A 57,671-nucleotide genomic window follows, 5' to 3' on the forward strand; every position below is an offset into this window, starting at 1 on the left:
CGAATGGTTCGGCAAGACCCAGCCTATCCACGACTGCGGAACATGCACAGAAGCTCAACACCAAGAAAACAGAAGAACAGAGTTGAAGTTGAGAAAGTAATTGAGTGTACAACGTACCAAGTACGATGTGCCAAGTACCAAATAGAAAACAATACAAAACCCCAAGTGCTCTTTGAGCAAGCAGAGTGTACTTGGGGTTTAAATAAAATATTAGACTTAAATAAAAAGTTAATACCTATATCAGGTATTAATGAATTCTTAATCTGTATATTTATAGAGGAATATGTATTTCACATAATCTTTTTTGTTTTTTATTCAAAAATTGGCTTAAAAATTAAATGTTAGGCTAAATTTTTGCTTAAGAACAAATATATATGATTGCTTGATGATCCTCTTAGTATGATCAAGAGAATAGTGGTTAAAAAGAAAGATCAACTTAAAAATATACAATACCAATATTAAGGTATTCAAAGATCCCTAACCTGTAGATTTATTAAAGGACCACCTGTTTCGGGTGGTCTTTTTTGTTATATAGTTACATAGAATTAATAATTAGTTTGCTTCTGATAGCAAAATGTAAAAGTTACTTTTTTACATGTAAATGATCTTACTTAACATTTGTGACTTATTGTAATACTTTATTTGGGGGCTACTGATGTCATTGACCATTGATACCTGTGAACAGGGGTAGGTCACAATTTGAACTTGTTCTTTACTTCAAGGAGATCCATATCTAGTTAACCAAAAATACAAATAGCCTTAAAAAACCATCTTCGACTTTAATCAAAAAAAAGATCTTTGGAAAAATACATCTTTATGCGCTTTTTTAGCTTAATCACATCTACTCTCCAATCACATCTTGCTAGTAGCTCCCTAGGTACCAAAGTAGTAGCAGTCTAGTATCAACGTTGGGGTAACGTAGGGGATACGTAGACCCCGTGACTAGACCCTGTAATTTCAATTCTTTAAAAAATATATTTTATTATCGATTTTTTTAAATTTAAATTAGTTTCGTTCAAATTGGAATCAATCTTAAAATTTAACTCACAGTTCATTAAATTCTCTCAATTTATCAGATGTCAGAAATGTAAAAAACTATTATTTACATATTAGCGAATAAAAAACTCTTCAATCATTAATCCTTTACCAAAAGCTGACTTTAATCATATTTTCACCTTTTTTATATCACCTTAATGCGCATTCTTCAGCCTTAGATTTGTGATATCTATTACAAAACGATGTGCGAATGAAAGTGGAAACAGATTCTGAGTTTTTGATACCAGCTGAACTGATTGCAAAGCATTACTGCAGTTCATTGCCAAATAATTTCCCCAAAGATCTTTCAGAAGGGAAAGGAAGTCTCATGTGTACTCCCAATCAATTTCCAAGCCTTTTTACGGCGCATTTGCCTGAAGTTTTAGACTGGCTTCATGGAATGGAGATTCCGAAAGGATTAGAAAAAAATCCATGCAAAACACCTGTCTTGTTGTTTGATCAAGAATTAACAATGGAGCATTTGCTGTTTCATTATGATGGTACACCGGCTTCGGCAGACTTGATCTTAAATTTTATACACCTTTTTAAGGATACAATCAAAGGCAGTAAAGCGACCATTATTTCACCTTCATTTATCCCGAAATCAAAACAAAGAGAAGAACAGGATATCATTCAAGCAGTGAGCAATGCGACCTTCGAAACTTCCTTTATAAAGTTTAATTTCTCCAGAATAGGTGACTTCTGGTCTTATGCAGTAAAGCACCAATGCACACTTTTAGTCACTTCTAAAAACAATCAGGCGGATTTGGCTAAAGTGCTATTCCACTTCTATAAAGGTGGGATGTGGTACAATCGGCTTTCATTTTATTTGTCGTTTTGACAGAATTCAAAATATGATGTTTCCTAGTTATTCACTATTTTAGAATCCCAGCATTATGACAAAGATTAACAAAGTAGATACCTCCAAGGCAAGGGCTAACTGTTTCCATTGTGGGGAAACTTGCACAGAAGAAATCATTCATCTTGAAGATAAAGATTTCTGCTGTACAGGCTGTAAGCTTGTGTACGAAGTATTGAATGAGAATGATCTTTGCAATTATTACGACCTTGCAGATAGCCCTGGGACGAATCAAAAAAACTCAAAATCCAAAGACAATAGATTCGATTACCTTGATGATGCCGATATTATCAGAAAATTGATTGACTTCCAAAATCAAGAGGAAACACACATCACTTTTACAATTCCTTTGATTCATTGTGCTTCCTGTATCTGGCTCCTAGAAAATCTTCATAAACTCCACAGCGGAATCATCTCTGGTAGAGTAGATTTTATTAAAAAGAAGGTTCAGGTCAAATTCAATCAAGATCAAATTAACCTCAAAGAGGTTGTCAAACTGCTTTCAAAGATCGGATATGAACCAACACTCAATCTATCGGATATCGATAAAAAAAGTGATCAGGTTACGGATAGAAAACTGATTTATAAATTGGCTTTAGCAGGTTTCTGTTTTGGCAATATGATGCTTTTCAGCCTTCCTGAGTACTTTGCTGAAGCTGAGCTGCTTGGTGAAGAATTTAAAAAGACATTCAATTACCTGAATGTGATGTTGGCATTACCAGTCTTTTTTTATGCAGCTACAGATTATTATAAATCTGCTTGGCTTTCTATAAAAAATAAGGCTATCAATATGGATGTGCCTATTGCTTTGGGTATCATCACCTTGTTTTTCTACAGTCTCTACGACATTTTCTTATTGGGAAATGAAGGTTATATGGATACGTTGGGTGGGCTATTGTTTTTTCTATTAATTGGGAAATTCTATCAACAGAAAACATTCGACACACTATCATTTGACAGAGATTACAAATCTTATTTTCCAGTTGCTGTGACCAAATTGGTTCGAGAGGAGGAAATAGTAATTCCTTTGATCAAACTGCATGTTGGTGACATCATTAAAGTGCGTAACGAGGAGTTAATTCCATCAGACAGCATTCTCTTAGAAGGGGAAGCTTATATTGATTACAGTTTTGTGACTGGTGAAGAAGTGCCGGTGGCAAAGAAGAGGGGAGAGCTGATCTATGCAGGCGGGAGGCAAAAAGGGAATGCACTTGTGCTTGCGGTACAAAAGTCACCTTCTCAAGGATACTTGACAGACCTCTGGAACAATGATGTTTTTGAGAAAGATAGGACGGACAGCTTAGAATCTTTAGCAAATAAAATTTCAGGTAAATTCACCTTTACAGTACTCTTAATTGCATTTTCGGCTTTGGCTTTTTGGGCCTACCAAGGTCAGGTGAGTCTTGGGGTCCTGACTTTTACTTCAGTGCTGATTATCACCTGTCCTTGTGCTTTGGCGATGTCCACACCATTTACTTTAGGAAATACGCTAAGAGTTTTTGGGCAAGGGAAATTTTACCTCAAAAATTCCAATACCATCGAAAAGATGGCAAAGATAGATACTGTGATCTTCGATAAAACTGGAACTTTAACTTCAACTCAAAATGCGTCTGTTGAATATGTTGGAGAAAAGCTTTCTCTAGAAACGAAGGCCATAATCAAAGGAATGGTATCTCAGTCGACACATGCCCTGAGCAATAGAATTAATGCTTGGCTAGATGGAATTCAAGCTGTAAAAATTGATGCTATTCGCGAAGTTGCTGGTCAAGGTTTAACGTGTTTTTACAAAAATCAAGAAATCAAACTTGGTTCTGCGTCTTTTGTCGGGGCGGAAGAGTCAGTAAGGTCCTTTGGAGGTAATGTTGTTTTCTATGCAGTAGAAGATGTTGTTTTTGGTTATTTCTTTATTCAAAGTGGATTGAGAAATGGCATTAGAGAAGTCGTCTCAAAGATTCAAGAAGAAAATAAAGTTCATTTCCTCTCTGGTGATCAAGACCACGAAAGGGCTAACCTGAAAGATGTTTTTGGTGATGGTGTGAATATGAATTTCAATCAAGGGCCAAGTGATAAGCTAGCCTACATCAACAAACTCAATAGTAAAGGAGCAAATACCCTAATGATAGGGGATGGCTTAAATGATGCTGGAGCCCTGAGGGAAAGCCAAGTGGGGATAGCTGTGACAGATAAGGTAACCAATTTTTCTCCTGCCTCAGATGCTATTATGGATGCTTCGGTGATGGAAAAATTACCTGCATTCATGGCTTTCACAAAATCTAGTAGAAACATCATCAAAGCGAGTTTTGGACTCAGCTTTACATACAATGCTGTCGGAGTATTCTTTGCGGTGCAAGGATTGGTAAGTCCGGTTTTCTGCGCCATTCTGATGCCGATTAGCAGTATTTCAGTGGTCTTATTCACCACATTCACGACCAACTATTTGGCATACAAAAGAGGTCTCAAAGATAAAATCTGGTAACCATGGAAGTAATATTCATATTGATAGCAATCAGCCTTGTATTAGCAGGATCATTTCTTTTCCTGTTTTTCAGGGCAGTCAAAGGAGGGCAGTTTGATGACAATCATACACCCGCGATTAGAATTCTATTCGAAAACAAAACAGTAACCAAAGATAAAAAAGTACCATCAACTAAATCTAAGTAAGTATGTCAGGAACAACATTGGAACAGTTCAGTTACGACAACAAAATCGTAAAATACTTCGGCGTAGCCACCATTGCTTGGGGTATCGTCGGGATGTTGGTCGGTGTATTAGCAGCCACCCAGCTGTTTTTGCCCGAGGCCAACTTAGGGAATCCCTACACCACATTCGGGAGAATTAGACCGCTGCACACCAATGCGGTAATCTTTGCCTTTGTGGGAAATGCGATTTTCGCTGGGGTTTATTATTCTATGCCAAGATTGCTCAAAACGCCCATGTTTAGCAAAGCACTCAGCTGGTTTCACTTCTGGGGATGGCAATTGATTATTCTTTTGGCAGCAGTGACACTCCCTTTGGGATTGACTAGTTCAAAGGAATATGCAGAATTGGAATGGCCGATTGATATCTTGATCGCTATCGTGTGGGTTGCTTTCGGTGCGAACATGATTGGTGCATTGATCAAAAGAAGAGAAAAGCACATGTATGTAGCGATTTGGTTTTATCTCGCTTCTTTCGTGACAGTCGCAGTCCTTCATATTTTCAATTCATTGGCACTGCCTGTTTCTTTCTTCAAAAGTTACTCTGCTTATGCAGGAGTACAAGATGCCTTGGTTCAGTGGTGGTATGGACACAATGCGGTGGCATTTTTCTTGACTACACCATTCCTTGGATTGATGTATTATTACCTTCCAAAAGCAGCAAATAGACCGGTATATTCTTACAAACTCTCAATTATTCACTTTTGGTCCTTGATTTTCTTATACATCTGGGCAGGACCTCACCATTTGCTTTATACGGCATTACCAGAGTGGGCTCAGATTCTTGGAGTTGTATTTTCCATCATGTTGATTGCTCCTTCTTGGGGTGGGATGGTCAATGGCCTTTTGACTTTAAGAGGTGCTTGGGATAAAGTACGAGTTGACCCAGTTTTGAAATTTATGGTCGTAGCAGTGACGGCCTATGGTATGGCAACTTTTGAAGGGCCTTTACTTTCTCTGAAAAATGTAAATGCCATTGCTCACTATACAGATTGGATTGTAGCGCACGTCCACATTGGCGGTTTGGGTTGGAATGGTTTCTTTACCTTTGCAATGTTGTATTGGTTATGGCCAAAAATGTGGAAAACAGACCTTTTCTCTACCAAATTAGCGACTACTCACTTTTGGTTAGGGACAATCGGGATCTTGTTTTACGCACTTCCAATGTACGTAGCGGCATTGACACAATCATTGATGTGGAAAGAATTCTCTGATGCAGGTAGATTGGTTTACCCGAATTTCTTGGAAACAGTCGTTCAGATTGTCCCAATGTATATGTTGAGAGCTTTCGGTGGTGTATTGTACTTGTCAGGTGTATTCTTGATGGTGTACAACATGTTTAAAACAGCCAAACAAGGAACTTTCGTACCTGAAGAAGCTGATGAAGCGCCTGCATTATTACCTCACACTGAAGAAAAAGGAGAGTTCTGGCACAGAGCATGGGAAAGAAAACCTATTTTCTTCACAGGATTAGCCACAGTAGCTATCTTAATAGGTGGTATCATTGAGATTGTTCCAACCATTTTGGTAAAATCAAACGTGCCAACTATTTCAAGTGTACAGCCTTACACTCCTTTGGAACTGCAAGGCAGAGACTTGTATATCTCACATGGTTGTGTGGGTTGTCACTCTCAAATGATCAGACCTTTCCGTTCGGAAACTGAGCGTTTCGGAGAATATTCTAAAGCAGGTGAATTTGTCTATGACCGTCCATTCCTATGGGGATCTAAACGAACGGGTCCGGACTTACATAGAGTGGGAGGGAAATATCCAGACAGTTGGCATTATCACCATATGGTTGATCCTTCGAGCATGTCTCCAGGGTCACTTATGCCTCCTTACCCATGGTTGGCTACTAATATAATGGCGCACGAAGATGTACCAGCGAAGATTAGAACCTTACAAAAGTTAGGTGTTCCTTATCCTGAAAATTATGATCAACAAGCCAATGCAGACTTGGAGCTTCAAGCAGATCAAATTGTGAAAAGCCTTCAGTCTGCCGGTGTAGAAGTGATGCCGCAAGCTGAAATTGTTGCACTGATTGCTTATCTACAGCGATTAGGAACAGATATCAAGAAGACAGCAGCTACTAACCCTTAATTCACAGAACTATGAAAAAAGATATCTTAAACTCGATAGAGAATATAGAAATCTATCCAATTATCTCCTTGTTGATCTTTGTGCTCTTCTTTGTGGGGATGTTTATTTGGGTAGTCAGAGCAGACAAAAATTATATTGATCATATGAAAGATTTGCCTTTCGATGAGGAATCAAAAAAGAACAGCGGCTATGAAAAAGTTTAAATTCTTACTTACGATGCTGATAAGTTTTTCATTTACTTTATCAGCATTTGCTCAGACAAGTGAAGTCTCTTGGGTGACCAAACTTCAGGAAATGGATACCAGTCAATTAACCCTCTTGGTAATATTGGCAGTGGTTTTAGGAGTGATCCTTTTGCTTCTGGTCTTGATGATTTACTTAATGTCATTTATGGTGACCGTATTCAAAAAGCAAAGCCCTGAAAGAGCAGCAGAACCTTCTTGGTGGGATGAATTCAAATTGAAATACATCGTCGGAAGAATGAAACCGGTAGGTGGAAAAGAAGAGAAAGAGATGATGCTAGATCACAGCTACGATGGTATTGTTGAATTAGACAATCATATGCCACCTTGGTTGGTAAATGTATTTTATCTTTCCATTGCTTTTGCTGTGGTTTACTTTACCTATTATCAAGTATTAGGTTTAGGTCAAACACAGATCGAAGAATATCAAGAAGAGTTGCAAATAGCAGCAATACAAGCCGAAGAGTACAAGTTGTTGGCATTAAGTTCTCTAGATGAAAACTCTGTTGTATTTGATTCTTCTACACCTGCCATCAATTCTGGAAAGGCGATTTACGACACCAACTGTGTTGCTTGCCATGCAAGTGACGGGGGAGGTGGAATCGGCCCAAATATGACAGACGAATATTGGATCCATGGTGGTGGAATAGCTGATATTTTCAAAGTAGTCAAATATGGCGTTATTGAAAAGGGAATGATTCCTTGGCAAGACCAGTTGAGTCCCGAAGAAATGCAGAATGTTTCCAGCTATATCCTGACTCTACAAGGAACCACACCTGCTAATCCGAAAGCACCTGAAGGGGAGAAATATGAACCTGCTATCGAGAGTCCTCTAGATGCAATAGGGGATGATGAACTGGGATTAGTTCCAGTCGAGGAAGTGGAGAGTTAAATTTAAATAGAAGGAAATGAGTAGCAAAAAAGAGGTTTTCGACCCTAATAGCTTTAGAGATTCTTTGGGGACAATGAAAGAGGATGGTAAAAGGAACTGGGTTTACCCTAAAAAGGTGTCTGGTAAATTTTACCGTTGGAGAACCTACTTATCTTGGGTTTTACTAGCAATCTTGTTTGCTGGGCCATTTATCCAAGTAGGCGGGAGACCTTATATGCTGTTCAACATTTTCGAGAGGAAGTTTATCATCTTTGGGGCAGCTTTTTGGCCTCAAGACACGCATTTACTAATCTTCTTGCTACTCATTTTCTTTGTTTTTATCATTCTATTTACAGCAGTTTTTGGAAGAGTCTTCTGCGGATGGGCCTGTCCACAAACTTTGTTTATGGAAATGGTATTTAGAAAAATCGAATATTGGATAGAAGGCGACGCCAATCAGCAGCGCAAACTCAATGCATTGCCCTGGACTTCAGAGAAAATCTGGAAGAAGGGTTTGAAATTGACAATATTCACCTTCATCTCTCTTTTGATCTCACACACTGTCATGGCTTATTTGATAGGGGTGGATCAAGTGATTGAAATAGTCAGTCAACCCCCAGCAGCACATTTGTCTGGGTTTATAGGATTGATGGCTTTTACTGGAATCTTTTTGTTTGTGTTTTCATGGTTTAGAGAACAAGCTTGTATTGTAGTCTGTCCTTACGGAAGATTGCAAGGTGTACTCCTCGATGCCAACTCGATCAATGTGACTTATGATCATGTGAGGGGAGAGCCAAGGGGAATGATCAGAAAAAACAAGATTGAAGAAACTCCAAAAGGAGATTGCGTGGACTGTAGCCTATGCGTGCAAGTTTGTCCCACCGGAATTGATATCAGAAATGGTGTACAGATGGAATGTGTCAATTGTACCGCTTGTATCGATGTATGTGACGATGTCATGATCAAAGTAGATAGGCCTACTGGCTTGATTCGATACGCTTCGGATAATAGTGTGCTGAAACAAACCCAAAAACTACTAACTACAAGGGTGAAAATTTACTCTGTACTCTTAGTGATTTTAATGGGTGCTTTTGTAGCCTTGATTGCTACAAGAGATGATCTTGGAGCGACAGTCACGAGATTCAGAGGAATGACTTACCAAGCTAGAGATACAGGTGAAATTAGTAATCTTTACGAAATGTCATTTATCAATAAAACTTTCGATCAGCAGTTGGTGGAACTACAAGCTGAAGACCCTTCCTACCAAGTAGAGGTGGTTGGAGATCAGAATTGGACCTTAGCCGGTCAATCGAAGTTTGACGGGAGATTCTTCATCGTCAAAGATCAAAAAATGGTCAGCGTAAACCAAGATGATGTGGTGCTTTTACTCCTTCAAAATGGAGAAGTGATTGATAAAATCAAAACGAGTTTCGTAGGGCCAATTTCAAAAGAATAGAGCATACCTAAAGAAAATATAATGGACTGGGGAAAAGGAATAGTTATCGTAATTGCGGTCTTTGTCTTGTTTATGGCAGGATTGGTTACCATCTGTGTGAAGCAAGATGATATCCATTTAGTAACTCAAAATTACTACGAAGAGGAAATCAAATATCAGGATCAAATTGATAAAATCGTCAATGCCCATAACTTGGATTATGAAGTGTTGGCTTACAACACACAACTCAAAAGAGTTGTAATGAATCTTCCGGTGGGATCCAAAGGAACGGTGCATTTATTCAGACCATCTGATGCTAGATTAGATCAAAAAATTGACTTCCAACTGCTCAATGTAGAAGAAAATTATATTGATGTAAAGGACTTGAAGGCTGGATATTGGAAGGTGAAATTGACTTGGGAGGAAAATGGCGTTGCGTACTACGAAGAGAAAAAAATCAATATTTAAATGATTTGGACTGCGTTTTTATTGGGTTTCTTGGGTTCATTCCATTGTCTTGGAATGTGCGGACCTATTGCTTTGGCTATTTCAGCAAAAGACAATGCCCCATTTCTGCGCAATAAAATCATCTATAATCTCGGCCGAACACTCACTTATTCTATCTTAGGAGCCATCATCGGAATGGTCGGCTTTTCCTTAGCTTTGGCTGGAATTCAGCAATGGATATCTATTGGCATGGGAGCATTGATTTTGCTGATGGCTTTTTTCTACAAAAGAGCCGAAAGAGTCATTACCCAATCAGGCTTATTTGGAGCAGTTTACAAATTAAAATCTTCCTTAGGATACTTTTTGAAAAAGGGTGGGAGCGCAGCATTTTTTGCTTCAGGCCTCCTCAATGGACTACTTCCTTGTGGAATGGTATACATCGCATTGATCGCATCATTAGCTTTGCAAAACCCATTGAATGGCGCTATTTACATGTTCTTCTTTGGGATGGGAACTATCCCCATGTTGATCGCGGTGATGGTATCAGGAAAGATCTTATCGATTAAAATCCGAACGAAACTCACAAATGCTTTACCATACTTGGCGATGTTTATCGGTATTCTTTTCATCGTCCGCGGATTAGGCTTAGGGATTCATTATATCAGTCCAAAGCTTCATGTTTTTGACTACGGAACTGAGAAGATAGAGATTACAATGTGCGAGTAAGAAGAGATGCTAGATTTTTAGAGCTAAGAAGTAAGAGCCAAGAACCAAGAATTAGAGACGAGAAGCAAGAGACGAGAATTTTAAATTTGGAATCATCAAAAGAATCAAGCGATTAAACTAATAAACTTCACAACCTTAAAACCTTTTAAACTTTTAACCCAATCAACAATTCAACTTAATCAACGAATCTGGCCACCCCAAAAACCTTCCAACTTTCCAACCTTCCAACTTTCCAACCTTTCAATTTTTAAATCTTCCAATCTTCCAATCTTCCAATCAAATAACAAATCTCGCCACCCCAAAAACCTTCCAAATTCCCAACCTTCAAACCTTCCAATTTTTAAATCTTCCAATCTTCTCTCCTCAAATCGCCTTACTAAAAACAAACTGCCTCTCTGTTTTTTCTTGCATTCTTAGGTCAAAGGCGGTGCAGATATTCCTCACAAAAGGAAGACCCAGTTCTAATATTTCGATACCAGAGGCATCAAATTGAATCAAGCCTTCTTTTTGGAATGTGGTTAGTTTTTCTAAGTTGCTTGGACTGATATCATGATAAAACGTAGCGTCCCATTCAGCAACCTGATTACAAATCAGATTCAAAATCAAATCTCTCGTAGCAATATCCTCTGAACTCATAGCGTGTCCTTTTGTCAAAGGCAAATGCGTTAAACCAATCTGCTCTTTGTATAAATTGATATCTTTGACATTTTGACCATAAGCATAGTAGATGTCAGAAATTGAGCTATTTCCCAACCCGATCAATATTTTGGAGGGGGAGGTAGTGTAGCCCATAAAATTCCGATGTAGGGTTTTATTTTCTTTGGCTTGATAAAGTGGATCATTCTCAAGGGCAAAATGATCCATGCCTACCTCGAGATAACCTATTTCAGAAAGGATTTGCTTGCCTTTTTCATAAAGAGCTCTTTTTTCTTCTTCTTTGGGAAGATATTGTTCGAAACTCTTTTGGGCTGGAAAAGCGGAGGGCAAGTGGGCATAGCTGTAAAAGGCAATACGGTCAGGCTTCAAAGAAGAGACTTTTTCGAACGTGTCCTCAATCGTAGCAATGTTCTGATGTGGAAGCCCATAGATTAAATCAAAATTCACAGATTCATAGCCAATTTCTCTCGCGATGTCAGTGGCTTCTTTTACCTTTTCCAAAGGCTGAATTCTGTGAATGGCCTTTTGTACATCTATGTTGAAATCCTGAATTCCATAGCTGACACGACGAAACCCCAGATCAAAAAGTGTTTGTAAATGGTCTCTTGTCGTATTGTTGGGATGTCCTTCAAAACTCAGTTCAGCCTCTTTCATCAATTCGGAAGTACCAAGAATAGACCCCAACATTCTCTTAAGAGATGATGGAGAAAAGAAAGTTGGCGTTCCACCACCAAGGTGTATTCCTGCTAGTTTTGGTTGGGTCTCAAAAAGAGAAAGGTATATTTCCCATTCTTTAATTACACTTTCGATATAGGGTGTCTCGACTGCATGATTCTTTGTAATGCGCTTGTTGCAGCCACAGTAGGTGCACAAACTTTCACAATAGGGCATGTGGATATAAAGTGTAATGCCTTCAGAATCTCCAAAATCTTCATATGCGATTTTGACCAGTTTTTTCCATTTCAACTCATTCATATCATCTGCCCAAAGTGGAACAGTAGGATAGGAGGTGTAGCGAGGTGCTGGTACATTGTATTTCTGCAGAAGGCTTGGTTGGTGTGACATTTTTTCTCAAATCGATGACGATACAAAAATGCCAAGAAGTTGACCCAATTATGATGACTACAATTATTTCCAAAACTGATAAAAGTCATCTAAAAAAATAAAAAAAGCCCATCACAATCGTGATAGGCTTTAATTAATGTACTTTCGTTTTTTCTTATTCTACTGAGATTTGAACATCTTGTGCGACTCTTCCATCTACCGAAAACCCTGGAGGAATTACAGCATCTTTACCCTTTTTAGTCAGAAACAAAATACATACAAGCACGCCAAGTAAAATTGCTGCAGTTTGTTTGTCTTCTCCTTCTTCGTACACTTTGGCATTTGTAAGCCTTACTTCAGTACCATCTACTGCTTCTACAGTTTTGATTTCAACTTCAACAGATCCTTCCTTACCAAGACCTTTAGCTTTGTTTACTCTAGTAACCTGAGCTTTTGCCCTAGCACCTCTTCTAACCACTGTTTTACCATTTACCTTTACATCGTCAACTACAAAAAAGTCGAGTGTTTGACCAGCGATTAAATTAGCTGAATTGATTTCGGTTGAATTTTCAACTGAGATCACAGTTCCTGAAGCGAGTTTTACTTGTTCAACACTTTTTGAAGAAAAAGACATTGTAAGCATAGAGATTGATAGCAAAATGCTAAAAACCCTAATAGAACGTGAGTTTTGGATAAATTTGATCATAAAATATTTAGTTTGTGTTTTGTTTAATTGAAAGAGTACATTAATTTTTTCTTGTAATTTTCTTTTTGGCTGGTATTATATCTCTTCGCTGCTTTGTAACCACCAGAAATATTGCCTATATAAAATGCGGTTGAAAACATTCCAGTAAGGATGCCAATGCCATAATTCTCAGTTTTGAAACTTGTATAAGTAGCGTATCCTAATAATCCATTGAGAACTAGAGAAGAGATCCCAGTTGTGGTGTGGCCCGAATACATATATCCAGCTCCCGGAATTATCCCTAAAACTCCTGCCAAAACTGGCTTTTTTTGCTTAAGGCTAGTGATGGAATTGATCGTCTGAATGTTTTGAGACAAATATTCCCTGAAGATATAATTCTCAGAGACCATAGCGTATTGCTCCTGTACCTTGTCGAATTGATCAAGCTGTGCATATAGAAACCCTTTGAAGGCCAATCTTCTGTCATTAATATCTTTCCAATCGATATCACTATCTAGAATTTCAATAGATTTTTCAGTTTGGTTTAGACCAAACCAAGCCTCACTGACTTTAAGTATAATATTCGGGTCATTTGCAAGTAATGGATTTTTAAAATTTCCATGTTCAAAAATTATTTTCTCATATTCTTCAATAGACATTAATGCCTTGAAATAATTATACTCAAGAGTTAGAGTCTCTGTTGGGTCTTCGAATTTCAACCTATGATACTCCGTTATTGCTTCTCTGTAAAGCTGTTTGTCAATGAGGTGAAGAAAGAATTTAATGTCATCTGAAATATTTTCGTCAAAACTTTTAGAATATTCCTTTTCACTTTTTTTGAACATTTGACTATTCGAGTCAGGGTATGTAACTAAATCAATGAACTTAAATTCTCCCTCGACTAACTCCATGTCATAAAACTTATGCTCATGACCGCATCTTGTCAACCGATCACTTGTCATCAAAAAACCATTCACTAAACCTTTTTCATTAAATGCCTCCATTGCATATTTTGAACAACTAGGATACATAGGGCATTTTTGAGATCTAATATCACTGATAAACTTTTGGTAAAAATTGTAAACATCCCCCGGACTTTCTTCTTGAGAAAAAGCAGGATATTGAATTAATACAAGAATAAATAAAAATAGAAAGCTTAGTACCTTGTGTAATGTCATTATTTAACACTTCTTTAATGTTTCAAATATAGTTTAAATAATTATTTAACACTAAATAATCTATCAGTCAATTAAAAATTATTTATTTCATTTTTACAAATGCAATCTTAAGTAAACCTGATAGTATCCATAAGTTGAAAAAGTATTTTTTAGATCACTTTAATTGTCAAGAAGTTGACTTGAGAGGAAGAGGATAGTTAGTATTTATCCTGAAGACCAAATTATATTCAAAGGGGAAAAGAGGCAATTTCTTTGTTAAATAAAAGTTTCAGTATTTAATTTTTTTTAAAACAGATTCTTAGTAAACTCGATTTTAATCTTGAGTTGAAATTCCTTGATGACTTTGAAAATCTCTACCAAAGTAACCATTTGAACTTTCGTCAGTTCCTTGATGCGAACAAAGTTTTCAGGAGATTTATTTTCTTCGATGATCATCAAAGCTTGCTTTTCCAATCGCAATGCCATCAGGTAATAATATGCATGCTGAAGCTCTTGGGCTTCTTTTTCTGTAAAAATGCCCTTTTGCTGAAGTGTGATAATTCTCTTCCCTGTATTTGTCTCAAAAATGCGATTTTTCAAAGCGAAAATCCTCACCAAATCCACAATTGGAGTCATCGTTTTTTTGATGTCAAAAAACTTCTCCCCCTCGATTTTGAAGGTTCTTATGTTTTTTAAAAAAGTAAGTGGTGGCTCAAATTGCAGTGCATTGTTGCCCATGTTTAAGAAAAAACGCTCTGTTGGATTCTGAAGTTGGAGATCCATAAAGCCTTTCAACTCTTCCAAAATTCCAAAATCTCCATAGATCGCTCGGCAGTCAAAAAAAGTAGAATATTTCATGACCGTCTCTTGTGTAGATTCCTGAATCCAACTTTCATAATTGCGCTTCCAATGCGAGAGCGAATGGGTCCATTTGGGATTTTTAGCCATAAAACCACCCAAGCAAAAGCTGAAGCCTATATGATCCAAAGCAGTGGAAACTCGATTGGAAAAATCTAAGAAATAGTCTCTTACTAACTCTCTTTGTTCATTGGCTTTATCCTCGTAAATGATGGCATTGTCTTGGTCGGTTTTGAGTGTTTGCTCTCCGCGACCTTCACTTCCCATGACGAAAAACACAAACTTCGCCGGAGGTGTGCCTATGTCAGAAATAATGTTTTCGATCACCCGCAAGGCAATCGTATCTGAGACAGTGGTGACGATTTGATTGATAATTTCAGATTTTAGCCCATTGTCAATCAACTGATGAATGATCTTTGGGACTTGCTGCCACTTTTCCCTAAGTTCATCCTCGTCTAGAGCCTGTTTGACGGATTGGATAAAAATAAATGGCCCCTGAGATTGTTCAGTAAGGATCTTGGTCCTACTTATCCACCCAACGTAAGTGTTTTTGTATTTTACCAGCAGATACCTAGTTTTGGTCTGAAACATCAGCAATAATGCTTCATAAAGAAAGGCATTATTAGAAATTGCAACTATTCCCCTGTCCATGATGCTACTGATAGGAGCTGAGGTATCCATTTGCTTAGCGATTACCTTATCTCTAAGCGTGATATCAGTCACAAAACCAAGAATATTCTGATCAGAATCTCCGATAAAAAGGCAAGAGATCTTCTCCTTTGCCATGATTTGGGCAGCTTCAAAAATAGGTCTATCGACTTCACAGATCCGAAGGTTTCGATGATGCATATCACCAACTTTTTTCGAATAAAATTTATCGGTGTTGATTTCTGTGGATTGTATCATGTAGCTAGGATTCTCAATGGTGAAAATAATTAAAATTATTAACTTAGACTATTGTAGTTTTGGATGGATACAATTCCTTAACAAAAGTAGCCCTAATTATAAATCTTAAACATTCAATCCATGCATAGCCTTAATTTCAAATCGGTCTTAACCGCTTTTATATTCAGCATTACTACCCAAGTGTTTGCACAGGATTATGTATTTACTTCTGTCAATGTTATTGATATGGTAGGGGAGAAGGTTCTTAAAGATCATTACATCCATGTCAAATCAGGAAAAATTCATGCGATTAATCCAGAGGTACAAGGTATTCCCACAGATAAAAACACCACAGTTATCGATGGTAATGGAGCTTTTGTTTTTCCTGGGTTAGCAGAAATGCATTCCCATATTCCGACAACAAATTCGGATGATTACTCCTATCTCCAAGATGTTATGTGGCTTTATTTGGCCAATGGGGTTTTGAATGTCCGAGGAATGATCGGTCACCCTTCCCATTTGGTTCTCAAAGAGAAAATTAAAAATGGGGAAATTACAGGCCCTAGGATTTTTGCCGCTGGGCCATCTTTGAATGGGGATTCTGTGGAGGATGCGAATGCTGGAAATCGAATGGTGAGAGAGCAAGCAGATGCAGGCTATGATCATCTGAAACTTCATCCCGGATTAGACATGCCAAAGTTCATGGCAATTTCTACTACTGCGAAAGCAAAAGGGATTAAGTTTGGAGGTCATGTGTCATTGGATGTGGGTTTGGAGAACGCCCTACTCAATGGCTACCTATCAATAGAACATATGGATGGCTACATTGAGTATTTGATCGATGACAAAAGCAAGTTGGACCCTCAGATAGCGGGACCTTTCAGTATGTTGCTCGCCAAAGAAGCAAATATGGATCGCTTACCTACAATTATCGAGCTGACACTAGCTCAGGGAGCTTGGATCGCACCGACACTTACGCTATTCGAGAGATTTTTTGGATATATTCCAGCGGATGAATTTAGACTGGCTCCTGAAATGAAATATATGCCTGGACTACAAGTGCAGCAGTGGGTAAACCAAAAAAAGATGCTGGAAGGTCAAGGACTTTTGAAAGAGGAGAATGTGATTCCATATCTTGAGTTCAGGAAAAAGCTTCTGATAGCCTTGCATGAAAATGGTGTGCCGATCATCATGAGTTCGGATTCTCCACAGGTTTTTAACGTACCGGGTTTTTCCATTCATCATGAAATAGAGGCAATGTCAATTGCGGGGATCAGCAATTATGAGATTTTGAAGTCTGGTTCGGTAAATGTGGCTAAATATTTTGAAAAAGAAGGGGAGTTCGGACAGATACTCCCAGGCGCATCGGCCGACTTTGTACTTTTAAAAGGGAATCCCTTGGAGAATTTGGAGGCATTGAAAGAAATCCAATCTATTATGGTAAGAGGGGAGTGGATTCAAAAAGAGAAATTAGAGTCAGAATTGGAAAGAATAGAAAAGAAAAATTTGAGAAAATAATTGTGAAATTTAGGTTTAAAAAAAGAAAAAGAGCGATGATAATTCACCGCTCTTTTCACTTCACCTAGTGCTGGGGTTTTACTATACTTTTTTTACATTTATAGCGTTCAGGCCTTGTTTGCCTTCTTTTACCTCAAAGGTCACTTTGTCATCTTGCGAAACTTTGTCGACAAGCCCTGTGGCATGGACAAATACATCATTTTGAGACTCGTCATCAACGATAAATCCGAATCCTTTCGCTTCATTGTAGAATTTTACTGTTCCGGTAAGCATAATAAATTATCAAATTATGTGGTTAAATGTTCAATAAATGTAAATAAATGAATCAAAAAAACAAAAATATATTTCGTTAAATTGCCAAAATGAAAAAGTTAATTATCATAAGACATGCAAAATCCTCTTGGGATGATCCTTATTTGGATGATCACCAAAGACCATTGGCTGGCAGGGGTTTGAGAGATTCTCCAAGAATGGGTCAGAGACTGAAGCGTGAAAATATCTTTCCAGATAGGATGATTTCCTCAGATGCAGTTCGAGCAGAAGCTACAGCCTTGATTATTGCAGAGCAACTTCATTTCCCGAAAGATAAAATTGAGTTCACGAGAAAATTATATCATGCCTCAGCTTATGCTATCTTAGAATTGCTTAGAAATACAGGAGATGATACGAATACACTTTTCATCTTTGGTCACAACCCCGGATTCAATGACTTGATTGATTTACTCGGAGGAGAAATAGACAACCTTCCAACTTGCGGTCAATATGCTTTTAAATTTGACACCAATGCTTGGAGTCAAATAAGCAAGAAAAATTCGCAAATATGGTTTGTTGACTATCCTAAAAAAGAAGACTAGAATTCTCTAACATCTTGCAAAACTCCCTTAAACTGATCTTTATTTTCAATCAAGTAAATGATTTTCTCGGCTGCTTCTTGAGGACTGCTCAGTGCATTGTCTTTTTTAAGACCCGTAAATTTACCCAATAATGAAAAGCCGTCTTCTGGTGCAGAGCGAATATCCTCTTGCATATTGGTGTCAACTACTCCAGGAGATAGCGCAAAAAACTTAATCTTTGAGTTTGAGATGTGAGCCTCCTCTTGCGCGGCCTCGGTCATCATGTTGAGGGCCGCTTTGGAAGATGAATATCCTGACCAGCCGTCAATACCTTTTTTGGCAGCACCAGAGCTGATATTGATTACCATTCGCTCTGCCTTTTCATAATCTCGGTAGCTTCTCACAAATTCATTCATCAAAAGAGCAGGAGCAATGGTGTTGATGTTGTGGATAGCCTGAATGTTTTTAGCTTCTAATTTCCCAAAGTAATCAATCTGACCAATCCAGCCAGCATTATTGATCAATACGATACGGTCTAAATCTCGGGTCGGAAATATCTTTTCAAAATGATGAATGACTACATCAAAATCTCCAAGATCAAGAGCAAAGTGTTGAATATTTGATTTTTCTGCTTCTACAGCTGATCTAGAAATGCCGATAATCTGATTGTTAGAATTCTGACTCAGCAGATCAACCAGTGCTTTTCCAATTCCTTTACTTGCACCAGTGATAATAAAAAGTGATTTCATAGCTTATGATTTTTTCATTCTAAAATAAAAAACGGCTATCAGGATTCCTGATAGCCAGTTTAATTTATAAGATGTATTGTGATAAATCTCGGTTTTTGATCAATCCACTCAGTCTTTCGCTGACCATTTCCTGCGTGATCATAATTTTTGAATTCGCCTCGATGGTATCAGGTACTTCGAACAGGAAGTCGTTCAACAAATGACTCATCACGGTATGCAATCTTCTCGCTCCGATATTTTCAACTTCCTCGTTGATCTGAAATGCTAACTTTGCAATTTCTTTAATAGCATCATCATTGAAGTCCAAATAAACTTCCTCTGCCTCAAACAAAGCTTGATATTGTTTGGTCAAGGCATTTTTTGGATCCTTCAAGATTCTGTAGAAATCATCTTCTGTAAGACTACTTAATTCTACTCTAATTGGGAACCTACCTTGAAGTTCCGGGATCAAATCTGAAGGCTTGGCTACGTGAAAAGCTCCCGCTGCGATAAATAATACGTGATCTGTATTGATGATGCCATATTTGGTATTTACGGCAGAACCTTCTACGATAGGCAATAGGTCGCGCTGCACACCCTCTCTAGATACATCGGGACCACTTCCTCCTTTTCCACTTTTAGAAGCAATTTTATCAATTTCATCTATGAAGATAATACCATTGTTTTCTGCAAGTTTAATAGCTTCTTCCTTCACATCATCAAAGTCTATCAATTTGCTCGCTTCTTCTTCCAAAAGCACTTTTCTTGCCTCACCAATAGTCAATTTCCTCTTCTTGGTTTTCTTCGGCATCATTCCGCTCAACATATCTTGGATACCTGCCATGCTTGCATCATCCATCATGCCATTTCCAATCATGCCAATTCCTACAGGTGGGCTCTGCTTTACATTGATCTCAATCTTCCTGTCTTCAAGTTCTCCATTTCGAAGTTTCTCCCTGAACCGATCTCTCGTTCTTTCATTGAGTTCTTCGTCTGTGGAACTCTCCGGATTGAATTCATTAGAGGCAGTGTTGATATTTCTGGTGAATCCAGCAGATTTTACTGGTGGAATAAGAATGTCTAAAATAATTTCTTCTACCGCTGAGGCTGCTTTCTCTTTGACTTCTTCATTCTTTTGGGCTTGTACGAGGTGAACAGATTGTTCGACCAAGTCTCTTACCATACTTTCTACGTCCCGACCTACATAGCCTACTTCTGTAAACTTAGAAGCTTCAACTTTTGTAAATGGCGCATTGGCAATCTTAGCAAGTCTCCTAGCTATTTCTGTTTTACCTACACCGGTAGAACCGATCATTAGGATGTTATTTGGGACGATATCTTTCTGAATATCCGTCTTTACCATCAGTCTCCTGATTCTATTGCGGAGTGCAATGGCTACATTTCTCTTGGCATCATGCTGACCGATAATGTATTTATCCAGTTCAGCTACGATTTGTCTTGGTGTTAAATCTTTAAAATCACTTCTCATATTTTCTGACGTTAAAACGTTCTTTTGTCATTGATTGCGGTGGAAATCCCAAAAATATTGGATCCACCAGGGATATTGTAAAACATTCTGGAATAGGAAAGCTCAAATTGCTTTACTCTAAAAGCAAATCCTCCCGAGAAACCGCCTGCTCCCGCACCGTTTGCAGTTTCAAATTCTTTTCGAATTAAATGGTTGTAGCCTAATCGCAAATGAAATTGATCGGATGGTAAGATCTCGACTCCAACAACTGCTCTTCGAAACAACCTATCAACTCCTTCTATTTCATCATTGTTTCTGAATGGGTCGGGAATAAAGAAATCTTGTTCTCTTCCTTGGAGATTTCTCAGTGCAATGTGAAATCTGAAAGGCGCATATTCTGGCTTATAGCTTGCTCCGATACGTAGATCCGACGGGATTCGGAGATTTTGTCCTTCTATGTAGTTGCTGATATTGAAGCCAATGTTTCTTGCATTGATGGCCAAAACCAAGTCTTTCTCTGGATGGTAATAATTGACTCCAAAGTCAAATGCAAATGCATATGCTTGATATCCTTCTAAAACCGACCCCAAGAGTTTGAGATTTGTACCATATTGAAATACGCCTTGTCGTTTGGAATAACCTGCTGATAATGCAAATTCATTGGCCGAGAAACTTCCTGTTCCCATTCCGATTTGATCAAAACCTTCAAATTCACCATAATTGAAATACTGAAGTCCAATCCCAATTATTCCATTGCTAAATCCCTCGAAACTGTAGCCTAACGTAGCGACATTGATTCCTCCGGGGAAGTTGAGGTAGTGAAAGGCTGGGGTATGAATTCTGCTGCTATCCAATAAAGCAGGATTTGATAAAAACATCAGCGGGTCATTGCCTGCTGTTAGATTTACGCCTCCAAGAGCAGCAAGTTTGGCATGTGAAGGATTGTCAATAAAGTTAAAAGCAGCATTAGAAGTTTGTCCCAAAGTGACTTGCTGGGATATCAAAAGACAGCCCAGCAAGATCAATTGGGTATATACAAACTTTATTTTCAATTGGAATTTGTTTCACTTGAGAAAGTGAATTTCATCGGATCATCCACTTTGGTCTTCATCAAAGCGATTTCTAAGACATCTTCAACTTTATCTACAAAATGGAATGTAATTCCTTTGATGTATTGCTCGTCAATCTCTTCGATGTCTCTTTTATTTTTCTGACAAAGAATGATCTCTTTCAAGCCGGCTCTTCGGGCAGCAAGGATTTTTTCCTTGATGCCTCCCACAGGCATGACCTTACCTCTCAATGTGATTTCACCAGTCATGGCGATCTTATTTTTCACCTTTCTTTGAGTGAAAAGCGAAGCCATCGCTGTCAACATGGTGATTCCAGCAGATGGTCCATCTTTTGGAACTGCACCAGCGGGAACGTGGACATGTAGATCATATTGATCAAAAACACGGTAGTCGATCCCTAATTTTTCAGCTTTGGACTTCAAGTAGGAGAGGGCCGTCATGGCTGACTCTTTCATGACATCACCAAGTTGACCGGAGAGCGTGAGTTTTCCTTTTCCTCTGCTCAAAGCAGTTTCGATAAACAAGATTTCACCCCCAACAGAAGTCCATGCTAAACCAGTCACTACTCCTGCTACACTGTTGTCTTGGTACGATTCCTTGTCAAAAATTTCACCACCTAAAATTCTCCTTACGGCATCAGTGGTTACTTTTTTCTGGTACTCTTCCTCCATAGCGATAGATTTAGTGATGTTTCTCACCACTTTACCGATCGCTCTTTCTAGACTTCTTACTCCCGACTCACGTGTATAATCTTCGATGATTTTTACAATCGCATTTCTATCGAAACTGATATCTGTCGCTTTCAGTCCATGTTCTTTTCTTTGTTTTGGGATCAAGTGCTTTTTGGCGATCTCAAGCTTTTCTTCCATGGTATAACCCGTCACCTCGATAATCTCCATTCTGTCTCTCAAAGCAGGTTGAATAGAATCTAAGGAGTTGGCTGTTGCAATAAATAAAACCTTAGAAAGGTCATATTCTACTTCCAGATAGTTATCTGTGAAAGTACTATTTTGCTCTGGATCTAAAACCTCCAAGAATGCCGAAGAAGGATCACCTCTAAAGTCTGAGCTTAATTTATCTATTTCATCCAAGACATAGACAGGATTGCTCGTCTTGACTTTTTTCATGTTTTGAATAATCTTACCTGGCATCGCTCCGACATAGGTTTTTCTATGCCCGCGAATTTCAGCTTCATCATGAACTCCACCTAAGGACATTCTGATATATTTCCTTCCCAATGCTTTTGCAATAGATTTCCCTAAAGAAGTTTTACCAACTCCTGGAGGGCCATAAAGGCAAAGGATTGGACCTTTGAGGTCATTTTTAAGCTTTAACACAGCGAGGTATTCGATCACTCTTTCTTTGACTTTCTCTAACCCATGATGGTCTTTGTCCAAGATGGATTTGGCTCTCTTCAAGTCAAAATTATCCTCTGTAAATTCATTCCAAGGTAATTCAACTAGCGTTTCGGCATAATTTAATGCGATGGGATATTCAGCTGCAGATGGATTGATCCTGAGAATTTTGTCAAGCTCTTTTTCAAAATGCTGCCCAACAGTTTTCGGCCATTTTTTCAATGCTCCTTTGAGTCTCAATTCTTCGACTTCTTTTTCAGGACCTTCCTCACCAAGTTCGGTCTGAAGAACCTTCATCTGCTGTCTAAGGAAATAGTCCCGCTGCTGTTGATCTATATCGGTATGTACTTTCTTTTGGATTTCACTTTTTAACTCAAGCATCTGAATATCCTTCATCATGAATTCCAAAAGCAAAGTTGCCCTTTCTACTCCATCATTGATTTCCAAAAGCTTTTGCTTAGCTTCCACAGGTGCATTGATGTTGGAAGAAAGGAAATGCGTTAAAAATGGTGTATTGTCAATATTATCCAGGGCTACCTGAGCTTCGCGTGGGATTTCAGGGTTGAGGTGGAGGATTTTGGCTGCCGCATCCTTCAAAGATTCCTCAAGCGCTTCGATCTTTTTGTTATTTTTTGGGAAAGTCTCTTCCAAATACTTCACTTTTGCCGTGAAGTAAGGATCTTCCGTAAGCGTCTCGGTGATTTTAAAACGTTTTTTGCCTTGGATAATGATTGTGGTATTCCCATCAGGAAGCACAATCATTTTAATGATCTTAGCTAAAGTACCGACGTGATAAATATCATCCCAAGACGGATCATCATTGTTAGGATTGACCTGCGCACATACACCAATCAATTTGTCGCCACGTTGTGCTTTTTTGACTAGTTTGATGGAACGCTGTCTTCCAACAGTGATTGGAATGACTACTCCAGGAAATAGAACAGTATTTCTAACTGAAAGAATTGGGATTTCTGATGAGTAGTTATCTTGTGTGTTGATATCATCATCTTCATCGTCTGTTATCAATTGGATGAGGTCACCCTCACCAGCATAATCTCCTACCATTAATGATTGATATAATTGATTTTCAAAATTGTTCATATAGACAATATGACAGTCAAAGTGTCATGTTATTTTTAAAATAAGAAAGAACCCTCAATTTAAGAAGGTTCTTCCAATTAATTCAAGCCTTATGCCAAGGATATTTTATCGGCAATTTGTCAGGGGTGATTACATAAGATCCAAGTCAAATTCTAAGAACATGTTATTATTTTTCATAAAAAATATTTTATTACCTACGTTATATACTGTTTGAAAGGTAAAGGAGTGGTTAAACATGAGGTAATTCTGGATATTAATTATATTAGTTGCTTTGTTAGTCATATCTAATTCAATCATATAATTGAATCTAGTAAGGAAATAGGCTTTATTTTGAATCAAAATGACTTTTGAACCATAGGGGAAGCCTAAGTTCCCAAGATTTTCTGTGATTGGTTCCCAATTTCGAGTATTTGGATTAAGTCTATTGAGCGCTATTCCAGAACCATTTTGATCATCGAAGGAATAGATTTCCTTGTTGTATTTGAAGCTAATGTAGCCATTTTTGAATTCAGTAGGGCCTTCAAATGACCAAGTGTTTTGATTAAGATTAAGTTTCCATTTTTCATTGATGACTTGGCCATCTTTGTTTTTCCCAATTTCAAGCATGATACTACCATTCTCATAAAAGCTTCCTTTGACAAAATCGGATCTTGAAAAGTCTGGTATGTCGGTAAGTCTTTGAACATTATTTGTTTGAGGGTCAAAAAGGTGAATGAAATGACTATTACTTGTGTTTTCCTTATTTTGAGATCCAATTATTATTTTTCCATCATCTGTATTCAGGTAAAACAACCCCCCCAAGATATTTTGAGAACCAATAGGTACACTACCCACGAATGAAAAACTTTTTTCAAAATGATTAATTTTTATGATTTCATTTTTTAAGAATAGATAAATTTGATTTTCTACATTAGCAGTAAAGCTTTGTTCAAAATATTCAAAACTATATCTATCTAAAAGACTTTTAGGTAAATTTTGATAGGGGAAGAAAGGATCTATAACTTCTATTTTTACTTTGTTTTTAGAAAAGTCGCCTAAGCTTTTGATCGATATCTCAAAATTCCGATCAAGTATTTCTCCGTCTTCCAAAAAGATGTCTTGAAAACTAAAACTCGTTAGGTCAAATCGATTTTCTGTCGCATAGTTTAAATAGAAATGACTTGAAATGGGGTGTTTTTCGTCGATATATAGGTAGTTATCGTGTATCGCGTTGAAGTTTTGACCTGTTATAGAAAGCGTTGAGTTACTGTTTATTCTGTAGACTTGATTTGGGTCGAATTCAGATGGATTCAAAGTAAATATATTTTCTATAAGATATTCCTCTTCTCTAATTTTGACTAAAAGAGTAGGGTTTGGCGAAGGGATATTAGAAACTGCTTGGAATACAATCGTACTATCATTTAGTATTACAGACGGATTGTATAACTCTGGAGCTTCGGTAAATCGAATACTAGTAATTAGGCTTGTAAAGTATTTCCCTTTAATGGTGATTTCATCATTGAAGTTATATATTTCTTTTTGGTCAACTTTAAATTCTGGTTTCCGGAACATATAAGGAATATCGAGCTGGGTATTTTTTCCATATACGCCAATGTCAAGCTTGAATGTAGGGGATAGGAACGAATCATAGAACAATGAAAATTCTTCAGGCAAAATAAACTTAAAGCCTTTTTCAGTTGGGGATATAACATCTACTTCAAGAATTTGATTTATCTTTAATTTATAGTTTTCCTTAATCCGACTAAAACCTGAACCTATAATTTCAATAGTATCGCCAAAATAAAGTGGATTTGGTAATTCTACTTTTTCGTGAAAAAATCCCGAACTGCCTTGACTCGTAAATGATACTTGTGGGGAAAACACATAGCCTTCTGAAGTCTTAAAATACGCTACCACATAGTAAGTTTTTTGAGGTTGTAGCGTATGAGTAGCCTTGAGAATGATTTTTTTATTTGGCCTACCTTCTAATTTGATGATTTCAGCATTTTCAGGCCTTGGATCAGTAGTGCTTCCATACATAAACCCATGCTCCTCTATGGGTAAGGTTCCAAAACTATTGACTTCACAGATAAACTCTACACCTATTGGATTTATCGATCCAATTATAGGGGCATTGAAGTCAGGACTGGTAAAGACCAGATCCATTTCTTTTTGACACCCAAAATTTAAAATGGAATATATGCTGAATAGCACTATTTTAAGAGTATTTCTCATGTTTTTTGCTAAAATTTACACCCGAGTGATAGGCTGAAGAATCGTTCTGTCAATGACCCATTGACACCATTGAAGTAGACATTTTGAGCATTTAGCTGTTGGCCTAATATGCTTTCTAAATACAAATTTCCCTTCCATTTTATGCCAAATTTTAGAATTGGTGATAGATTGAAACGAGGTGTTTCCATGAATTCGGCAGGTTTGATTATTGCGTATTGACTATCTTTTTCTAAATCATTAATCAATCCTGATTTGATTTTACCAAACTTTAAAGATGACATAAGCCCCATGCCTAAATATGGGGAAATGTTAATTTTGGATGGGATTTCATAAACGAATATTACGGGTACGTGAATAGCAGTGACATTTGTAACCTGTCTACCACTAATAGCCTTAATTGAATTTTCTTCAAAAATGATCGTAGTTATAGTGCTTTGGCTTAATCCTAATCCAAGGTCTAATCTAGTTTTTTTTAATTTTGGTTCGGGACTTTTTATTTGTATTCCTGCTAAAAAGAAAGGACTAAAACCATTTGGACTTTCTGCTTCCCATGAAGGACTTGACAAGGGGTATGATTGAAATAAAAACCCTAAACTTAAATTATATGCAAGTATCAAAGGTTGTTTATAATAAATTTTATAAGCTTCACTTTCACAATAATGAAACTCTCGTAAAATCGCGATTATTGATCCGATATCATTCTTGAAAGCTTTGTATGGATTACTCTTCTCTATATAGCAAAGCCCTGAAGTTAGGGAAAGTAAAATATTGTAATTTTCTAACCTTGATTTCTCATTATCTTCTGTATTTAAGAATACAAGGTCATCGTTATAATCAGTTAATATGAGTTGATTTTTGTGAATAAATAGAGATATTTTCCCTTTGAAAACTTGCTCTATGAATTCGTCTCCTTTTATTTTATTATTTTCAGTGAAGAAATTCCCTCCTTTAATCTTAAACCCACGAATTTGGTTTGGAGAAAAAATGGTTTGATTTCCATCATTATTAATGAACAAAACAGTAGTTGGGTTTAGCTCCTTATCATAATGAATTTTTCCTTTGATTTTATTACCATCGTTTGTAAGGATATATCCACTTTTAAAAGATAATTCTTGAGCTAATGAAGCTTCCAAACCTAAATAGGTGAACATTAAAAACAGTAAGAAAATTTTTTTACTTTTCATTTAGGTTTTGTTTATCCCTCTTTGAAATGTGATCCCAAAGAGGGGGTTTAGGCTGACTTAACGAAGATTTCATATACTCAATTGAGATGAGAATAAAGGTTTAATTAATTTTTAGTCCTTGCTTAAGGTGAATAAATCATCTCTATTGTAGTCTTTATCTCTAATTCTTATTCTCACGACCGGATTGTCGGTGGTGATATTAAAATCTCTTAAAAACTTAATGCTAGTTTGATTTGCAGAAGTGGGGGTTACAATGATCTCCCTATCATGGCCATCAAGAATTGTAATGCTAATACTTTTACTGAGCAAATAATCACCTTTTATTTCGACAATGTCTCCTATATTGTATACGATTTGAGGGTTAGAAATGAACACAGGTTCTCTAAAGCTGATGGGTTCACTAAAATTTTCAACTTTATCTAGAATTTTAATTTGAAAGTTTGCAATATCATTTGGAGATGGTAAAGTGTAAGAAAATTGGCTAGGGAAGAGGAATTTGAAATATGAGTTATTCGCTTCTACTACTGTCCCGATAGCTCCTCCTACTTTAACTTCGTAGTTTCTCAACAGCCTGCTGAAATTACTTCCTCTGACAGTGATGGTATCAATAAAATACAGTGGGTTAGGGATCTCTTTGCTTTCTATAGAAAATCCTTTACTTCCTTTGCTATTGAATCTTACTACTTCTGAGAAAACATATCCTTTGCTTGTTTTTATATATGCATTCACGTAATACAGCGTGTTTTGAGCCATTGAATGTTCGGCTATAGCACTAAAAGAACTACTAGGGTTTCCAGTGAAAGATAATTTCTCGGAATTATTCTCTCTAGGCTGTTCAAAGGAAGAATAAAAAAAGCCATATTCTTCAATCGGAATAGAGCCAAGATCAAATACATCTGCTGTAAACACAACCCCATTATTGTCAATTGATTTGATCAAAGCAGGACTGAACTGAGGGTTGTCAAATATGATTTCTGAATCAGTGTCACATGATCCTAGTAATATTACCAGGGTTAGACTAAATATAATCTTGAATTTTTCCATGTTTTTAAAATTAAAAGGTGACACCTAACGTGAGATTCCCTATAAACTTACTCTGTTTACTTTGATGACTTGAGATAAAAATCGATTGCGTGTTGGCATTGTTTGTGGCAGAAGTCTCCAGCCAAAGTCGTGATTTACCTGCTATTTTTATCATTGCTCCAATTTTGGCAGTAGCAGATAGGTTTCCACTTGAAATCGAACTAATCTCCAGATTTTCTAAAAAAGAATATCCTGTTGATTTTTCAAAATTATCGATAACGGCAAGGTTGGTGGACATATTGTTTAAGCGATAATTTCCTCCAATCCCGACAAATACAGCAGAATTTCTCCTATGAAAAATATTATAATTGACTGATATTGGAATGTTAATAGATCTAATATTGTATTCTTGCATAGCGGTAAATGATCTTATGTTGTTTTCAAAAAAGACCATTAATTTTTGTTCACTATCAGAAAAACCAACTTGTATATCAAGCGATAATCTTTCGGAAAGCTTACGGATTTCACTGAACCTTACACCAATCAAAAAGATAGGGTTATTTGGCATCGTGTAGTTGATTCCAATTGCTGCGTCATATCCATAATTGCTCTGGAAACTGACTCCAGCTCCAATCATTGGACTTATTTTCATTATTGGAGTGGTGTAATAGTGAGTCTGTGAAGCTAAACCCAAGCATTGATGATACTCTTCAAACAAAGCCACTAAAAACTCGTCGTTTAAATTGAACTTCTTTTGAAGGTATTCTTCAGTCTTATTACAATTCCCCTCCATCAATTTGCTAATAACCCCCAAGCTCCTAACAGAAAGATTTAAATTCCTTTGTTCAATAGCTGAAGGTTCCTGTAGTTTAAGAATCTCGCCTTTTTGATTTTTAATAAAGTAATTATTATCGAGTTTATAGACAGATAATACTCCATTAAATAATACTTGAACCAATGATTTTTCTGAAATTTCAATAATTTTCTCAAAGTACAATCCGTTGAACAGCTCTACAGAATTAATTTCAGTGAACTCGTAATTAGCCTTCTTTTTGTCGATGCCAATTAGCGTGATGCTTGTATTGAAGTTTTTTCTAGATCCAACAATTTCTCCTTGGACAACATCTCCATTTTGAAGGGTGATTTTGTCAAAAGAAGTGTTGAGCGCAAAGCCCTCCTTTTGGAATACAATCAATGAAAGGATGATTGTCAAAAAGACAAATTTAAGTAGATGTTTTTTCATAGATTTATTTTTAAAATACATTACAAACTAGGGTTGAATTGAATCAAATTTACAATCCCATTAATTTCCATTGGATAATAGTAATGTTCGCCTAAAGAAGTGCCTAAATGAAAGGTGGATTGGTAATCATAGCCTTGAATAATGTAAATGTCAATCAGCAAATTTCCCATATCTAAATAGTATAGGCTCTGATTTGTGCCAAAAAAAACGAAATCTCCAATAGATGTGCTTTGAGATTTTTGAGAAATAGGTGGCAAAGCATCAAATTTTTTAATTTCTATCCACTGATTTGAATTGGGATTGAATTTGAATAGCGTGGTGTAATTTGAGTCGTTGTAGTTGCCGCTTAAACCATAAATTTCTCCACTATAAATAAAAGAAAATAATGATGTGCTATTAAGAATTGTACTCGGTGGTAGTTTTTCCCAAATCCTAGATTTCACATGAAATCGATATAGATGTTCATCTATAGTATAGTTATCAGACCCTTGAATATACTCCCCTCCACCTATGTAAATATAATCTCCCAATGCAAATGACCATTTTTGCAGTAAGGCTTCCGAGGGAATCAAAGGCAATGAATTCACTTCATTATTTAATGGATTGTATTCGAAAAAGTAATTAAAATTTCCATTATCAGTCATTATACTTTCTGAGAAATAGAGTTTTCCATTACTCTCAACGAAAATTTCGGCGAGACCCAATGGGAAATCTTTATAAGGTATGGATGCTTTCGTAGTTTTAATTTTTGAAAATATGTCTATTTCATGTACTTGACTATTTGAAATAAAATATAAATTATTTCCTATAGATTGAAACTTTCGAGCTGGAGAAGATCCAAGATCCATAATTGGAGATCTTGGATCTCTCATATTAATCTTAACTTTTGTTTCAGAAACTTCACCATGGGAAAGAATAGATAGATCAAATGATGTATTTGTTAAAGGTTTTTCAGTTAAAAATATAACTTCAATCTCATCTTCTTTTACGCTATAGATATTTGTAATTATGTTGTCATTATCAACTTGAATAACATTTAAACCTATATTGTAGGGATTGAAATTTTCACCTTTAATTTTTACTTTATTGGCAAAGGAAGAGTTGATGACTTGATTTTCTTCAAAAAGTTTAGGAAGTAATTTGAAATTATTTTCAACCACGTATTCTTTACCCCTAATTTGAACAATTATTGATGGTTTGTTTGTAGGGAATACTGCAAATGGTTCAAAAACTATTGTAGAATCTGTATAAGTGCCAGAAATGTTAAAAGAGGAGCTTAGATTATTTGCTATTTTTATTTCAGAAGGATTAGATCTAAGGTATTTTCCTCTTATAACTATTGGTTCAGATAAATTAATTAGTCTTTCAGAATTAATTTCAAATTCTGGCTCTCGGAGTTTAAATGGGAGTTCTAATGATAAGTTTTTCCCTGCAATCTCAAAATCAAATACAGAGGTATTATCTAATTGAGGATTTAAATTATCAGGAATAATAATTTCAAAATATTCTTTTTCTACTGCTGAAACTATAGACTCAGTACCATTTATTTTTGCTTTATAAGACTCTATTTTTGGGCTAAGATTTTCACCATAAACTCGAATTGTATCGTTAAAATATATCTTATCTGAAAAGTCTAGCCTTTCAAAAATAAACCCCGTAGATCCTTGACTTATGAATGATTGGGGCTGAGTAACTACCATACTTTCTGCCGTTTTAATGAAAGCGATCACATGATATTCTCTTCCTTTAGTCAGTGCGTATGTTGCAGTTAACTCAAAAAATGTGTCTGGCTGACCTGTTGTACTGATTTTTTCTCCAATATCTACCAAATCACTTGATTGTTGACCATAGAAAAATCCATATTCAAGGATTTCCTTTTTTCCAAAGTCAAAAATATTAGCTCCAAAAGTCACTCCTTCTTCATTAATCTCCTGAATAAAAGCAACACTAAACCTTGGGTTGATCACCTCAGGAAGTTTCTCTTCAACACAGGAAAACAAAAGTATTGAGATCAATAATGTGCAGAAAATATTTTTCATTTTTTTAAATGTCTAAATGAATAGCCAATCATAATGGCAGTGTTGATTTGGTCAAAATAGGCTAATCTCATTAAATTGACATTTGCTCCTCTAGGTGTGTAATCCATGATTAATTCTGCGGTGATTCGACTTCGATTATTTTTCTTTAATACTGAACCAAGCTTAAACCCTAAGCCCAAAGTGCTAGATGCAATATCGAATACCTGACCCTCAAAGAGATTAGCAAATCCACTGGTAGTTCGGATTTGCTCAGTCATTCCGTATTTACTTGTATAGAAATTTACTCGATTCATTGGGCCTAAACCTGCATACAAATCAAAATTTTTCGTCTTAAGAAAACTGTAATTTACAAACCAATTAGCTGAAATAGTCTGCAAAGTATAATCAGTAGATACATTATACCTATACACATTGTCTTCATAGAAAAAGTCAATAGTATTTTGTTGAGAGCTTATTCCTATTAGAAAGTCCATAGAGACTCTAGGCATTCCTCTGAGTTCATCTAGTCTCAAGCCAGCTTGTAATGTTGGGATGGTTGTTTTACTGATTTTTCGCATCACGGGAAGAGATTCACGTGAGTTATTCAATCTAGTATGATTTACCCCCACCAATGCATAATAGTTGATTTGTAATCTTGGTCGTGTATCCACATATTTTGAGTAGGCGATTCCTTGACATTCATGAAAAGTGGATAGATAGTTACTTAAACTTTCATCATTTAATTGTATTTTCTCCAATGTAAGCTCACCAGCAGATTTGCAAGCCCCTTGGATCAAGTAACTCAAGATAGACAGATGATATTTACTGCTTTTCTCTTTTTTGGTGAAATTTCCTATTTCAGATTTTTGTAAAGGGATGATTCTGTTATTTTTATCCTCAATGTAGAATCTTCCTAACAATTGATAAAGATTAAACTCTCCTTCAAAAATCAATCTTGTAAAATAGTTTTTAGAATCTATTTCCTTTGTCTGTAAATCTTTTACTATGTATTTTTCTTGATGTTCCAGTAGAAATCCTTCAGCCTCATTTACAGTGAATTTTCTTATTTCACCGTTAACGTCCAAAGTAACCTCATCTGGAGATTTTTTCGCATTGTATGTGATTTGACCTTGAATTATTGATCCATCTTTCAAATAAAGTATGTCTTTGGATGGAATCTCTTTTTGTCCCTGTGCTACATTTGAAATGAGTAAACCTAGTAAAAAGAATAAGCTAAAAAGCGTGTAGTTTTTTATCATAAATCGGAAATAAATTCACCAATTCTAACTAAAAAATAATTAAAAAAAAATAGGTCAAAGAAAATTTTCTTTGACCTACCAATATTTACTTAAAATTTTATTTAACCACCTGTAAATAATTTCAAAATATCATTTCCTATCGCAAATACCATCAATGCCAAAAGCATCACCATGCCGACTTTTTGAGCATTTTCTAGGAATTTGTCTGATGGAGTTTTACCTGAGATCATTTCATAAAGTAAGAATACCACGTGTCCACCATCTAATGCTGGAATTGGTAATAAATTCATGAATGCTAAAATCATAGAGATCAACCCTGTGATGCTCCAGAATTTTGTCCAGTCCCATTTGTTGCCATAAATCTTCGCCATCCCAATTGGTCCGGATACATTTTTTGCAGAAACTTCTCCTGTAAACATTCTTCCCAATGCCTTAGCGTTGATGATCACTACGCCAAAAGCTCTTTCTGTTCCTTTTGTTACAGATTCAGCAAAACCAAATTTCTTCGATACAGGCTCTAACAATGGATTGATTTGGATTCCTATTGTACCTTCTTCTGAAACATTTGCAGTTTTTTGGATTTCTTGTCCGTTCCTTTCTATTAAAAGCGTTGCAGAAGAATTTGCTAATTCTGCCAGGGCTAATTGAAGTTCATTAAAATACTTCACTGGCTTATCATTTACTGTAATAATCTTATCTCCTTTTTGTAGTCCAATTCGCTCTGCTTCACCATCTTTTGCAATCTCAAGGATTTCAAATGGCATCCTAATGTTGATGAAGTTAGACATGCTTTCTTCATTGGAAAAGGAATTGATAAATCCTCTTGGGATTTCTATTTTTAAAATCTCCCCATTTCGCTCTACTGTGTAATAACCATCGGTACTTAATAGAGCTTCGCCTCCGCTAAGTTCTGACAAGCTTTTGTAGGGCTCCCCATTGATGTCAAGAATCTTATCTCCATCCTGAAAACCTATTTGCTTTCCAATGTCATAGGCTACGATTCCGTGTTCTACAACTTGCTCTTGAGAGTAATAGGTTTCACCTTTTTGATATACCAAAACCACGAAAATCAACACCCCAGTGATGACATTGACAATGATACCACCAAGCATTACAATCAACCTCTGCCAAGCTGGCTTGGATCTGAATTCCCAAGGCTGTGGTTCAGCACTCATTTGTTCTGAATCCATAGATTCGTCTACCATTCCAGAGATTTTCACAAAGCCTCCTAATGGGATAGCACCTATAGAATATTCAGTTTCTCCCCACTGGAATCCTATGATTTTTGGAGGAAATCCGATTGAAAATTTTTCTACCCGCATGCCAAACATCTTGGCAGTAAGTAGGTGACCTAATTCGTGAAGGCCAACCAAAATTGATAAACCCAGCAATAGCTGAGCTACCATGATTAATGTATCCATTATTTAATTTTTACTCTTGATAAATTCTTTTGAAATAATTCTTGTCAATTTGTCTGTTTCGACGAAATCCTCTAAACTCGGATTTTTGATGTAATCTACTTTTGCCAAAGAAGATGCAATAAGGTCCGACATTTCGAGAAAACCAATTTCTTCTCTCAAAAATGCAGCCACGGCAATTTCATTGGCGGCATTTAATATACAAGGGGCATTCCCACCTCTTGCCAAGGAGTCAAAAGCCAATTGGAGATTTTGGAAGGTCTCCATATCTGGTTGTTCGAAGGTCAAACTTGGATACTGTGCGAAATTGAATCTTGGGAAATCTGATTTTAATCTTTCTGGGAAACTTAATGCAAATTGAATAGGAATACGCATATCAGGAAGCCCGAGTTGTGCTTTGATCGATCCATCTTCAAATTGTACCAAACTATGTACGATTGATTGTGGATGAACGATCACATCAATTTGATCTGTTTTGATCCCAAATAACCACTTTGCCTCGATCACCTCGAGACCTTTGTTCATCAATGAGGCTGAATCAATGGTGATTTTCGCTCCCATATCCCAATTGGGATGCTTTAGTGCTTGAGCTTTTGTGACAGTTTCTAAAAATCTCTTGTCCTTTCCTCTAAAAGGTCCGCCTGAAGCTGTTAGGATAATTTTTTCAATTGGATTGTGAAATTCACCTACTAGACATTGGAAAATCGCGGAGTGCTCTGAATCTACAGGATAGATGTTGACACCTTTTTGGCGAGCTAGCTTTGTGACCAATTCACCTGCAACCACCAAAGTCTCTTTGTTGGCTAAGGCAATGTGCTTACCACTTTCTATAGCTTTGATAGTCGGGATCAAACCTGAATAACCTACCAAGGCGGTCAAAACCACATCGATGGTGTCCATTTCCACAACTTGTGCCAAGGCTTTTTCACCAGCATAAACTTTAATATCCAAAGGAACCAACACTTCTCTGACTTTATCGTAGAGTGTTTCGTTGGCAATGACTACACAGTTTGGCTTGAATTCTATCGCTTGCTGAATCAACAAGTCTGCATTATTTTGGGCGGTTAGTACTTCTACCTCAAACTTGTCCAAATGTGACTTGATCACATCCAAGGTTTGAGTTCCAATACTTCCTGTCGAGCCTAAGATGGCAACTCGTTTTTTATCTGACATGAAATGATTTTATTTTTCGCAATTTGGGTTTGTATTCAATTGATCTCTTTTTCCCTTCATGCTTAAGACTGACAAAATTACAAGGTTCGCAGACTTTTCCTCGTGATTTTTCAGTCTTTTTGACCTTTGATATGCTTGGCATGGAAATAGGTAAAAATTTTAACTTAAATTAATATTTCTTTTTAACCGAAAAATCGGAGAATCGTTAAAAATTAAATGATGAAAAATTTCAAGTTAATTGCTTTAGCGTTTGTATCTGGACTTGCAGGCGCATGGGTATTCCAAGAGTTTTTGGCAAAATCAGCCCCAGAGATTGCTCAATTTCCTGCCCAAGAATATTTTCAAAGGCAACAAATAAATTATAGGTCTGATGATGTTAATGCCGCATCGACGATTTCCACTGCTGTAGATTTTACAGAAGCTTCAGAAGTGAGCACGCCTTCGGTAGTATTTATAAAGAATTTTTCAGGTACAGATTACAAGCGATATGGGATTTTTGATTATTTCTTTGGCTCAGGACCCAATCAGCGTGTAAGTACAGGTTCGGGTGTAATCATGAGTAAAGATGGCTATATCATTACCAATAATCATGTGATTGACAGAGCAGAAACCATTGAAGTGGTTCATCAAAAAAGAACCTACCAAGCAAAACTAATTGGGACAGATAAAAATACCGATATCGCAGTTTTGAAAATTGAGGCAAATAATCTTCCTGCAATAAAAAAGGGAAGCAGTAGAGATTTGAAAATAGGAGAGTGGGTCATCGCCGTTGGGAATCCATTTAACTTGACTTCGACAGTCACAGCAGGGATCGTTTCTGCGAAAGAAAGGCAAATCAATATTTTGGGAGGGGATTTTCCATTGGAATCATTTATTCAAACAGATGCGCCTATCAATCCAGGAAACTCAGGAGGTGCTTTGGTCAATACTAAAGGAGAATTAGTAGGGATCAATACGGCGATTTTATCAAGAACAGGTTCCTATACAGGCTATGGATTTGCCGTTCCTGTGGACATTGCCATGAAAATTGCCAATGACCTGATCAAATTCGGTGAAGTTCAAAAAGCCCTTCCGGGAGTTGATGTCGTAGAAATTACACCTGAATTGGCCGAAGAAATGAAGCTCAATACATTGGATGGTGTGATCGTAACTAATGTACTTCGTGGAGGAGCAGCTGAAAAAGCTGGTATTCAGAAAAATGATGTGATCACAAGAATCGAGGGATTCAATGTAACAGGTAAAGGAAGTTTCGAAGAAGTGCTCTCTTATTATTATCCTGGTGATAAACTGAATTTCACATTCCAGAGAAAATCAGATGTAAAAGCCGCATCACTTACCCTCCAAAATCTTGATGGAGGTACAGGTGTTTTGAAGAGAGAGTTCTACACATCTGCAATTTTAGGAGCTCGTCTAGAAGCGATCAATGCCATTGAAAGAGATCGTTTAGGGGTCAATGGAGGTGTGAAGATTGTAGGCTTGACAAGAGGATATCTGAGAGATCTTGGTTTAAATAATGGCTATGTACTTACCCAAATCAACGGGAATCCAGTTTCGAACCCAGAAAAAGTAGGAGAGTTTTTAGAGAAATTTAGTGGAAAACTCTTGCTTGAAGGTTTCGCTTCAAGCGGTCAGCCTTTTATGCAAAGCTACAGTGTGAGGTAGGGGAAGAGATGTGAGATATGAGACATGAGATTTGAGAAAAAAGAGCCAAGAATCAAGAGTCAAGAATAGGAGGGCATACTTGTTAGTCCTAGTGACCGCTAATCCAGCAGCCATTTCTATAGTTAATCTCAAAACTACGAAGTAGTTAAATGATGATTAGCCCCGGGTAGCAACCCGGGGACAGAAGTATGACAAGATTCCCATTCAACCCCGAATGGGGTTGAATTTGGTTCCTCAAAACTGTCTACTAAGAATTGTTGAAAAACCTCCAAAAGCACACACAATCCATCTTTTCCTCTGCGTCTCCCCGCGCTCCTTTGCGGTGAAAACACTATTGAGGAAGCCAAAACTCAGAATTAGAGTGATTTTCTTCGAGGAGAGATAGAAAAAGAGTATATTCCCTAAAACTTAACTGCCATGAAGACTTTGCCTTTAACTTGTGAAAAATGTTTTGCGGATTTTCAAGAAGCTTTGGAGGAATTAAAAAGCGTGATCAATAATGCCAAAACAAAAGGGCTTAATGCCAAATCCGAAGCACAAATTGTACGAGTTTTTGAATTGACTCACGAATTGACTTTGAAAACCATTACGGAATTTTTCAGAAAGCAAGGACATGCAGGATTTACAGGTTCGAGGGACATCACCGTGGAGGCTTTTCATGACGACCTGATTGATGATGGTCAAGGATGGATGGATATGATCATCCTAAGAATCAAATACAATCCAATATACCCAGAAAACACCCAAAATGAACTGGTAGATCGCATCATCAAACAATTTGTAAAACTGTTCGAAAACTTTGAAAGAAACATGATGAAAAGATTGAGTTAATGATCTTTTGATTTATTTACATTGATTTGTAGCGTTTTAGGAATCCTTCTCGTCGTGAGAAAGTAAGTCGATTAAATTTTATCAAAAGTTCCTTTTTCCAAATTCGCTATGATATGAAAACTACCGTCCAACCCATTACAAAATTACCACTTTTGGTAATAGCACTACTGATCATCACCGGAATGCCTGCTTGTCAAGATCAGACAACTTCTACCTACACCTACCGCACGCAATATCCTGTTTACTTGCAAATGAGTAATTTCAGAACTTCTCAAGCGGTCATTGAGTCAGGAAAAGAGCTCGAAAACCCAGGTAAAATTTATATCTACAATGATTTTTTGTTGATCAATGAACCACAAAAAGGGATTCACATTTTAGATAATTCAAACCCTTCCAACCCTATTAGTATCAACTTCATCAATATCCCAGGAAACGTTGACTTAGCAGTCAATAGCGATATGCTCTATGCTGATAACTACTTGGATTTGCTTGTTTTTGATATAAGTAATCCTAGAAATATCCAACAAGTAAAGCGGGTAGAGGATGTGTTTGAAAGCATGTACACAGATCGATCAACAGGAACTTTTATGACTTTGAAAGACACTGTCTTGACGATGGATTCTGATGTCAACTCTGATTGGGGTATGGGCTGGGGTAATATTTTTTGGAATAGAGGAGGAATGTTTGCGATGAGTTCTGATGCTTCCCGTGGTGGTGGAGAGAGCTATGGACAAGGAGGTTCTATGGCTAGATTTACTTTGATGAGTGCACACCTTTATGCGGTAGATGAACATTCACTTCGTGTTTTTAATGTAGAGAATGAGGAAAATCCAGCGTTCATAAAAGGAATTCACCTTGGTTGGGGAATCGAGACAATTTTTCCTTTTCAAAATAAGCTTTTCATAGGTTCAAATACTGGGATGCATATTTATGACGCGAGTAATCCTTCGGAACCTACACAAATGTCAGTCTATCAACATGTGACCGCCTGCGATCCTGTTGTGGTCAATGAAACCTATGCTTTTGTAACTTTGAGAACTGGCGTAAACTGTAGATTTGGAGTTGATGAACTTCAGATCCTTAATATCGAAGATCCTTATTCTCCTAAATTATTAAAATCCTATCCAATGGAAAATCCACATGGATTAGGTCTGGCTGGAGATTATCTTTACGTAGCAGAAGGGAAGCATGGATTAAAGAGTTTTAATGTAGCTGATGTGATGAATATCGATAAAAATCAATTGGAGTATCTGAGATCATTAAAATCCGTAGATATCATTCCAGGTCCCAAATCACTGATCGTAATAGGTCCTGATGGGGTTTGTCAATTTGATTATTCTACTCCAAATAAATTGGTACAGTTGAGTTGCATCAATGTCAAAAATCCAATCATTGTCTAAGTGAAGAGATTTATACCATTTATTTTATTTCTATTTTCTAGCCAAATTTCCTTTGCACAGAAGGAAATTGGCGCTTATATCCATCATGCCGAGATTGGTACTTTGCTGGGTACAAGCAGTCAGGGTTCAAAGAGAATCAACTTTTCACTCCAATCTTTTCATGGAATTCAATTAGACCCATATAATCAAATCGGATTTTTTGTTGGAGTGGATACTTATCCTGATTTTAATTTAATGCCGATAGGGTTTGGATGGAGAAACATTTTATTTCCTGACAAAAAGTACTCTTTCTACACTAGTATAGATCTTGGTTATGGTTCGGCTTGGTTTCAGAAAAAGGAAAGAGAAAATAATGTAGAGACTTGGAATGAAGGAGGATGGATGGTCAGTCCGGCTATCGGATTGAGAAAAAATTCCAAAAATGGAAAGCTTGGTTACACATGTGCAGTTGGGTTTAAAAAGCAATATGCAAATTCCTTTGTTGGTGTACCTATCACGGGAACTGTCACACCCGTGGAAGGTATTCGTCCCGGTTATGAATCACTTTTTGAAGAAAATAATATATTCAATAGCCTATTTATGCGAATGGGGATAATTTTTTAGCATATATTGTAGGCTAGTTATTAGTTTCAACTTTTATTCTTATTGGAATGCTAGAAGTTATTGGTTTGGTTAAAAAATATGGGAAAGATAATGCCGTAAATGACATTTCTTTCTCTCTTCAAGGTGGAGAAGTAGTTGGCTTGCTTGGTCCAAATGGAGCTGGTAAAAGTACAACCATGAAATGCATCGTGGGATTGCTAAGAAAGACCGCAGGTGAAATTTATATCGGAGGGCATGATCATTTGAGCGTGGAGGCGAAGCGATTTTTCTCCTATATCCCAGAAACGCCAAGTGTCTATGATTTGCTTACAGTAATGGAGCATATGCAGTTTATTGCTCAAGCTTACCATGTGGAGAATTGGAAGGAAAAGGCTGAAATACTGATTGAGATCTACGACCTTGGTGACAAAAAAGACAAGCTTGGTCGAGACCTTTCCAAAGGAATGCGTCAAAAAGTATCGATCTGTTGTGCTTTGCTCCCTGATCCACAATTGTTGTTTTTTGATGAACCAATGATTGGATTGGATCCTAAGGCTATTAGAAATACCAAGAAACTTTTTAAAGAACTCAAGGAACAGGGAAAAACCATTTTGGTGAGTACACATTTGATAGATAGTGTGGAGAGTATCGCTGATCGAATTATGATCATGAAAAGTGGAAATATCGTTGGGAATGACACGATTGAAAATTTGAAGACACAAATGACGGGAGATGACTCAAGTTTAGAAGATTTATTTTTAGAATTGACGAAAGATGAATGAGATAAAACTACTCTTCCGAAAAGACCTCTTTATCCTAATTAACAACATCAAGCTGATTCTCAAAAATCCTTTGAGACTTTTGCCTTACATATTTGTTATTGGATATTTCAGTTTCTTTTATTTCCGAAGGACAAAGAAATCCTCTGAATCGCTTCAGGAAATAGATTTAGAGCAGCTACAAGAAGTGACCAATGCCATAGATGTAATTCCTGATGCAAAACTGTATGCGAAGTTGGCATTGATTGGAGGTTTGACTTTAATAGCTTTGGCTATTCTGATTTTTCAGCTTTATAGAGCTACCAAGAAAAACATCAGCTTCTTTTCTATGGCGGATGTCAATATGCTTTTTACTGCGCCAGTTTCGCCATCGAGCATTTTGATTTATTACCTTGTCAGGTCTATTATACCGATTTTGGGAGGGAGTATTTTATTTACGCTCTATGCCAGTGCTCAAGTGGTTGATCAATTAGGCTTGGAAGTAAGTCAAGTGATTGTGATGGGATTTGGTTTAGCACTTTTTGTTTTTATTCTGTTCCCCATCAAGTTTTTAATCTATACCCTGCATACCAAATACGGGATTATGGATTACATACAGAAGGGTGTTTTTGCTTTTGGAATAATATTACTTCTGATGATGGTAATTCCGGGATTAATGGCAGATAAGTTTTGGCACGGAATGTTTGCATGGTTGGCATCTCCATGGTTTGACTTCTTTCCATTGGTGGGTTGGAGTAGGGCGATTATTCTCTATCCATCCCATGAAAATCTGTGGTTGGTAGGTGGATTTTCTTTTGTTTATGTACTCACTTTTTTCATGATCTTACAAGCCGTCTTGAAGCATGCAGGTTATTATTACGAAGATGTCTTGGAGTCAACCAAATCAAAGGAAGAGGCTAAAGAAAAAGTAAAGGGGAAAAAAGAGGCCTCAGAATCCGCCATGAGTCTCAATGCCAAAAAGAAACTAGATATCCCCAACTTTGGATTTGGGGCTAAGGCTTTGTATTGGAGGAATTATGTGCACAGTTCTAGACAGGATTTTCATCCATTCTTTGGCTTGTATGGATTGGGTTTTGCTGGATTGGGAATTTTGTTTGCTGGCTTGTCTAGATTTGATTGGTTTGCACACCAAGTCATTTATTTCTACCTTTTGATTCTAATTTTTATTTATTGGATAGCCGGAATGGGAAGGAATAATGTGGGAGATTTGAAGAAGCCCTACTTTATTCTGATACCAGCATCGTGGGGCGCGAAATTTTGGAACCTGATCCGCTTGGATTTGATGCAGACACTGATTTTCTCTGCGATTTTGATTGTCCCAACAGTATTGATAGCCAAACTGAGTCTATTGCTGATTCCTGCATTTATCTTAGCGATGCTGATGTTTTATTTGTCGGGATTTGCGATGACTACGGTGACGAATGTAGGTTTTGAAGAAGGCTGGGATAGGAAATTGATCAAACCGGTGATGACAATAGGCGTATTGCTGTTTGGTTTTTTACCAGCTGTAGGAAGCGGTCTTTTTGTATATATCATCAGTAAGCAATTTGCCTATGGAATGATTGGGATTTGTGTAGGAATGCTGCTAGTCACGGGCGTGATGCTCCATGTAGCCATGGATTTGATTAGTAAGATTGAGTTTAAGGAGCAGGAAGGGTAGGGGTGTGATCTTGTAAAACGGACAAATGAAAAAGTGAAAATCACATTTTGAAAATAAAATAGCGCTTCAGAGTATTCTAAAGCGCTATTTGTTTCTAAAATCCAATATAAATTACTTCTCTTACATCGCTGTGGAAGCCGTATAGCTTCATGCTGATTTCAATTATATCTTTTTCATTTTGAAATTGGAGGCAGATTTTTTCTAGTAAAATTTTACTCCTTCTTTCACTTAGTTTGATTTTAAGTTATAAAATATTAAAACAGGATTGTCTTCAGCTACTGTTTCAGAGAACAATTTGGCAATATCTTTGGGTATTGAACTAGTGTCCGTTGTCAGGTTCTCTTTCGCTTTGGCAATGGACTCTGAAGAGATATAACTTACTAATTGATTTGAATCAGGAATCAGTGTGCTAATATGATAAAAGCCCAAAGCTTGAATATCATTAAGAGGTTTAGAGCCATAAGTGATTTTTTTTGAACCTCTTTCATAAAAAATATAGCTATCTCTACCTGCATATTTAACGACCGAGTAAATCCAATTTTTGAGTTGTATCGGACTACTAATCAAAAAAGCATAATTTTCATTATAATAAAGGTTATGAAATTCATCAATATCAGATGCGCTTTCAGCTTCTACAGGAAGTGATAATTGGTTCATTTCAAATTTGACAATTGGAACTAAGTTTCCCGACTTACTGATCTCGTATTGCGTATTACTAAAAGGTTTAAAGTAGCTTAAGTTTTCACCATAGAATCTTAAAGCTTGACCTGAGAAAAATGTTTTTCGTTCGGTATTAGCATTGTACTCGATCCCTTTTGAGATTATTTTCCACTGCTTATTGACAAGAATTAATTGATTGTTTTTAATATCAGGAAGATGATCATTATATGTTTTTGCAGTCTCAACAGCTATTGTTGAGTCATTGAGAAACTCAAAATCTGAAAATCTAAATCCAATAAACTCTTCTCTGATAAAATCTCCATTGAGCTTGTAATAGACAATTTTGGAGAGCTTGTCATCATGTATAGCTATTTCTTCATTGAAGCTGTTAACCGCAAACGCGCTAGCTTTTCTGAATTCGCCTGGACCATCTCCTGAACCTCTTAATGCAAATTCAAAATTCCCTAAATCATCAAATACAAATACGTCAGATTTGCGCCCATCGAGGATAAAAATCTTACCATTTTTTATGGTTAACTTTCTTATCAAGCCTGTTAGAATGTCGCCAGGAACATCCCCAAGTTTCAGATAAGAAACCCTCTCAATCACCTCTGATAATTTAAAATCTTTGTCAAGGTCTTTTGGGATTAAAATTTCTAAAGGGTTTGCACTTGTGTCAATTGGCATATTTGGAGTATAGTCACCGATTGTTTCTGAAAGATTTTTATTTCGGAATCTCTCTACCCCTGAGTTAGATTTTTTCTTAATACATGCTGTAAATGAAAAAATTATTAGTGAAAATAATAAACAATGCTTTGTCCATATCGAAAAATGATTTTTAAGGTAATTGTATTTCATGTTAATAATTTTTAAAAGTTTAATACATTAAATATAGTTAAATGAATATTTGAAATAAAAGTCCTTTGGGATATAGAATATTTTTCCCAATGGACTTTATTAAAATCAGGTAGGTACAACTAGGCAACTTTCAAAGGAGTGACAGGACCAATCTGGACCATCTATACAGTATTCAGTTACGCCAGTAAACGTATTACATTCTTGAATAAACCCCATAAAACCCATGCAAATTTCTTTTTGACATGGTTCTTGGCTTTCCACTCTTTGCCATAAAGCTTCACAACCCCAAAACAAATTTCCATAATCATTATCACTAGCTAATGCTTCTTGTGATGAAATGAAGATTGTAGGGAGATAATTACTTCCATCAAATTCTAATGTTAGCAATCCATTAAAAAACAGACCAAAAGTAAGCATGCTTACAGCTGCGATTTTCGCAGCACGATTGAGTAAACTTTGTTTTTTCATGATTAAATTATTTAGTTGTTAAAATTATATTAGTTTTCAATTCTAAAAAAAAACTAAACAAACAAAGGTGTAGGTATAAAATTTTTAAATGTTCTAAAATAATCTATAAATCGATGTAAATCACTTCTCCTGTATCGATATCGAAGCTGTAGATTCTACTATCATCTGATGTTACAGAAATAGACATAATGCCACGATCTAAGTTAATTTGTTTAATAGGGTTTCCTTCCCAATCATAAATATGGATTATTTTACAAAAACCCGAATTAGGTGTATCATCTTCTAACCCTGAAAATATTGCATAAATAAAATTATCTGTTACAAAGATATCATTGTAGCATTTTTTTGTTGTACCGCTTCTGTCAAAAATTAACTTCCCATCATACTCAATGATATCATTTTCATTTTGTACTCTATCAGGACTATAAATTATTTTTGAACTCAGGTCATTGAGATCAGTGATTTCAATTGCATTGTGCCATCGATATGCTGTTGCGACTGTTTTCTTATCGGGCCTAACCATTGATTTTCGCTGAAAATAACTTTGTAGAGTAGACTGCTCAAGATAATCAGGGTATTTGTAGAATTCACCAAATTCTTTCGTGATGATGTTTTGTTCTATATCAATAAATTGAAATTTAAACTCTGAGTTATTCATAATAGAGCTCAAGATTTTATTCTCAGTCAAGAAGTTAACTCCATATAGATCAAATGGTACTTTTTTCTCACTATAGACTGAATCTCTGAAATCAAAAAAAACAATTTTCAGCATTGTAAAGTCTTGAAGCCAAATTTTTGAATCTATTATTCCTATTGAGTAGGGTGAAATTGATTCAAATGGACCATTTCCTTTATTGAAAATCCCTGCTAAAATTTCTTTTTTGTCTAAATCATAAAGATGTAAAAATTGATTCTTAAGTCCTTTTACATCAAACAAAAGAAGATAAGAATCGATTTCTAGTATTCTTGTGACATTTCCTCCTGAGAATTCAAATAATGATTGAAATTCTTTATCTTCTAAGGATTGAAAACTTGCTATATTTTCTTTATTAACGTTGATTATAAAAAGTGAATCATCTTTTTTGCTACAAGCTAATTGAAATAAACATACACTAATTATTAGAAATTTTGTACGCGTAGTTTTTATTAACAGTGGTCGTATATTTTCATGATTTACTCTTTTAGTTCTTAAAAAACTCAAATTATTAAATTGAGATTGTAATTTACTTTAATGGGTTTTATTTTAGTTATTTATTACTGTTAATTAAAGTTAAGCTATTATAGGATAATGATCCTTCCCAAATAATCTTCTGAAAAATAATTTCTCCAACCGATCCCCTTTAAAATTATTTGTAACTTGCGGTCAAATTAGCAATAGCCATCTTATGATTTATAATTCAATAATTGAGACGATAGGAAATACACCATTGGTGCGCCTGAATAAGGTCAATCAGGGTATCAAAGGTGAGATTTTGGTAAAAGTGGAATACTTCAATCCAGGGAATTCTATGAAAGATAGAATGGCCATCAAAATGGTGGAGGATGCAGAGAAGGAGGGGCTTTTGAAGCCGGGAGGAACCATCATAGAAGGGACAAGTGGTAATACGGGGATGGGTTTGGCTTTGGCAGCAATCGCCAAAGGATACAAATGTATCTTCACTATGGCAGACAAACAATCTAAAGAGAAGATCGACATTCTTAGAGCTGTAGGCGCTGAAGTGATTGTCTGCCCAACAAACGTGTCTCCTGAAGATCCAAGATCTTACTATTCTGTCGCGAGGAAATTGAATAAAGATATTCCAAATTCTTTCTATCCCAATCAGTACGATAACTTATCCAACTGGAAGGCGCATTACGAAACTACAGGCCCTGAAATCTGGAAAGATACGGAAGGGAAAATCACGCACTATGCGGCGGGTGTAGGAACCGGAGGTTCGATGTGTGGGACTGCAAGATTCTTGAAAGAGCAAAATCCAGATATCATCACTGTGGGGATTGATACTTATGGGTCTGTCTTTAAAAAATATAAGGAGACTGGCGTTTTTGATGAAAATGAAGTTTACCCTTACCTAACAGAAGGAATTGGTGAAGATATTTTGCCTAAGAACGTTGATTTTGATATGATTGATCATTTCATTAAAGTGACGGATAAGGATGCTGCTGTGATGACAAGAAGATTGTCTCGAGAAGAAGGCTTATTTATCGGTTGGTCATGTGGTTCTGCTGTTCATGGTGCTTTGGAATATGCCAAAGAAAACCTGAAAGAAGGAGACCGAATGGTGATCATTCTTCCTGACCATGGCACAAGATATTTAGGAAAAGTGTACAATGATGATTGGATGAGAAATCACGGCTTTTTAGAAGACAGGTCATTTGGTACCGCAAGAGATATTATTGCTTCTAGGAATGGAAGTTATCAACTCGTTGTTTCTCAAAAATCAGATACAGTAAAAGAGGCAATTGCATTGATGAATGGAAAAAGCGTTTCTCAGATTCCAGTGATGGAAGATGGTAATGTAGTTGGCTGCATTACGGACAATAAATTGCTCAGCAAAATCATTGACAACCCAAATCTCAAAGATTCTCCAGTATCAGAAGTGATGGAAGATTCTATGAAATTTGTGGCTTTGGATAGTACTTTGGACGTGTTGTCTTCCATGGTAGACAAGGAGAAAGCGGTGTTGGTACGTGATGAAAAGCATCAGATTCACATCATCACCAAGCATGATATTTTAGAAGCGATGACGAAATAATCGTCCTCGGTCCATAGTCGACCGTCAACTGTTGATTGTAATAAACTTCTTAGAATCTTATCATTAGCTACCTTAAGCAAAGGGAGTAGTATTCTATAACAATAATAAATAAATTCTCAAATTTAATAAAGGCAAGAAAGCAGATTTCTTGCCTTTGTTTTATCCATTACAAAAAATATTACACCTACAAAATGATCAAAGAACGCTTAGAGGCATTGAGATTGAATGGTTATGATTTTGATATTCAAGATATCATGATTCGATCTTGGCAGATGTTTATGAAGCAGCCACTTTTGAGCACTGCTTTTACAATGTTGATCTTTTCGATTCAGTTGCTTTTGGTGATCTATTTGCCAGATTATGCAATGATTCATGCCTTATTTTTGGCTCCTCCCTTATACACAGGATTTTATTTGGTAGCGAATAAGATCAGTCAGGATGAAAACGTAGTCTACCCCGACTTTTTCAAAGGTTTCAGCTTTTATATTTTAGTGTTTTCCATTTGGCTGATTGGACAGATTTTGACAGCTCTTGGCTTGGTAATCTTAATTGTTCCTGGGATTTACTTGGCAGTCGGCTACAGCTTTTCTGTTTTGATGGGGATATTTGGTGGTTTTGATTTTTGGAACGCACTAGAAGAAAGCAGAAAACTTATTACTGTACGTTGGTGGAAGTTTTTTGTCTTCAATCTGATATTGGTCAGCATCAATCTGCTTGCTTTTTTAACCTACGGACTGACACTTTTAGTCAGTATTCCGATTACCTTCTATGCTACCTATATCTTATTCGAAGATTTGACAAAAGATATATTTATTGAAGAAGAAAAGGATTAATCCAGCAGGAAGTTATTGAAGAAAGTACTCTTGAAAGCCAGCCAAGCAAAAAAGAAAAGCATTCCCCAGAAAAGATAAACTCTGTAATAATCCATCGTTTCTTTGTATCGGGATTCGATAATTTCAGCTTTTTCGAGCGTGTCTATTTCTTCGAAGATTCTTTCCAATGCATTGTCATCAGATGCTCTGTAAAATTGTCCGCTACCAATTTTTGCAATTTCTCTAAGGGTAGTTTCATCCAGGTAACTCTCAATCATCTGTGGTCTTCCGAAGAAATCAACGCCATAAGGCACCATTCCATCTTTTCCTACTGCGATAGTATAGATTTTGATGTCAAATGCAGCTGCTAACTCTGCGGCAAAGATCGGGTCAACATTCCCTGCATTATTTTCCCCATCACTGAGCAGTATCATTACTTTAGATTTGGATTCTGCCTCGCGCATTCTGTTGGTTCCTGAAGAAATTGCACTCCCTATCGCAGTTCCTTTTGCATCCATCATATTGAAGGAAATATCTTTGATAAGGTCGGTTAGGAGTTTGTAATCCGTCGTCAGAGGAGCCAAAGAATAGGCTTCTCCAGAGAATATCACCATCCCAATTCTATCACCGAATCTACCATTGATAAATTCTACTGCAGTTTCTTTCGCAGCTTCCAGCCTGTTGGGTTGGAAATCCTGTAGGTCCATAGATTCTGAAATATCCATCACCAACATGATGTCAATACCTTCAGTATATTGTTCTACGCGCTCGTTGGTCTTCTGTGGTCTTGCCAAAGCGACAATGACCATCCACAAAGCCAACATAAAGAACAGAGTCGGAATCAACCTCAAATAGGTCCAAGGATTACTTTGGGAGACACTATTTGGTAGAGAGATTTCTAGAACGGGATTTTTGAGAAATTTGATAAATTTTCTCAAAAGCATCAACAAAGGAGCTACCCAAAGTAGGTGTAATGCCCATAAATTTTCCCATTCAAACCCACGAAAAGTATCCGGTAAAAACCAATACAAAGAGAAAAAATCAGATATACTATTTGCGTTCATCTTTCTGGGTAATTTTTTGTTGATAGGTTTCAGCACAAATGCCTTTGAGATTTTGACATGCTTGACCGATGTCTTTGCCTTCCTTGCCGGCATAGATGATCATCTCTATTTCTCTAAAATCTTTGATGATCTCTTTGTTTTCGAGGAAATCAGAAATCTCTAAAGTCGTCCATTCTCTAAATGGCTTTGCCTTCAAATGCTCCATGTAAGTTTTCCAAAGCCCAAGCAATTCATCCGCATTGTCTGTGTCAGGATTATTGGAAAATGAAGCTTCCGCCTTTTCCCAACGCAGCAAGAATCTTTTGTATTTGCGTTTTTCCAACCATAACTGCCACTTTTTTTGAATTGGCTTTCCGAAGAAAAAGAAGAGTACAGCTGCTAAAATTAAAACTGCGACCAAAACGCCAATCAATAGCGGGTAATTAAAATCGGTATCAATGGGTTGATAGACGTTGTTGTCTTGAAAACTGAGTTGCTCAGGAAGTGGGTTGATCATTAGCTTTAAAGCTAAATCAGCTTCATCAGCATAATAGGTGATGCTATCGTATTTGAGAATCTCGTAAACTGGCAAAGAAAACTTCAGAACCGGATCCAGAGAGAAATTAGCAACATAATATACGGCACTGTCAAGTGTCAAGCCCTCTTTGGTGGAGGAAATGAAAGTTTGTTTTTCATGAAAAACAAAAGGACTGAAATCGTAGGTTGAGTCAGGGAAAATGATGTTATAACCTTTTCCATAAGTCGCTTTCAAAACGTAAGGGACCTTTTCGCCAAGCTTGGCCGAATCCTGTAGGAAATAGCCTTCCACCTTCAGTTCCTGTGCGAAACTAAAAGCCGAAATCATAAGAAATGTAAAACCGAGGAGAATTGAGTGAGTCTTAGCCACGTTTCATGGTTTTATTACGGGTTTTGAATAATTCTATCAAAGGTAATACGATATCTTGTCTTGTATCGATGCCTAAATAATTGATTTGATTTTTTTTGCAGATATTTTTCAGGTGATCTCTTTCTGTGGTGAAGGTATCGGTGATTTTTTTTGAAAAAGAACCAAATGCAGTATTTACCCAAGTAGTAGTTCCTTGTTCCTTGTCAAACACGGGAATAATCCCCAATGATGGCAACATCGATTCCCTCGGATCAGTAAGTTGGATTGCAACCAAATCATGTTTTTCTGCCAAGGCCTTGAAAGGTCTTTCGTAGCCTTCATCGATAAAATCTGAAATCACGATGATGATACTGCGCTTTTTGATCAAGTTAAGGGAAAATGTAAACATTTCAGAAAGATTGGTCTTCAAAGATTTATTTTCATGGTTAAAAATTCCTTTAATGATTTTTACACCTTGCTTCGGACCCTTTCCGGGTAGGATGATTTTTTCTTTTTCATCAGAATAAGAAATCAATCCCACCTGACTTCCTTCAAATATCGCTGCGAGTGTGAGTACTCCTGCAATTTCTTTCCCCAAATCAATTTTCTTCCTTCCCAGCTCCCCAATGTCCTGAGAGCCACTGATGTCTAAAAGAAAATAGACACATTGGTCCTTGTCTTCTTTGAAAGTTTTGACGAATGTACCGTGACCTTTCGCAGAAACCTTCCACTCGATCGTCCGTACATCATCCCCGTATTGATAGGGTCTTAGGTCATCAAATTCTAGTCCTGCACCTTTGAAAATAGACTGGTAATCACCTTGGAGATGGTTATTGGCCACCTTTCGGATCATGATTTCATATTTTCGAAGTTTTTTAAGAAGTTGGTTCATAGATGTCGTATTCGGATGACTAATTTAAGGCAGTCTTTTGAATAATAAAATTTATATGTTGATCTCTGTTAAATGTGTTAATTTTGAAACGTGAAAAAGCTTATACTCATTATACCGATAGTCATATTCCTTGCATCATGTGGAAAAGATAAATTGCCTGAAGGAATACTCGATGAAGACAAAATGGTCAGTGTTTTGATAGATATTCATATCGCTGAAGGACTCGTCAGTACCCTTCCCATCAATTATGATTCTTCAAGGACGATGTATCCCATGTTTGAAAAGGAAGTTTTCCGTAAACACAATGTGGTAGATTCAGTTTTCCATAGAAGTTTGGAGTACTACCTTGCAAATCCCAAAATTATAGACAGGATTTATGAAAGGACGATCGACTCACTCAATGTCATAGAAAAATCAGGAAATACGAAAGAAACGGATGATTTACCCCAATAGTGTAGAAGAAAAAATAAATTTTGATAAAATCAAAGAATTGATCAAAGCAGAATGTAGCAGTTCGCTCGGGGTCAGTTTTGTTGATAAATTGAATTTTTCAAAGGATTTTAATTTGATTACAAGACTGCTCGATCAAACAGAGGAGTTTAGACAGATTCTAGTGTCTGGAGAATCTTTTCCAGCATCTAATTTCACAAACATTTATCCGTATCTCGAAAAAGCTAAAATCGAAGGGACATTTCTTTATGAAGATGATTTTCATGAAATCAAGCTTTCCCTAATGACTTTGAGCGGATGCGTGGCATTTTTCAAAAAATTCGCAGAAGAATATCCTAATCTCCATGGATTGCTTGGGCTTGTTAGTCTGGATCAGACCTTGCTCAAAGCGATCGAAAGAGTGATTGATGAAAAAGGTAAAATCCGAAACAATGCTTCCAAAGATCTTTCTTTGATTCGTTCTCAGATCATTTATGAAGAGAGTAGGTTGAGGAAGGTTTTGGATAGAATCTTTAGAGAAGCGAAAGCCAAAGGATTGACTCCTGAAGATGCATCTGTGACGATTAGGGGTGGAAGAATGGTAATTCCTGTTTTGGCTGAAAACAAGCGAAAAATCAAAGGATTTATCCATGATGAATCCGCGACAGGACAGACAGTTTTCCTTGAACCTGCAGAAGTGTTGGACATCAACAATGAGCTCAAGGATTTGGAGTACATGGAACGCAGGGAAATCCAAAAAATCCTTACACAACTTACGGATTTATTAAGAGGCTACATTCCTGAATTAAGAAAAGCATATCAGTTTCTCGGCTTGGTAGATTTCATCCGAGCAAAAGCGAAATTTGCGATCAAAACCAACTCCTCAAGGCCTTTCCTTGAAAAGCAAAAGCAGATAGAATGGTATAATGCGACACATCCACTTCTTCAATTTGCACTAAAGCAGCAAGGGAAATCGGTTGTACCCCTCAATATTCAACTAGACCACAACAGGCGATTGTTGGTGATCTCAGGGCCAAACGCAGGAGGAAAATCAGTGACCTTGAAAACAGTGGCCATGATTCAGTATATGCTTCAATGTGGTTTGCTTGTGCCTGTAGACTCCCATTCTAAATGTAGCGTATTCGATCATTTTTTCATCGATATCGGAGATGAGCAGAATATCGAAAATGACCTGAGTACATACAGTTCTCACTTGATGAGCATGAAGTATTTCACGCAGTTTGCAGACAAGAAAACCATCCTATTCATAGATGAATTTGGTACTGGGACTGAACCACAATTTGGGGCGGCTATTGCTGAGGGGATCTTGCTTTCCTTAAATAAGCTTGGTGCTTATGGAGTGATCACGACTCACTATGGGAATTTGAAAGAAATCGCTTCCAAGAATCAAGGTCTTGTCAATGGAGCGATGCGCTATGACATTGACAAACTGGAACCTTTGTATCAGTTAGAAATTGGAAAGCCAGGAAGTTCATTTGCATTGGAAATTGCTTCTAAAATCGGGATTTCAAAAGAGATTATTGATTATGCGAAGGAAAATATCGGTGAAGAACGTGTGCGTTATGATAAGATGCTCAATAAGTTGGAGAATGAAAAAGTTCGCTATGAGCAATTGATCAATGAAAACGCGAAGAAAGAGCGTCAACTTGATATTCGAATTAGAGAATACAATTCATTAAAAGAAACTATTGACAAAGGCAAAAAGCAATACATTGAAGAAGCTAAGAAAGAAGCGAAATTGCTGCTAGATGATGTCAATAAAAAAATAGAAACTACCATCCGTGCGATTAAAGAAAACAAGGCAGATAAAGAAGCAACTAAAACGCTGAGAGCTGACTTGGAGACTTTCAAAGCAAAAATTAAACCTGAGAAAGTAGTAGAAAAGGCGCCTGAAATCAAAGTAATAGAAGGAGAAATTGAGGTTGGAGATTTTGTCCGCTTGAAAGACAATGGTGCAGTAGCGGAAGTGCTTGCGATCAAAAATAAGGATGTAGAAATCAGTATGGGAGATTTGAAATCCAATGTGAAAATGAAGCGTTTGGAACGGATTTCAAGTACGGAAATGAAAAAGGAGAAAAAGTCTTTTGCCAGAAGAACAGGATTCGATGCTAATGCCAAGATGATGGACTTTTCTTCAAACTTGGATATTCGTGGTAAGAGAGGGGAGGAGATTCTTCCTTTGGTTCAGAATTTTATCGATGATGGATATATGTTGGGTATGAAAGATTTGAGGATTGTTCATGGCAAGGGAGATGGAATTTTAAAAGAGATTACCAGAAATATTCTTAAAAACATGAACCAAGTATCCAAAGTTAAAGATGAACACGCTGATCGTGGTGGTTCGGGGGTTTCCTTGGTAGAACTAAAGGGGTAAAATATTTAATCTAAAATGCTCCACATTAAAAAAGGCTTGGGTTTCTATTGAAATCCAAGCCTTTTTTAATTAAGGATAATTTTGCCTATGTTATGGTTTACGCTTTAGGCTAAATCGATAATTTCCTGCTAGCGCCGCTCCAGGTACATCGATATTTGCTCCTGGTGCAACAATACTGAATGTTAAGATTAAATCATTTGTACTTCTTGTGTAAGAAATCTCTGGGCCTGAAGCTGGTCTAGTACCTGCAAGCGTGAATTTAGTTAGATCTCCAGTTACAAAATTCCAGTTTCCTGAGCTATCAAAAATTTCTCCACCGCTTACAGTACTGTAAGTTTTACTATTTGCATTAGCTGAGAAAGTGATTTCAAAATTTTGGTAAATGTTTGTTTCTGAATTCCCATCTCTTGTCACAGATCCACCACCTGCAACAGTCCATGTTAAAGAAGATTCTCCAGCTAGATTTTCTATTGCAATCTCTTCAGGAGTTTTGGAAGGTGCGGGGTCGTCTTTTTTCTTACAGCCAAAAAGAACTAATCCAAGTGCTGAAATCAGGAAAAGATTAAGAAATAATTTATTCATAATAGGGTTTTGTTATTTGCGAATTGTAAATTTAATGATATCGTTGAATAATCAAATACTTCGCTTAATCTTGTAGTCTTCGATATTAATAATTTGCTCACAAAAGTCATATTCTCTTTTGTCATTTGAGCAAATCAGCAAAGTTTTATTTAAGCCATATTTTTGGACAAGTTCCAGATACCAAGAAATTCCTTTTTCGTCTAAATTTGATGTGGGTTCATCAAGTAACACAAGAGAAGCATCCGAAAAAAAACAAAGTCCAAGCTTTAGTCGCTGCTTCATTCCGCTAGAAAACTGGCTTATTGGTTTGTTTTGATGGTTTTCTAGATACATGATCTCCATCATTTTCTCAAATGATAAGTCTGCAACAGGGTTTTTGAATTTGAAGTGAAATTCGAGCAGCTCTATCAGAGTAAACTCCTCAGGAAGTTCCAAATAGGGCGCTGAAATGGTCAGTTGTTTGTAAATATCTTCACCCAATATTTCTTTTTCTTTTAAAAAATAGCTCAAATTTCCTTCTGTCAAAGGATTGAGCGATGCGATAGCTTTTAGAAAGGTGGACTTTCCTGAGCCATTGCCACCTGTGATGGCAAGATTTGAATTTGCTGGAATTTCCAAACTAAGGTTTCTAAATATCCATTCATATTGAAATCTTTTGGCGGCATTGTCCAGCTGAATTCTAATCATGTATTAGTTGATATACCCTTTCATCACACCTCTTTCCGAAGAGCGAATGAAATTGATAATTTCGTCTCTTTCTTTGGTTGCAGGTAGATTTACTTCGATTTCTTCTAGTGCTCGACTGTTGTTCAGACTATTGAGGAACAAAAATCTATATACATCTTGAATGTGACTGATTATCTCACTTGAGAATCCTCTTCTTCTTAATCCAAGACTGTTGACACCCGCGTAACTTAGAGGTTCTCTAGCCGCTTTGGTAAATGGTGGCACATCTTTTCTCACCAAAGAACCACCTGAGATCATGGAGTGCATCCCTACTTTCACAAATTGATGAATAGCACTGCTTCCACCCACTATAGCCCAGTCATCAATGATGACATGACCAGCTACTTGGACAGCGTTAGCAATGATGACATTATTGCCCACGATACAATCATGCGCTATGTGAACGTAAGCCATCAGTAGGCAATTACTGCCTACTTTAGTGGTTTTCTTATCTGCCGTACCGCGACTGATAGTAACACATTCCCTGATTGTCGTATTATCTCCGATTTCTACAAGAGTTTTTTCACCTTGGAATTTCAGATCTTGTGGAATAGCGGAAATCACCGCTCCAGGAAAAATTTTGCAGTTTTTACCTATTCTGGCGCCAGGAAAGATCGTGACATTTGAACCAACCCAAGTTCCTTCACCAATTTCCACATCTTCATGTATCATGGTAAAGGGATCGATTTGGACGCCTTCTTTCAGAATTGCTCCTTCGTGTATTTGTGCTAATTTGCTGATCATGATTCTTTTCTAACAATACTTGCTGTCATAACGGCTTCACATACCAAGGTGTTGCCCACATAAGCTTCCCCTTTCATCTTTGCAATACCTCTTCTGATAGGAGCAAGTAATTCACATTTGAAAACCAAGGTGTCACCTGGGACCACCATTTTTCTGAATTTACAGTTTTCTATTCCCAAGAAATAGGTCCAGTAATTTTCTGGATCATCGACTGTACTTAATACTAAAATCCCGCCTGTTTGAGCCATAGCTTCTACTTGCAAAACTCCTGGCATAACAGGGTTTGCGGGGAAATGACCCATAAAGAAAGGCTCGTTGATAGTTACATTTTTCACCCCAGCCACCACTGTCTCGTCGAGATAAATGATTTTATCTAAGAGTTGGAAAGGATATCTGTGTGGTAAAATATTACTGATTTGAGCGATATCCATCACAGGAGGTAGCTTCGGGTCATAATGCGGAATATGGCTTGGCCCAGCCTTTTCCATAGCCCTTTTTATCTTTTTGGCAAATGCCACATTCGCGGCATGTCCCGGTCTCGCAGCCATTATTTGTGCTTTGATAGGACGACCTACCAAGGCCAAATCTCCAACCACATCAAGAAGCTTATGTCTTGCAGGTTCATTTTTATATCGAAGTTCAACATTGTTAAGAATCCCCTCTTTCCTAACCTCTACCTTTTCTTTATTGAACATTTTTGCCAAATGTGCCAACTCTTTTTCTTCGACAACTCTGTCAACCACCACAATTGCATTGTTTAAGTCACCACCCTTGATAAGGTTTTGGTTGTAAAGCATTTCCAATTCATGGAGGAAACAGAAAGTTCTGCACGATGCTATTTCACTTCTGAACTGACTGATATCGGTAATAGAAGCGTGTTGTGAACCCAAAACAGGGGAATTGTAGTCTACCATTACAGTTACTCTGTAATCATCTAATGGTAAAGCAGCCATTTCTACTTCCCTCGAAGCATCACGGAAGGTGATACTCTCTGGAACTTCAAAAAATCTTCTTAAGGCATTTTGCTCTTCAAGACCCGCGTTATCCAATATTTCGATGAATTGAATGGATGAACCATCCATAATTGGAGGTTCAGGACCATCTAATTGGATAAGCACATTATCAATTTCTAGGCCTACTAATGCAGCTAGTACGTGTTCCACAGTGAACACTCTCGCACCACTTTGCTCTAGGGTAGTTCCTCGAGACACATCTACCACATTATCCACATCAGCATCGATAATAGGTAGTCCCTCAATATCGATTCTTTGAAATTTGTAGCCATGATTTGGCGGAGCAGGTAAAAAAGTCATATTTGAAATCACTCCTGTATGGAGACCTACACCTGAGACGGTGACCTGCTTTTTAATTGTATGTTGTTTTACCCTCATAGGTATTGAACTCTAGCTTTTAAATTTGAGACCGTAAATTTATTGTTTTTTTTCCAGTTCTCTCAATCTGTCTTGAAGTAAGGGCAGATTTCTAAATATTGCATAAGATTTTAAGAACGATTTCATTTCAAATCCCATGTAACCAAATAAGGTTTGGCCAGGTTCAACAATTGATTTGCTGACTCCCGTATTTGCTCCCACGGTTGTGTTGTTAGCGATTTTTATATGTCCCACGATTCCTGCTTTTCCAGCAATGACACAGTTTTTGCCTATTTCTGTTGACCCAGAAATACCAGTTTGTGCAGCAATAACTGTATTTTCTCCGATGATTACATTGTGAGCAATTTGTACGAGATTATCCAGTTTCACTCCTTTTCGAAGAATAGTTGAGCCCATTGTTGCCCGATCTACTGTGGTATTTGCCCCAATATTCACATTATCTTCAATGATCACGTTCCCTATTTGAGGAATAGTTTTGTATGTTCCATCGGCTTGCGGAGCGAATCCAAAACCATCAGATCCGATGACAACTCCAGAATGAAATTCACAATTAGACCCAATAATACAATCATGACCAATTTTCACTCCAGACTGAATAATACAATTGTCACCAATCTTCACATTGTCTCCAATACTTACATTAGGGTAGATTTTGACATTGTTTCCTATGGAGCAATTTTTCCCAATGTAAGAAAATGCACCTCTATAAAAATCAGAACCAATAGTGCTGCTTTCGTGCATAAAGGCAGGTTCTTCTAGACCAGATTTGCTGTATTTAGTAAATTGAGCATAGGCTTCCAAAATTTGAGTGAAGCC

At 36.9% G+C, this 57,671-nt stretch carries 49 protein-coding genes (1 of these 49 running past the window's edge); 21 read left to right on the plus strand and 28 right to left on the minus strand.

The features are described 5' to 3' along the window. Positions 1–1,246: 1,246 nt before the first annotated feature. Genes IEV57_RS15850 through IEV57_RS15890 form a run of 9 tightly spaced genes read left to right on the plus strand, consistent with a single transcriptional unit; the run spans position 1,247 to position 10,411 of the window. Positions 1,247–1,876: a hypothetical protein gene (locus IEV57_RS15850; protein ID WP_188444026.1), complete on the plus strand. Its 630-nt coding sequence runs from the start codon at positions 1,247–1,249 to the stop codon at positions 1,874–1,876. Between the two features lie 55 nt (positions 1,877–1,931). Further along, entirely contained in the window at positions 1,932–4,370 is a 2,439-nt protein-coding gene (locus IEV57_RS15855) for a heavy metal translocating P-type ATPase (protein ID WP_188444027.1), read from the plus strand. A gap of 2 nt (positions 4,371–4,372) precedes the next feature. After that, positions 4,373–4,555 (plus strand): cbb3-type cytochrome oxidase assembly protein CcoS, encoded by a 183-nt coding sequence (ccoS, locus tag IEV57_RS15860; protein WP_188444028.1) that lies wholly within the window; start codon positions 4,373–4,375, stop codon positions 4,553–4,555. A 2-nt stretch (positions 4,556–4,557) separates the two neighbouring features. Continuing rightward, complete coding sequence (gene ccoN / locus IEV57_RS15865) at positions 4,558–6,690, plus strand: cytochrome-c oxidase, cbb3-type subunit I (RefSeq protein WP_188444029.1); 2,133 nt, start codon at positions 4,558–4,560, stop codon at positions 6,688–6,690. 11 nt (positions 6,691–6,701) lie between these two features. Further along, positions 6,702–6,893 (plus strand): cbb3-type cytochrome c oxidase subunit 3, encoded by a 192-nt coding sequence (locus IEV57_RS15870; protein WP_188444030.1) that lies wholly within the window; start codon positions 6,702–6,704, stop codon positions 6,891–6,893. After that, entirely contained in the window at positions 6,880–7,824 is a 945-nt protein-coding gene (locus tag IEV57_RS15875; RefSeq protein WP_229744538.1) for a cbb3-type cytochrome c oxidase N-terminal domain-containing protein, read from the plus strand. The genes IEV57_RS15870 and IEV57_RS15875 overlap by 14 nt, the downstream gene beginning before the upstream one ends. A gap of 16 nt (positions 7,825–7,840) precedes the next feature. Then, positions 7,841–9,259 (plus strand): cytochrome c oxidase accessory protein CcoG, encoded by a 1,419-nt coding sequence (ccoG, locus tag IEV57_RS15880; RefSeq protein WP_188444031.1) that lies wholly within the window; start codon positions 7,841–7,843, stop codon positions 9,257–9,259. A 21-nt stretch (positions 9,260–9,280) separates the two neighbouring features. Further along, on the plus strand, positions 9,281–9,706 hold the full coding sequence (locus IEV57_RS15885; RefSeq protein WP_188444032.1) for a FixH family protein: 426 nt from the start codon (positions 9,281–9,283) through the stop codon (positions 9,704–9,706). Next, on the plus strand, positions 9,707–10,411 hold the full coding sequence (locus IEV57_RS15890) for a sulfite exporter TauE/SafE family protein (protein ID WP_188444033.1): 705 nt from the start codon (positions 9,707–9,709) through the stop codon (positions 10,409–10,411). Positions 10,412–10,774: 363 nt separating this feature from the next. Here IEV57_RS15890 and hemN read toward each other — a convergent pair whose 3' ends face one another. The 4 genes from hemN to IEV57_RS15910 all read right to left on the minus strand — a co-directional run bounded on the left by hemN (position 10,775) and on the right by IEV57_RS15910 (position 15,718). Then, positions 10,775–12,133, minus strand: coding sequence for an oxygen-independent coproporphyrinogen III oxidase (gene hemN, locus IEV57_RS15895; RefSeq protein ID WP_188444034.1), 1,359 nt, complete (start codon positions 12,131–12,133; stop codon positions 10,775–10,777). A 154-nt stretch (positions 12,134–12,287) separates the two neighbouring features. Further along, on the minus strand, positions 12,288–12,818 hold the full coding sequence (locus IEV57_RS15900; protein ID WP_188444035.1) for a hypothetical protein: 531 nt from the start codon (positions 12,816–12,818) through the stop codon (positions 12,288–12,290). Positions 12,819–12,841: 23 nt separating this feature from the next. Then, positions 12,842–13,975, minus strand: coding sequence for a membrane protein insertion efficiency factor YidD (gene yidD / locus IEV57_RS15905; protein WP_188444036.1), 1,134 nt, complete (start codon positions 13,973–13,975; stop codon positions 12,842–12,844). 285 nt (positions 13,976–14,260) lie between these two features. Continuing rightward, positions 14,261–15,718: a DUF294 nucleotidyltransferase-like domain-containing protein gene (locus IEV57_RS15910; RefSeq protein ID WP_188444037.1), complete on the minus strand. Its 1,458-nt coding sequence runs from the start codon at positions 15,716–15,718 to the stop codon at positions 14,261–14,263. Positions 15,719–15,838: 120 nt separating this feature from the next. On the opposite strand from IEV57_RS15910, the gene IEV57_RS15915 reads away from it, so the two are divergent. Further along, positions 15,839–17,215, plus strand: a complete 1,377-nt coding sequence (locus IEV57_RS15915; RefSeq protein WP_188444038.1) for an amidohydrolase family protein — start codon at positions 15,839–15,841, stop codon at positions 17,213–17,215. A gap of 81 nt (positions 17,216–17,296) precedes the next feature. Here IEV57_RS15915 and IEV57_RS15920 read toward each other — a convergent pair whose 3' ends face one another. Next, on the minus strand, positions 17,297–17,488 hold the full coding sequence (locus IEV57_RS15920; protein WP_188444039.1) for a cold-shock protein: 192 nt from the start codon (positions 17,486–17,488) through the stop codon (positions 17,297–17,299). 89 nt (positions 17,489–17,577) lie between these two features. Between IEV57_RS15920 and IEV57_RS15925 the strand changes: the two genes are divergently transcribed. Further along, positions 17,578–18,069: a SixA phosphatase family protein gene (locus IEV57_RS15925; RefSeq protein WP_188444040.1), complete on the plus strand. Its 492-nt coding sequence runs from the start codon at positions 17,578–17,580 to the stop codon at positions 18,067–18,069. Here IEV57_RS15925 and IEV57_RS15930 read toward each other — a convergent pair. From IEV57_RS15930 to IEV57_RS15985, 12 genes are all read right to left on the minus strand, one after another. Then, positions 18,066–18,797 carry an SDR family NAD(P)-dependent oxidoreductase gene (locus IEV57_RS15930; protein ID WP_188444041.1) on the minus strand — a complete coding sequence of 244 codons (732 nt, stop codon included), beginning with the start codon at positions 18,795–18,797 and terminating at the stop codon, positions 18,066–18,068. The two genes, IEV57_RS15925 and IEV57_RS15930, sit on opposite strands and share 4 nt — an antisense overlap. Positions 18,798–18,861: 64 nt before the next feature. Continuing rightward, positions 18,862–20,265 carry an ATP-dependent protease ATPase subunit HslU gene (gene hslU / locus IEV57_RS15935; RefSeq protein WP_188444042.1) on the minus strand — a complete coding sequence of 468 codons (1,404 nt, stop codon included), beginning with the start codon at positions 20,263–20,265 and terminating at the stop codon, positions 18,862–18,864. An 11-nt stretch (positions 20,266–20,276) separates the two neighbouring features. Next, the gene (gene porQ, locus IEV57_RS15940; protein ID WP_188444043.1) at positions 20,277–21,296 is read right to left on the minus strand and encodes a type IX secretion system protein PorQ; all 1,020 of its coding nucleotides are present in this window, start codon (positions 21,294–21,296) and stop codon (positions 20,277–20,279) included. Then, a complete protein-coding gene (lon, locus tag IEV57_RS15945; RefSeq protein WP_188444044.1) occupies positions 21,293–23,770 on the minus strand; it encodes an endopeptidase La in 2,478 nt (825 codons plus the stop codon). The genes porQ and lon overlap by 4 nt, the downstream gene beginning before the upstream one ends. 129 nt (positions 23,771–23,899) lie before the next feature. Beyond that, positions 23,900–25,984 carry a Kelch repeat-containing protein gene (locus tag IEV57_RS15950; RefSeq protein WP_188444045.1) on the minus strand — a complete coding sequence of 695 codons (2,085 nt, stop codon included), beginning with the start codon at positions 25,982–25,984 and terminating at the stop codon, positions 23,900–23,902. Between the two features lie 8 nt (positions 25,985–25,992). Further along, positions 25,993–27,168 (minus strand): hypothetical protein, encoded by a 1,176-nt coding sequence (locus IEV57_RS15955; protein ID WP_188444046.1) that lies wholly within the window; start codon positions 27,166–27,168, stop codon positions 25,993–25,995. Between the two features lie 111 nt (positions 27,169–27,279). After that, positions 27,280–28,212, minus strand: a complete 933-nt coding sequence (locus IEV57_RS15960) for a hypothetical protein (protein ID WP_188444047.1) — start codon at positions 28,210–28,212, stop codon at positions 27,280–27,282. Positions 28,213–28,222: 10 nt separating this feature from the next. After that, entirely contained in the window at positions 28,223–29,434 is a 1,212-nt protein-coding gene (locus IEV57_RS15965; protein ID WP_188444048.1) for a hypothetical protein, read from the minus strand. A 20-nt stretch (positions 29,435–29,454) separates the two neighbouring features. After that, the gene (locus tag IEV57_RS15970) at positions 29,455–31,401 is read right to left on the minus strand and encodes a Kelch repeat-containing protein (RefSeq protein WP_188444049.1); all 1,947 of its coding nucleotides are present in this window, start codon (positions 31,399–31,401) and stop codon (positions 29,455–29,457) included. A gap of 68 nt (positions 31,402–31,469) precedes the next feature. Beyond that, on the minus strand, positions 31,470–32,711 hold the full coding sequence (locus IEV57_RS15975; RefSeq protein ID WP_188444050.1) for a hypothetical protein: 1,242 nt from the start codon (positions 32,709–32,711) through the stop codon (positions 31,470–31,472). Positions 32,712–32,812: 101 nt separating this feature from the next. Then, positions 32,813–34,132 carry an RIP metalloprotease RseP gene (rseP, locus tag IEV57_RS15980; RefSeq protein WP_188444051.1) on the minus strand — a complete coding sequence of 440 codons (1,320 nt, stop codon included), beginning with the start codon at positions 34,130–34,132 and terminating at the stop codon, positions 32,813–32,815. A gap of 3 nt (positions 34,133–34,135) precedes the next feature. Beyond that, entirely contained in the window at positions 34,136–35,302 is a 1,167-nt protein-coding gene (locus tag IEV57_RS15985) for a 1-deoxy-D-xylulose-5-phosphate reductoisomerase (protein ID WP_188444052.1), read from the minus strand. Positions 35,303–35,518: 216 nt separating this feature from the next. On the opposite strand from IEV57_RS15985, the gene IEV57_RS15990 reads away from it, so the two are divergent. From IEV57_RS15990 to IEV57_RS16015, 6 genes are all read left to right on the plus strand, one after another. Beyond that, a complete protein-coding gene (locus tag IEV57_RS15990; RefSeq protein ID WP_188444053.1) occupies positions 35,519–36,964 on the plus strand; it encodes a S1C family serine protease in 1,446 nt (481 codons plus the stop codon). 417 nt (positions 36,965–37,381) lie between these two features. Continuing rightward, complete coding sequence (locus tag IEV57_RS15995) at positions 37,382–37,795, plus strand: nucleotidyltransferase substrate binding protein (protein WP_188444054.1); 414 nt, start codon at positions 37,382–37,384, stop codon at positions 37,793–37,795. Between the two features lie 113 nt (positions 37,796–37,908). Continuing rightward, a complete protein-coding gene (locus IEV57_RS16000; RefSeq protein WP_188444055.1) occupies positions 37,909–39,195 on the plus strand; it encodes a hypothetical protein in 1,287 nt (428 codons plus the stop codon). Beyond that, positions 39,196–39,798, plus strand: a complete 603-nt coding sequence (locus tag IEV57_RS16005) for a hypothetical protein (RefSeq protein WP_188444056.1) — start codon at positions 39,196–39,198, stop codon at positions 39,796–39,798. A 47-nt stretch (positions 39,799–39,845) separates the two neighbouring features. After that, the gene (locus IEV57_RS16010; RefSeq protein WP_188444057.1) at positions 39,846–40,559 is read left to right on the plus strand and encodes an ABC transporter ATP-binding protein; all 714 of its coding nucleotides are present in this window, start codon (positions 39,846–39,848) and stop codon (positions 40,557–40,559) included. Further along, on the plus strand, positions 40,552–42,216 hold the full coding sequence (locus IEV57_RS16015; RefSeq protein WP_188444058.1) for a putative ABC exporter domain-containing protein: 1,665 nt from the start codon (positions 40,552–40,554) through the stop codon (positions 42,214–42,216). The genes IEV57_RS16010 and IEV57_RS16015 overlap by 8 nt, the downstream gene beginning before the upstream one ends. A gap of 228 nt (positions 42,217–42,444) precedes the next feature. Here the strand turns inward: IEV57_RS16015 and IEV57_RS16020 are convergent, their stop codons facing one another. From IEV57_RS16020 to IEV57_RS16030, 3 genes are all read right to left on the minus strand, one after another. After that, complete coding sequence (locus IEV57_RS16020; protein ID WP_188444059.1) at positions 42,445–43,734, minus strand: DUF4934 domain-containing protein; 1,290 nt, start codon at positions 43,732–43,734, stop codon at positions 42,445–42,447. A 105-nt stretch (positions 43,735–43,839) separates the two neighbouring features. Then, the gene (locus IEV57_RS16025) at positions 43,840–44,202 is read right to left on the minus strand and encodes a hypothetical protein (RefSeq protein ID WP_188444060.1); all 363 of its coding nucleotides are present in this window, start codon (positions 44,200–44,202) and stop codon (positions 43,840–43,842) included. Positions 44,203–44,305: 103 nt separating this feature from the next. Further along, positions 44,306–45,403, minus strand: a complete 1,098-nt coding sequence (locus IEV57_RS16030) for a BF3164 family lipoprotein (RefSeq protein WP_188444061.1) — start codon at positions 45,401–45,403, stop codon at positions 44,306–44,308. Between the two features lie 184 nt (positions 45,404–45,587). Here IEV57_RS16030 and IEV57_RS16035 point away from each other — a divergent pair, with 184 nt between their 5' ends. Next, positions 45,588–46,955, plus strand: a complete 1,368-nt coding sequence (locus IEV57_RS16035; RefSeq protein ID WP_188444062.1) for a cystathionine beta-synthase — start codon at positions 45,588–45,590, stop codon at positions 46,953–46,955. Between the two features lie 191 nt (positions 46,956–47,146). Further along, positions 47,147–47,788, plus strand: coding sequence for a DUF2189 domain-containing protein (locus IEV57_RS16040; protein WP_188444063.1), 642 nt, complete (start codon positions 47,147–47,149; stop codon positions 47,786–47,788). Here the strand turns inward: IEV57_RS16040 and IEV57_RS16045 are convergent. From IEV57_RS16045 to IEV57_RS16055, 3 genes are read right to left on the minus strand one after another with little or no spacing between them, the layout of a single operon-like run. After that, entirely contained in the window at positions 47,785–48,831 is a 1,047-nt protein-coding gene (locus IEV57_RS16045; protein ID WP_188444064.1) for a vWA domain-containing protein, read from the minus strand. The genes IEV57_RS16040 and IEV57_RS16045 overlap by 4 nt on opposite strands. After that, the gene (locus IEV57_RS16050) at positions 48,818–49,717 is read right to left on the minus strand and encodes a hypothetical protein (protein WP_229744539.1); all 900 of its coding nucleotides are present in this window, start codon (positions 49,715–49,717) and stop codon (positions 48,818–48,820) included. Before IEV57_RS16050 ends, IEV57_RS16045 begins: the two co-directional genes overlap by 14 nt. Beyond that, on the minus strand, positions 49,710–50,588 hold the full coding sequence (locus tag IEV57_RS16055) for a DUF58 domain-containing protein (protein ID WP_188444065.1): 879 nt from the start codon (positions 50,586–50,588) through the stop codon (positions 49,710–49,712). Before IEV57_RS16055 ends, IEV57_RS16050 begins: the two co-directional genes overlap by 8 nt. 90 nt (positions 50,589–50,678) lie before the next feature. Here IEV57_RS16055 and IEV57_RS16060 point away from each other — a divergent pair, with 90 nt between their 5' ends. Beyond that, on the plus strand, positions 50,679–51,041 hold the full coding sequence (locus tag IEV57_RS16060) for a DUF4296 domain-containing protein (RefSeq protein WP_188444066.1): 363 nt from the start codon (positions 50,679–50,681) through the stop codon (positions 51,039–51,041). Further along, positions 51,025–53,412 carry an endonuclease MutS2 gene (locus tag IEV57_RS16065; RefSeq protein WP_188444067.1) on the plus strand — a complete coding sequence of 796 codons (2,388 nt, stop codon included), beginning with the start codon at positions 51,025–51,027 and terminating at the stop codon, positions 53,410–53,412. The genes IEV57_RS16060 and IEV57_RS16065 overlap by 17 nt, the downstream gene beginning before the upstream one ends. 90 nt (positions 53,413–53,502) lie before the next feature. On the opposite strand, the gene IEV57_RS16070 is transcribed toward IEV57_RS16065, so the two are convergent. The 5 genes in view from IEV57_RS16070 to lpxD are tightly spaced (at most 51 nt apart) and all read right to left on the minus strand, a layout consistent with a single transcriptional unit that may run on beyond the window. Further along, complete coding sequence (locus tag IEV57_RS16070) at positions 53,503–53,994, minus strand: hypothetical protein (RefSeq protein WP_188444068.1); 492 nt, start codon at positions 53,992–53,994, stop codon at positions 53,503–53,505. 51 nt (positions 53,995–54,045) lie between these two features. Further along, positions 54,046–54,681 (minus strand): ABC transporter ATP-binding protein, encoded by a 636-nt coding sequence (locus IEV57_RS16075; protein WP_188444069.1) that lies wholly within the window; start codon positions 54,679–54,681, stop codon positions 54,046–54,048. Between the two features lie 3 nt (positions 54,682–54,684). Beyond that, positions 54,685–55,464 carry an acyl-ACP--UDP-N-acetylglucosamine O-acyltransferase gene (gene lpxA, locus IEV57_RS16080; RefSeq protein ID WP_188444070.1) on the minus strand — a complete coding sequence of 260 codons (780 nt, stop codon included), beginning with the start codon at positions 55,462–55,464 and terminating at the stop codon, positions 54,685–54,687. Beyond that, positions 55,461–56,855 (minus strand): bifunctional UDP-3-O-[3-hydroxymyristoyl] N-acetylglucosamine deacetylase/3-hydroxyacyl-ACP dehydratase, encoded by a 1,395-nt coding sequence (locus IEV57_RS16085; RefSeq protein WP_188444071.1) that lies wholly within the window; start codon positions 56,853–56,855, stop codon positions 55,461–55,463. Before IEV57_RS16085 ends, lpxA begins: the two co-directional genes overlap by 4 nt. 39 nt (positions 56,856–56,894) lie before the next feature. Then, on the minus strand, positions 56,895–57,671 hold the 3' portion of the coding sequence (lpxD, locus tag IEV57_RS16090) for a UDP-3-O-(3-hydroxymyristoyl)glucosamine N-acyltransferase (protein WP_188444072.1). Its footprint extends 246 nt past the window's final position; the window shows 777 of its 1,023 coding nt (coding positions 247–1,023); the start codon falls outside the window, past its right edge; its stop codon occupies positions 56,895–56,897.

This window comes from Belliella aquatica (assembly GCF_014637795.1).
Classification (GTDB): Bacteria; Bacteroidota; Bacteroidia; order Cytophagales; family Cyclobacteriaceae; genus Belliella; species Belliella aquatica.

Bases quoted from the DNA above. Each gene is read 5' to 3' on its own strand.
- IEV57_RS15850 (WP_188444026.1), top strand. From the start codon at position 1,247: ATGAAAGTGGAAACAGATTCTGAGTTTTTGATACCAGCTGAACTGATT.
- IEV57_RS15855 (WP_188444027.1), top strand. From the start codon at position 1,932: ATGACAAAGATTAACAAAGTAGATACCTCCAAGGCAAGGGCTAACTGT.
- ccoS (WP_188444028.1), top strand. From the start codon at position 4,373: ATGGAAGTAATATTCATATTGATAGCAATCAGCCTTGTATTAGCAGGA.
- ccoN (WP_188444029.1), top strand. From the start codon at position 4,558: ATGTCAGGAACAACATTGGAACAGTTCAGTTACGACAACAAAATCGTA.
- IEV57_RS15870 (WP_188444030.1), top strand. From the start codon at position 6,702: ATGAAAAAAGATATCTTAAACTCGATAGAGAATATAGAAATCTATCCA.
- IEV57_RS15875 (WP_229744538.1), top strand. From the start codon at position 6,880: ATGAAAAAGTTTAAATTCTTACTTACGATGCTGATAAGTTTTTCATTT.
- ccoG (WP_188444031.1), top strand. From the start codon at position 7,841: ATGAGTAGCAAAAAAGAGGTTTTCGACCCTAATAGCTTTAGAGATTCT.
- IEV57_RS15885 (WP_188444032.1), top strand. From the start codon at position 9,281: ATGGACTGGGGAAAAGGAATAGTTATCGTAATTGCGGTCTTTGTCTTG.
- IEV57_RS15890 (WP_188444033.1), top strand. From the start codon at position 9,707: ATGATTTGGACTGCGTTTTTATTGGGTTTCTTGGGTTCATTCCATTGT.
- hemN (WP_188444034.1), bottom strand. From the start codon at position 12,133: ATGTCACACCAACCAAGCCTTCTGCAGAAATACAATGTACCAGCACCT.
- IEV57_RS15900 (WP_188444035.1), bottom strand. From the start codon at position 12,818: ATGATCAAATTTATCCAAAACTCACGTTCTATTAGGGTTTTTAGCATT.
- yidD (WP_188444036.1), bottom strand. From the start codon at position 13,975: ATGACATTACACAAGGTACTAAGCTTTCTATTTTTATTTATTCTTGTA.
- IEV57_RS15910 (WP_188444037.1), bottom strand. From the start codon at position 15,718: ATGATACAATCCACAGAAATCAACACCGATAAATTTTATTCGAAAAAA.
- IEV57_RS15915 (WP_188444038.1), top strand. From the start codon at position 15,839: ATGCATAGCCTTAATTTCAAATCGGTCTTAACCGCTTTTATATTCAGC.
- IEV57_RS15920 (WP_188444039.1), bottom strand. From the start codon at position 17,488: ATGCTTACCGGAACAGTAAAATTCTACAATGAAGCGAAAGGATTCGGA.
- IEV57_RS15925 (WP_188444040.1), top strand. From the start codon at position 17,578: ATGAAAAAGTTAATTATCATAAGACATGCAAAATCCTCTTGGGATGAT.
- IEV57_RS15930 (WP_188444041.1), bottom strand. From the start codon at position 18,797: ATGAAATCACTTTTTATTATCACTGGTGCAAGTAAAGGAATTGGAAAA.
- hslU (WP_188444042.1), bottom strand. From the start codon at position 20,265: ATGAGAAGTGATTTTAAAGATTTAACACCAAGACAAATCGTAGCTGAA.
- lon (WP_188444044.1), bottom strand. From the start codon at position 23,770: ATGAACAATTTTGAAAATCAATTATATCAATCATTAATGGTAGGAGAT.
- IEV57_RS15950 (WP_188444045.1), bottom strand. From the start codon at position 25,984: ATGAGAAATACTCTTAAAATAGTGCTATTCAGCATATATTCCATTTTA.
- IEV57_RS15955 (WP_188444046.1), bottom strand. From the start codon at position 27,168: ATGAAAAGTAAAAAAATTTTCTTACTGTTTTTAATGTTCACCTATTTA.
- IEV57_RS15960 (WP_188444047.1), bottom strand. From the start codon at position 28,212: ATGGAAAAATTCAAGATTATATTTAGTCTAACCCTGGTAATATTACTA.
- IEV57_RS15965 (WP_188444048.1), bottom strand. From the start codon at position 29,434: ATGAAAAAACATCTACTTAAATTTGTCTTTTTGACAATCATCCTTTCA.
- IEV57_RS15975 (WP_188444050.1), bottom strand. From the start codon at position 32,711: ATGATAAAAAACTACACGCTTTTTAGCTTATTCTTTTTACTAGGTTTA.
- rseP (WP_188444051.1), bottom strand. From the start codon at position 34,132: ATGGATACATTAATCATGGTAGCTCAGCTATTGCTGGGTTTATCAATT.
- IEV57_RS15985 (WP_188444052.1), bottom strand. From the start codon at position 35,302: ATGTCAGATAAAAAACGAGTTGCCATCTTAGGCTCGACAGGAAGTATT.
- IEV57_RS15990 (WP_188444053.1), top strand. From the start codon at position 35,519: ATGATGAAAAATTTCAAGTTAATTGCTTTAGCGTTTGTATCTGGACTT.
- IEV57_RS15995 (WP_188444054.1), top strand. From the start codon at position 37,382: ATGAAGACTTTGCCTTTAACTTGTGAAAAATGTTTTGCGGATTTTCAA.
- IEV57_RS16000 (WP_188444055.1), top strand. From the start codon at position 37,909: ATGAAAACTACCGTCCAACCCATTACAAAATTACCACTTTTGGTAATA.
- IEV57_RS16010 (WP_188444057.1), top strand. From the start codon at position 39,846: ATGCTAGAAGTTATTGGTTTGGTTAAAAAATATGGGAAAGATAATGCC.
- IEV57_RS16015 (WP_188444058.1), top strand. From the start codon at position 40,552: ATGAATGAGATAAAACTACTCTTCCGAAAAGACCTCTTTATCCTAATT.
- IEV57_RS16020 (WP_188444059.1), bottom strand. From the start codon at position 43,734: ATGAAATACAATTACCTTAAAAATCATTTTTCGATATGGACAAAGCAT.
- IEV57_RS16025 (WP_188444060.1), bottom strand. From the start codon at position 44,202: ATGAAAAAACAAAGTTTACTCAATCGTGCTGCGAAAATCGCAGCTGTA.
- IEV57_RS16035 (WP_188444062.1), top strand. From the start codon at position 45,588: ATGATTTATAATTCAATAATTGAGACGATAGGAAATACACCATTGGTG.
- IEV57_RS16040 (WP_188444063.1), top strand. From the start codon at position 47,147: ATGATCAAAGAACGCTTAGAGGCATTGAGATTGAATGGTTATGATTTT.
- IEV57_RS16045 (WP_188444064.1), bottom strand. From the start codon at position 48,831: ATGAACGCAAATAGTATATCTGATTTTTTCTCTTTGTATTGGTTTTTA.
- IEV57_RS16055 (WP_188444065.1), bottom strand. From the start codon at position 50,588: ATGAACCAACTTCTTAAAAAACTTCGAAAATATGAAATCATGATCCGA.
- IEV57_RS16065 (WP_188444067.1), top strand. From the start codon at position 51,025: ATGATTTACCCCAATAGTGTAGAAGAAAAAATAAATTTTGATAAAATC.
- IEV57_RS16070 (WP_188444068.1), bottom strand. From the start codon at position 53,994: ATGAATAAATTATTTCTTAATCTTTTCCTGATTTCAGCACTTGGATTA.
- IEV57_RS16075 (WP_188444069.1), bottom strand. From the start codon at position 54,681: ATGATTAGAATTCAGCTGGACAATGCCGCCAAAAGATTTCAATATGAA.
- lpxA (WP_188444070.1), bottom strand. From the start codon at position 55,464: ATGATCAGCAAATTAGCACAAATACACGAAGGAGCAATTCTGAAAGAA.
- IEV57_RS16085 (WP_188444071.1), bottom strand. From the start codon at position 56,855: ATGAGGGTAAAACAACATACAATTAAAAAGCAGGTCACCGTCTCAGGT.